Here is a 55,891-nt window from a genome sequence, read left to right as displayed (position 1 = left end):
CCCCCGAGCAGGCGAACGCCACCCGGGACGAATACCTCAAGCTGCTGCGGCTGCTCTCCGCCGCCGGCCTCACCCCCGCCGCCGAGGTGAGCGTGAAGCTCTCCGCGCTCGGCCAGATGTTCGACGAGCAGCTCGCCTACGACAACGCCCGGGCGATCTGCGCGGCGGCCGACGCCGCCGGCACCACGGTCACCCTGGACATGGAGGACCACACCACCACCGACTCGACCCTGGAGGTCCTGGCCAAGCTGCGCAAGGACTACCCGTCGACCGGTGCGGTGCTCCAGGCGTACCTGCGGCGGACCGAGTCGGACTGCCGCGAGCTGTCCGGCGCGGGGTCGCGGGTGCGGCTCTGCAAGGGTGCGTACAAGGAGCCGGAGTCGGTGGCGTACCAGTCGGCCCGCGAGGTGGACAAGTCGTACGTCCGCTGCCTGAACGTGCTGATGTCCGGTGAGGGATACCCGATGCTGGCCACCCACGACCCGCGCCTGATCGCCATCGGCGAGGACCGGGCCCGCTGGTTCGACCGCGGCCCGGACCGCTTCGAGTTCCAGATGCTGTACGGCATCCGCCCGGAGGAGCAGGCCCGCCTGGCCGGCGAGGGCTACACCGTCCGCACCTACCTGCCGTACGGCGAGGACTGGTACGGCTACCTGATGCGCCGCCTCGCGGAGCGCCCGGCCAACCTGATGTTCTTCGGCCGGGCCCTGATCTCCAAGAAGTGACTCACCCGTTCGACCAGGCCCGGGTGCTCAGCACCAGGCGGTAGCCGTCCGGGTCGGCGAACGTCACCCCCCAGCGGTCCCAGTACGGGCCGGCGGAGACCCGCGTCCCGCCGGCCCGTTCCAGTCGGTCGGCCAGCTCGTCGTCGACGGGTCCGGCCAGGTAGAGGACGAACAGGTCCTCGGCGGTCGGGCTCGGCTCGACGGCGAACTGGTCGCCGCCGACCAGTTCCAGGTGCCAGACCGCGTCCGGCCAGCCCACCATCACCAGGTCGTGCTCGCCCGGCCCGCCGGCAGCGCCCCGGTGGAGCACGCGCAGACCCAGGCCCTCCACCCAGAAGCGTTCGGCCGCGGCCAGGTCGCGGCTGGGGCGGGCGATGCGGACGTGCGGGCTTCCCGAGGTCGTCATGCCTCCGATCATGAAACCTCCAGCGCGGTTCAGGTCAAGATCGTCGGTTCCGGGGAAACCCGGTCGGGGACTCCGCTTGACGACTAAAGCTAACGGTATTAGCTTTACGGCTATGACGATTAGCCAGGTGGTGCGGGACGGCGGAACCATCACGTACGAGGTGCACGGAGAGGGGCCGCTGGTCGTCCTCTCACACGGCATGGGGGAGAACCGGCGGTCCTTCCGCCACCTGATTCCCCTCCTGGTCCGGGCCGGCTACCGGGTGGCCTCGGTCGACGTCCGCGGCCACGGCGACTCCAGCCCGCACTGGCCGACGTACGCCCCGGCCGAGGTCGGCGCCGACCTGCTCGCCGTGGTCCGGGCCCTCGGCGGCGGCCCGGCCACCCTGGTCGGCAGCTCGTCCAGCGGGTCCGCCGTGGTCTTCGCCGCCGCCGACGCGCCCGACCTGGTCAACGGCATCGTGCAGCTCAGCCCGTTCGTCGCCGAGCCGAAGCCCAACCCGTTCATGCGGGTCGCCCAGGCGGCGGTGCTGCGCAGCCCCCGGCTCTTCGGCATGTTCCACAACACGCTCTTCCCCGCCGCGCGGCCGGCCGACGACGCCGCGTACCGCAGGGAGATGGTCGCCGGGCTGCGCGGCCGGATGGACGCCGTGCGCGGGGTGATCTTGCCGGTCGCGCCGCACTGGACCGCCCGGGCCGCCGAGGTGCGGCAGCCGGTCCTGGTCCTGATGGGTACCAAGGACCCGGACTTCAAGGACCCGGGTGCCGAGGCCCGGGCCGCCCGGCGGCTCTTCGCCACCGCCGAGGCGCGCATGATCGACGACTCCGGGCACTACCCGCACGCCGACCAGCCCGAGGCAACCGCCGCCCAGCTCGTCGAGTTCCTGGCGGTGACCACCCGTGCCTAGGGTCGGCCTCACCCCGCAGACCGTCGTCCGGGCGGCCGCCCGGCTCGCCGACGAGGTCGGCTACGACCGGCTCACCCTGGCCGCGCTCGCCAACCGGCTCGGCGTCGCGCTGCCCAGCCTCTACAAGCACGTCAAGGGCGCCGACGCGCTGAACCAGAAGCTGGGCGCGCTCGCCACCGCCGAGCTGGCCGACGGGATGATCGCCGCCGCGGCGGGGCGGGCGGGCGTGGACGCGCTGCGCGGGGTCGCCACCGCCTGGCGGGACTACGCCCACCGGCACCCCGGCCGCTACCCGGCGGCCCAGCAGGTGCCCGACGCCGCCGACCCCGACCACGTCGCGGCCGGCCGGCGCGCCCTCGACGCGATCTACGCCATCCTCCGCGGCTACGGCCTGACCGGCGACGACGGCGTCGACGCCGCCCGGATCTTCCGCAGCGCGGTGCACGGCTTCGTCACCCTGGAGGCGGCGGGCGGATTCGGCCTGCCCCGCGGCGTCGACCGCTCCTTCGACCAACTGGTGGTCGTGTTGGACACCGCGTTCCGGGACTGGAGGTCCTGATGAAGGTCGTGCTGCTGGCGATCCTCTTCCTGCTGGAGGTGGCGATGCTCGTCGCCGCCGCGTGGTGGGGCTTCACCCTCGACGCCGGATGGTCCGTCCGCCTCCTCGCCGGGCTCGGCGCGCCACTGCTGATCGCGGTCGTCTGGGGCACCTTCTGCTCGCCGAAGGCCACCGTGTCGCTGCCCGCGCCCGCCAAGATCACCATCCAGGCCGCCTGCTTCGTCACCGGCGGTGTGCTGCTCGCGCTGGCCGGCCGCCCGGTGCCGGCGGTCCTGCTGGTCGCGCTCTGGGCGGCGGACAAGACGCTGCTTCGCCTGGCCGGCGACCCGGCCTGACCCCGGAATTAGCGGCCTCCTCGCGGCGGGAGACCGTTCCTTCCGGCAGCCGGGCAGATCTTGGCCGCCGACTGCCGGCTCCCGGCGGATCCACCGGCGCCATGGGTGACTCGGATACGACATCAGCTCCACAGGCGACCAGCACCATCACCGGCGGCGCGTGGCTCTGGCCGGATCGCCCGATCGGTCGTACCCTTCGCCGGTGACCGACGGCGACCAGCAGCCCGGTGAGGCAGCCGCGGACCGCGAGCCGGCCGTGGACGGTGAGCCGACCGTGGTCGACGGGCCGGCGATCGGCCGGGCGCAGGTCGGCAGGCAGGAGCAGGAAGCGGGCCACGGGCAGATCGCGGAGCGCGAGCAGCCCCAGCCGGCACCGCCGCCGGCACGCCGGCGGCGGTGGTCGCTCTGGGCGGCGATCGCGGTGGTGGTCATGGTGCTGACCTGCGCGCTGCCCTCGGTGCTGCTGGTCGGGCTGGTCGGCGACGCGGCCGGCCGGCCGGCCACCGGCGACGACGCGGCCACCGCCGCCGCCCGTCGCCTCGGCGTGCGGATGACCGGCCAGCTCGACCGTCAGGCCGCCGCGTTGCTCGGCGGTGACCGCGACGGCTTCCTCGCCATCGCCGAGCCGGGGGCCCGCGCCGACCTCACCCGCCGGTACGCCGCGCTGCGGGCGCTCCGGGTGACCGTGTGGCGGCCGGCGGCGGACGGCGTGCCCCGCGCGGTCGCCGGCCGGCCGGGGGAGTGGCAGCTCGCGGTCAAGGTCGGGTACTGCTTCGTCGTCCCGGCCTGCACGCCCGCCTCCGCGGTGATCGGCACCCGGTGGCGGGACGCCGGGGAGCAGCCCCGGCTGCTCGCGGTCGAGGAGTCGGGTTCCGCCCCGGCCGGCGCCCGGCCCTGGGAGGTCAGCGACCTGGCGGTGGCGTTCGGGAAGCGGACGGTCGTCGCCACCACGCCCGCGCTGCGGGCCAAGCTGCCCGGCCTGCTCGCCCAGGCCGAGGCGGCGGCGAAGGTCGCCGACCTGTACGTGGTGGGCGCACCCCCCGACCGTTACCTGGTCTTCTACGCCGGTCGTGGCGAGTGGCGGCGCTGGTACGGCGGCGGCCGCCCCCGGTGGACGGCGGGCTACGCGGTCGGCGTCGGCGGCGGCCACCACGACGTGGTGCTCAACGCGGAGATCCTGTCGCCCACCGGGGTCGACGACCTGCTCCGGCACGAGCTGACCCACGCCGCCTCGCTGCCCGACCGGGGCTACTCGGGCAGGGCCACCTGGTGGCTGGTGGAGGGGCTGGCCGAGTACGCCGGCGCGGACGGCCAGCCGGTGGGCCGCTACGACGGACTGCCCGAGGTGCGGAAACTCGTGCGGGGTGGCTGGAACGGCCGGCTGGACGGGCTGGCCCCGGCCGACGACGCGGCCGACGACCGGGTCGGCGGCAGCTACGGGGTCGGCTACCTGGCCGTCCGGCACCTCGTCGACCGGTACGGGGAGCAGCGGGTGCTGGACTTCTTCCGCGCGGTGGTCCACGACGGGCGGTCCGTCGAGGAGGCGTCCGACCAGGTCTTCGGCGAGCAGTGGTCCACCCTGCACGACGACTGCGTCGGGTACGTCCGGGCCGTCGCCGGCTGAGCGGCGGCTGGCAGGTCGACGATCGTCGACGGGTCGTAGCATGGGCCGGGTGGCCCGCACCCACTCGCCGCGGCCCCCGATCGCCACGCGGCCCCGCCTGCTCACCGCCCTCCTCGCCGTCGTCGCCCTGACCGGCACCACCGCCGCCTCGTGTGGCGACGAGAAGTCCCCCGTCGCGCTGGCCCAGGTCGGCCGGTCCGCCGTCACCGAGGTGATCGACGCCCCGGCCACGGTGACCGCCCGGGCCGCCGCGACCCTCACCGCGCCCGCCGACGGCACCCTCGCCAGCCTGCGCGTCCAGCCCGGACAGCGGGTGCGCCGCGGGCAGGTGCTCGCCGTCATCAGCTCACCGTCCGCCCAGGACCGGCTCCGGCAGGCCCGCGAGGCGCTGCACGCCGCGAAGCGGGCCGGCCGGGGCGTCGGCGTCGGGGATCTGGGCGGCAGCCGGCGCGGCACGGACAAGGCCGCCGCCGAGGCGTTCGACGCGGCCCGGGTCGCCGCCGCGAAGATCGGCGACCCGCAGCTGCGGTCCGCGCTGCTGCTCCAGGTGGATTCCGCGCAACGGCAGTACGAGTCGGCCGCCCGCGCCGCCGACCGGGCGGTCAGCGCCGTGCGGCGCGGCGTGGCCGGGCTGAACTCCGCGGTCGGCGCGCTGTCCAGCGCCCAGCGGCTCCAGACCCAGCAGGCGTACGACCTGGCGAAGGCGACGGTCGACGCGCTCACCCTGCGCGCGCCGGTCGACGGGGTGGTGCAGCCCGGCGGCACCCGGTCCGCGGGCGGGTCGGCCGACCTGGCCGGGCTGCTCGGGGCGGGCGGCGCGACGGGGTTGGACCCGTCGGCGTTCGCGCCCGCCCAGGGCGGCCCGCCGCCCGGTGTGGACGACGCCGTGCCGGCGGGTGGGCGGGTCACCGCCGGGACCCCGGTGCTCACCGTGGTCGACACCGGCGCGCTGGGCCTGCTCGCCGAGGTCGACGAGACGGACGTGCTCCTGGTCCGGGCCGGTGTGGCCGCCTCCGTCGAGCTGGACGCGGTCGCCGGCGCGACGTACGACGCGCGGGTCCGCTCGGTCGACGTGCTGCCCAGCACCTCCGCCCGGGGCGGGGTCACCTACCGGGTGCGGCTGGCCCTGGGCGCCGGTCGCCTCGGTGAGGGGGAGGCCGCCCCCGCGCCCCGCCCCGGCATGAACGCCGTGGTCCACCTCCGGGTACGGGAGGCGGCCGACGCCGTCGCCGTACCCGCCTCGGCGGTCTTCTCCGCCGACGGGCGGGACGCGGTCTGGGTGCTGCGGGACGGCAGGGCGGACCAGGTGCCGGTCACCGTGGGCGTGCAGGGGCAGGACCTGGTGCAGATCGTCAGCGGTGTGCAGGCCGGTGACCAGGTGGTGGTCCGGGGCGCGGACCAGGTCCGCGACGGCCAGGAACTTCGGTGAGCGCGAGCAGCGAGCCGGTTGCGCGAGCCTCGGGGACCGGCTCGGTGACGCCGCCGGAGGTGCCGGCGATCGAGGCGGTCGACGTGTCCCGGACGTACGAGCTGGACGGGGTCTCGGTGCCGGCGCTGCGCGGGGTGTCGCTGACCATCGCGCCCGGCGACTACGTCGCGGTGATCGGGCCGTCCGGCTCCGGCAAGTCCACCCTGATGCACCTGCTCGGCGGGCTGGACCGGCCCACCGGCGGTCGGCTGGTGATCGGCGGGCGGGACGTGGCGACGCTCTCCGCCCCGGAGCTGGCGACGCTGCGCAACGAGACCATCGGCTTCGTCTTCCAGGCGTTCCACCTGCTGCCGCGGACGTCCGCTGTGGACAACGTGGCGCTGCCGCTGGTGTACCGGGGAATCGGCGCGCGGCAGCGGCGGGAGCGGGCGGCGGCGATGCTCGGCCGGGTGGGGTTGTCGCACCGGCTGCACCACCGGCCCAACCAGCTCTCCGGCGGCGAGCAGCAGCGGGTGGCGATCGCCCGGGCGCTGGTCACCGAGCCGGCGGTGCTGCTCGCCGACGAGCCGACCGGCAACCTGGACACCGCGACCGGCGAGGCGGTGCTGGAGCTGCTGGAACGGTTGAACGCCGAGTCCGGGGTGGCCCTGGTGATGGTCACCCACGACCAGGATGTGGCCGCCCGGGCCCGCCGGCGGGTCGCCGTGCGGGACGGCGTGATCCGCTCCGACACGGTCACCGCGGGCGCTGACCGCCTCCATGATCGACCGCTGTCCCACCGCGAGAGCCGACCTGAGACACTGGACCCCGCTCCCAGCGCGGAGCCCCGGTCCGCGTCCGGAAGCGGCCCGGGGCACCCGTCCGGTGGCTCCGGTGGCGCCACCGGAGCCACCGGACGCCTTCCGCGCCACGAGGATCGCAGCGGGGGCGCGTCGTGAGGGTGGCCGAGGCGTGGCGGGTGGCGCTGGACGCGCTGCGGGCCAACCGGATGCGCAGTGCGCTGACCATGCTCGGTGTGATCATCGGGGTGGCCTCCGTGGTGCTGCTGGTGGCGATCGGCACCGGCACCAAGCAGAAGGTCGAACAGCAGGTCGAAGGGCTCGGCTCGAACCTGCTCCTGGTGGTGCCGGGCAAGATCGACGTGGGCACCGCCCCGGTGGTCTCGCCGCTGACCCTGAAGGACGTCGACGCGGTCTCCCGGGTGGTCGGCGACCCGGGCCGGGTGGCCGTCACCATCGCCTCCGGGGCCACCGCGCGGGCCGGCAACCGGTCGGACTTCACCACCGTCCAGGGGGTGCTGGAGACCACCCCGACGGTCTTCACCCGGTCGCTGGCCCGGGGCCGCTACCTCACCGGGGCCGACGTGGACACCAGCCGGCGGGTCGCGGTGCTCGGCGCGTCCGTCGCCACCGCCCTCTTCCCCGACCGGGACCCGCTCGGCCAGCAGGTCGCGCTGGCCGGCGTGCGGTTCCGGGTGATCGGCGTCTTCGCGCCGCTCGGGCAGAGCCTCGGCGTGGACCGGGACGACGAGGTGCACGTGCCGGTGACCGCGGCGCAGCGGCTCTGGGGCACCCAGCGGGTCGACGGCATCGCGGTCAAGGCGCCGGACCGGGAGCGGATCGGCGAGCTGGGCGACCGGATCGTCGCCGAGCTGTCCCGCCGCCACCCGGACACCGAGTTCAGCGCGGTCACCCAGCAGCAGATCCTCGGCGTGCTCGGCGACATCCTCGGCGTGCTGACCGGCGTGCTGGCGGCCATCGCCGGCATCTCGCTGCTCGTCGGCGGCGTCGGCGTCTCGAACATCATGCTGGTCTCGGTCCGCGAGCGGACCCGGGAGATCGGCCTGCGCAAGGCGGTGGGCGCCCGACCCCGGGACATCGGGGTGCAGTTCCTGCTGGAGGCGGTGCTGCTCACCGCCATCGGCGGGCTGATCGGGATGGCCCTCGGCGTGGGCACCGCGCTGCTGGTCGACGCGGTCTCGCCGATCCCGGCCGCGATCACCTGGTGGTCGCTGGCGCTCGCCTTCGGGGTCTCCGCCGCGGTCGGCATCGTCTTCGGGGTGGTCCCGGCCCAGCGGGCCGGCCGCCTCGACCCGGTGGTCGCGCTGCGCGCCGAGTGACCGCCGACGGTGCGCGGTCCCGGCAACGGGACGAGGCGCGCACCGGGGAGGAAAACGCCAGGTCAACAGCGGGGAAACGCCGTCCCTCCATGATCAGTTGCAGGAAGGGATCGCGCCGGTCACAGCCGTCCCGCTACCGTACTGGTAACACGCGCGTTGCCCGTCCTGGCGGGAGCTCCCGTCCGGTGGCACGCGCCGGGCACGGGAATGGGTCGGTGAGCCATGGCCGGGTCACAGTCCGACGGTCGACTGTCGGATGTCAGGTTCCTGACCGTCGCCGAGGTGGCGACGGTCATGCGGGTCTCCAAGATGACGGTCTACCGTCTCGTGCACAGCGGTGAGCTGACCGCGGTACGGGTGGGCCGGTCGTTCCGGGTGCCCGAGCACGCCGTCCACGAGTATCTCCGGGGCGCGTTTCAGGAAACCGCCTGACGCACCGCCGAGTGCGACGTAACGGGCATTGACGGGGGCGCGTTGGTCCTGCTGAGGCACTCCGGCTACCCTGGACCCCGACCGTGACCGCACCCTGGTGCGCCCTGCCCATCACGCTGGTCCGGTCCGTTGTCCGCAAGCGGTCACCGACGCCACCCGTGGTGGTGTCTCCCGGTCCGCCCCGCACGTTGCATCGAAAGGCTGTCGTATGGGCTCGGTGGTCAAGAAGCGCCGCAAGCGCATGGCTAAGAAGAAGCACCGCAAGCTGCTGCGCAAGACCCGCGTCCAGCGTCGCCGTCTCGGCAAGTGACCGGGGCCGGGCCTCGGCCCGGCATCCGGCACCACTTGCCAACTGTCGACTCTCGGAGGCTCAGGTGATCAGGCCGCGGACGTCCCGGCTCGATCCCGCCTGCCAACCAAGGCGCACGACATGACCCCCGGTGGCACCCCAGGTGCTCCGGGGGTCGTCGTCGTCACCGGGGTCGGCCGCTACCTCGGCGCCCACGTCGCCGCCCGGCTCGCCGCCGACCCCCGGATCGAACGGGTCATCGGCGTCGACCCGGCCAGCCCCGGCCCCGAGTTCACCGACCTGCTCGACCGGGTCGAACGCATCCGCCTCGACCTGGACTCCCTCGGCGGCCTCCTCGCCGACCTCGAGGTCGACGCCGTCGTCCACCTGGCGCTGGTCAGCGCCCTCGACCCGCAGCACGGCGGCCGGGCGGCGATGAAGGAACAGAACGTCATCGGCACCATGCAGCTGCTCGCCGCCTGCCAGCGGGCTCCCCGGCTGCGCAAGCTCGTGGTCCGCTCGTCGACCGCCGCGTACGGCGCGTCGTTCCGCGACCCGGCGGTCTTCACCGAGGAGACCGAGCCGCGCGAGGTGCCGCGCGGCGGTTTCGGCCGCGACATCCTCGACATCGAGGGGTACGTCCGCGGGTTCCGCCGCCGCCGTCCCGACGTCACGGCCACCGTGCTCCGCTTCGCGCCGTTCATCGGCTCCACCGCGGACACCACGCTGACCCGCTACTTCTCCCAGCCGGTGGTGCCCACCGTCTTCGGCCGCGACCCGCGGCTGCAGTTCGTCCACTTCGACGACGCGCTCGAGGTGCTGCACCGGTCGATCGTCGAGGAGCACCCGGGGACGTACAACGTCGCCGGCCCGGGCGTGCTCTCCCTCACCCAGGCGATCCGCCGGGCCGGCCGGGTGGCCATGCCGGTGCTGGAGCCCGGTCTCTCCGGCGCGGCGGCGATCGCCCGCAACCTCGGTTTCGGCCGCTACGGTTTGGACCAGGTCGACCTCTTCGTGCACGGTCGGGTGGTGGACACGACCAGGCTCGAGCGGGAGTACGGCTTCACGCCGCGCTCGACCGCCGCCGCGTTCGACGACTTCATCCGCGCCCACCACGGTGGCGCGGTGGTGAGCCGGGATCAGCTCGCCGCCGCCGAGCAGCTGGTGCTGGAGGGCATCCGGCAGGTCCGCTCGGCCGTGCGGGAGCGGCCGTGAGCGGCCGGGACGAGCGGAGCGACGGCCGGTACGACGTACCGCTGACGGTGGCCGGGCCGGGCGCGGAGCCGGCGCGACGCAACGGACACCACCGGGCGACGGCGGCCGCCGCCGACCCGGCGGCGCACGACGAGCCCGACACCGCTGCGACGGACGAGCCGGACACGGCGGCGACGGACGAGCCCTCCGCGGTGACGGATGAGCCGTCCGTCATGGCGGACCGGCGATCCGGCGGCCCGGAGTCGACAGCGGTCGAGGAGCCGGCGACGGTCGAGGAGCCGGTCGAGGCGACGTCGGACGACGAAGGGGCGGTGGCAACGGCCCGGCCGGCGGTGCCGGACCGGCGGGACCACTGGGACCGCCGGGTCGCGGGCGGGCTGGCCTTCCTGCGGCGGCGGCTCTCCGGCGACTACGAGGTCGACGAGTTCGGCTTCGACCCGGACCTCACCGACGCCGTGTTCCACCCGCTGGTCCGGCTGCTCTACCGGGACTGGTTCCGCACCGAGGTCGGCGGCCTGGCGAACGTGCCGGCCGACGGGCCCGCCCTGGTGGTCGGCAACCACTCCGGCACGGTGGCGCTGGACGCGCTGATCCTCTCCGCCGCCCTGCACGACCAGCACCCGGCGCGCCGCTACCTGCGGCTGCTCGGCGCCGACCTGGTCTTCCGGATGCCGGTGGTCTCCGAGATCGCGCGCAAGACCGGCGGCACGGTCGCCTGCAACCCGGACGCCGAGCGGCTGCTCGGCAACGGCGAGCTGGTCGGCGTCTTCCCAGAGGGCTTCAAGGGCGTCGGCAAGCTCTACTCCGACCGCTACAAGCTGCAGCGCTTCGGCCGGGGCGGGTTCGTCTCGGCGGCGCTGCGCACCGGCACGCCGATCGTGCCGGTGGCCATCGTCGGCGGCGAGGAGATCTACCCGATGCTCGCCGACATCAAGCCCCTGGCCCGGCTGCTCAAACTGCCCTACTTCCCGGTGACGCCGACGTTCCCGTGGCTCGGGCCGCTGGGCATGGTGCCGCTGCCGAGCAAGTGGCTGATCGAGTTCTGCCCGCCGATCCCCACCGCGCACCTGAGCGACTCGGCCGACGACCCGCTGGTCGTCTTCAACCTGGCCGACCAGGTCCGGGAGACCATCCAGCAGACCCTGCACCGGCTCCTCGAACGACGCCCCGACCCGTTCGGTCCCTAGGGGACGGCGCCGTCAGGGGGTCCGGCGGCGGCGGTGCAGCGCGAGGCCGGCGGAGACCGCCCCGGCGACCAGCCCGGCGGCGGCGGTGGACGGTACGGCGATCTTGACCGCGCGCCGGCCGGTGCGGAAATCCCGGACGTCCCAGCCCCGCTCGCGGGCCTGCCGGAGCAGGGCGGCGTCCGGGTTGATCGCCACCGGGTGCCCCACTGTGGAGAGCATCGGCAGATCGTTGGCGGAGTCGCTGTACGCAGCGCAGCGGGTCAGGTCCAGCCCCTCGACCGCGGCGAGCTGGGTCACCGCCTCGGCCTTGGCCGGCCCGTGCATCAGGTCGCCGACCAGCCGCCCGGTGTACGCCGCGTCGACCACCTCGGCCACCGTTCCGATCGCGCCGGTCAGGCCGAGCCGGGCGGCGATCACCCGACCGATCTCCACCGGGGCGGCGCTGACCAGCCAGACCCGCTGGCCGCTGTCCAGGTGGCGTTGGGCCAGCTTGCGGGTGCCCGCCCAGATCCGCGGGGCCATCAGCTCGTCGAAGATCTCCTCGGCGAGTCGCTCGACGTCGTCCACCCGCCAACCGTGGATGAAGGCGAGCGCCGCCTCCTTGGCCTGCGACATGTCGCCGGCGTGCTCGGTGGCGAGCAGCCGGAACTTCGCCTGCTGCCAGGCGAACCGGGCCAGGTCACCGGTGGTGAAGTACTTGCGGGCGGCCAGCCCGCGGGCGAACCAGTAGATCGATGCGCCCTGCATCATCGTGTTGTCGACGTCGAAGAAGGCCGCCGCGGTGGGGTCGGGCGTGGGGGTGACCGGCGGCGCCTGCTCGGTCTCCGACCAACCGGCGGTGTGGCCGTGGACGTCGGTGCTGACCGTGACCTTCCGGGTGCGGGCCACGCGACCTCCCTCCGCTCGACGACCGCGACACGTGTTCCACGGCGAGAGTAACCGGACATCACCCGCGACCGGTCGTACGTGGGGGAAGTGTGGCGTGGACGGCTGTCGCGCCGGCCGGGTCAGCGCTCGCCGGGGCAGTCGGTCGGGGCGGGGCCCAGCGCATCGCTGGCGGCGGGCGTCGGCAGCCCGCACGCGATCGCCGCGCGGAGCTCATCGGAGCGCTTGCGTACGGCGTCGAGCAGGGCGAGCGAGCGCCGGGTGCGGTCCCGTTCGACGTGGTCGGACCGGTCGAGCAGCCCGCTGACCGCGCGCCGCTGGCCGGTGACGAAGACATTGACCGCGTCCAGGCCGGCCGCGTCGGAGCGCTGCGCGGCAACGGTGGTGAGCAGCCGGACGCCCTGGCGGGTGTCGGCGTCCATGTCGTCGAGGACGGCGCTGAACCCGAGCCGGTCGCCGCGTACCGTGGCGGCCTCGTCGAGCCGGGTCCGGGCGAAGTCGAGGAAGAGCTGACCCCGGCTGTTGTCCGAGCTGGCCAGGGCGAGCTGGGCGCGCTCGGTCGAGCGCTTCATGCCGTAGAGCGCGTCGCCGGGCAGCGCGTTCTCGCTGGCCGCGGAGATGCCGGAGAGGGCGACGGCCCCCGCGGCGATGCCGACCAGGATCGCGCCCCGGGCGCGGGCCCGCCGGGCGGTGACCGCCGGAAGGAGCGAGCCCCTGGTCCCGGTGCCCGCCGTCGCGGTCTCGGTCTTCGCCGCCGCCGGGGCGCCGATGCCCTCCCGCTCGGCGGTGGCCACCAGCATCGCCCGGAGCCCGGTGCGGAACTCCGCGTCGACCTCGACGTCCGGTCGGTCGGCGGTGAGCCGCCGGCTGACCGAGACGAGCGCGGCGAGTTCGTCGTCGACCCGGGAGCGCACGTGGTGACGTCGGCCGCCGTTGGCCTCGTCGAGGAGCTGTGCGAAGCGCTCGGCGCGCCGACGGGAGAAGAGGTCACTGTCCACCGCAGGCACCTCCTCTCGCTGGTCACGGCCGGTCCGGCCGTATTCGTCACCAGCGACCGGTGGCAGCGTGACGCCGACGGCCGACCCGTTCGGTCGACCGTGCCCGCCGGACCGGGTGGCCCGGGGACGCCGGGACAACCACTGGTCGCACCCGGAGAAACGGTTCGCGGCGGGTGGCGGTTACGGGGCCGGCGGAGGCGAAATCACGAAGAGTGATCGTCGTCACGGATCGGGGAGGCGCCGCGCGCCCGCCCACGAAACGGGGGCGGGCCGGCGCGAACGACGTCTCTCAGGGCTGGAAACCGTCGGGCAGCAGCCGGGCCAGGGCCCGCACCGCCCGGTACTGCAGCGCCTTGATCGCGCCCTCGTTCTTGCCCATCGCGCGGGCGGTCTCGGCCACCGAGAAGCCCTGGAGGAAACGGAGCACGATGCACTCCTGCTGCTCCGGGTTGAGCTGCTTGACCGCGGTGAGCAGGGCGACGTTGGTGATGTGCTCGACGACCGCGGCCTCCGGGCTGCCCTCCGGCCCGCGGTCCTCCCGGTCGGCGTCGAGCACGTCGCCGGTGGTGACCTCGAGGCGGTAGCGGCCGGACTTGAAGTGGTCGGCGACCAGGTTGCGGGCGATGGTGACCAGCCAGGCGCCGAGATCCCGGCCCTGCCAGGTGAAGCTGCCGATCCGCTTGAGCGCCCGGAGGAAGGTGTCCGAGGTGAGGTCCTCGGCCAGCTGCCGGTTGCCGACCCGGAAGTAGACGAACCGGAAGACGGTGTCGACGTACCGGTCGTAGATCAGGCCGAACGCCTCGGCCTCGCCGGCCTGGGCGCGCTCGACCAGGGTCCAGACCTCGGTGGCCGGGTCCGACGGGTCGGGGCGGCTCGGGAAGCCGGTGCCGGTGGCCGGCGCGGCGGGCACCGCGGGCAGCACGGCCGTGTCGGCGGCCGGCACCGCCGGCAGGATCGCCGTCTCACTGGTCGACGGGTCGGCGGCCGGCGGCGTCTCCGCGGCCCGGCGGCCCTGTGCCGGCATGGTCGGGCGGGACGGCGCGCCGACCCGGCTCGCGTTGCCACCCGGCAGCGCCGGGCGGGGCGGTGCCTCGTTGTGGTGCGGGCGGTTGCGCACCCGGCGGGCGCCGTCGCCGCGGACGGCGAGGCCCCATGAGCCCTCCGCCGCGCCGCGCGGCGTCTGATCCAGCCGCTCGTTGACCGGCGTCTTCGGTGTCGGACCGGTCAGACCGGCCGGCCGCTCCGCATAACCGAAGGTGGTCACCGGGCCTCCCCGATCCAGGCGGGGCACGGCCGCACCGGCCGTCGCGGCGTCGCGGCGGGACCGGGTACGCCCCGGTCGGGCAGGGCCGTTCCGGGACGTGCCGACGGGCGGCAGATCCCCTTGAGGTGCTGGTCCAATGCGCTCACAGGCATGGGGGCCTCCTCGGGCTGAGGGGTGTCGACTCACGGCAAATGGGGTGAGCCGACCCGAGTGATGATAGGGCCAACGTCACCCGCGCGTGGCAAGTCCGTTACACAGGGCGGAAGTATTTCCCTCCCTGTCGCACGAATGGCGGACCGGTTGTCCGTCGTGTGCGGTTGACTTTGCTGGCGGAAGCTGGTCCGGAGTGGAAAGTCCTGGTCGGAGTGGTTTGATCCCCCACTTCGGCGTGTCGCGGCGCCGCTGTCGGGCCGGTGCCGGACGTACGGGCGCGCGGGCATGGTCGGCCGGCCGCCGCTGTGCGAGACTCAGCCACCGTGCAGGACGCAGCCGACAGCTCCGCGCCGAACCTCGCCGACCGGCTCCGCCGGGCGGCGCTCGCCCACGCGGGCCGCCCCGCCGTGCACTGGCGGGACCACACCCTCACCTGGTCCGAACTGGACGCCGCGGTGACCGCCACGGCCCGGGCGCTCGCCGCCTCGGTGCCGGCCGGCCCGCCCGGCGACCGGCACCCGCCCCGGGTGGCCGTGTCGTTCGGCAACACCCCGGACTTCGTGGTCAGCTACCTGGCGGTGCTGAGGGCCGGGCTGGTCGCGGTGCCGGTCAACCCCGGCCTCACCGCCCGGGAGCTGCGGCACGTGCTCACCGACTCCGGCGCCGCCGTGCTGATCTGCGCCGCGGAGGTCCGCGACCGGGTCGCCGGCCTCGCCGCCGAGCTGCCCGCGCTGACCGCCGTGCACACCGCCCCGCCGGTGACCGACGGTGACGCCCGGGAGGCGTTCCCCGCCCGGGGCGGCGAGGAGCTGGCGGTGCTGCTCTACACCTCGGGCACCGAGGGCCGGCCCAAGGGCGCGATGCTGTCGCACCGGGCGCTGGCCGCCAACCACGAGCAGGTCGGGCGGATCAGCCCGCCGGTGGTCGGGCCCGACGACACCGTGCTGCTCGCGTTGCCGCTCTTCCACGCGTACGGGTTGAATTCGGGGCTGGGGGCGGTCGTCCACCACGGCGCGACCGGGGTGCTCGTCGACGACCCCGGCCCGGCCGCGACGCTCGCCGAGCTGGCCCGGCACCGGGTCAGCGTGCTGGTCGGCGTACCGTCGATGTTCCTGGCCTGGGCCGAAGCGGAGCGTGACGCGGTGGTCGAGGCGATGGCGGCGGTCCGGGTGGCGGTCTGCGGCGCGGCGCCGCTGCCGCCGGCGACCGCGGCGCGGTTCGCCGAGGTCGCCGGTCGCCCGCTGCACGTCGGGTACGGCCTGACCGAGACCGCCCCGGTGCTCACCTCCACCCTGGCCGGCGGGGAGCCGAAGCCCGGCTCGGTCGGCCGTCCGCTGCCCGGCGTCGAGGTGCGCCTGGTCGGGCCCGACGGGGTCGACCTGTGGCGGGACGGCGTCGCCGCCCCGGAGGACGAACCGGACGAGCCGGACCTCTCCGACGACGGGCCGGGCACCGACCCGGGCGAGGTCGTGGTCCGGGGCGCGAACCTCTTCGGCGGGTACTGGCCGGACGGCCGGGGCGGCCCGGACGGCGACGGCTGGTGGGCCACCGGCGACGTCGCGTACGCCGACGAGGACGGCGACCTCTTCCTGGTCGACCGGCTCGGCGAGCTGATCCTGGTGAACGGCTTCAACGTCTACCCGCACGAGGTGGAGCTGGTGCTGGACGGGCATCCCCAGGTGGCCGAGTCGGCGGTCCTGGGGGTGCCGCACCCGCGGACCGGGGAGACTGTCCGGGCGTACGTGGTGCGGGCTCCCGGCTCCGCGGTGACGGAGGCGGACCTGCTCGCCCACTGCGCCGGTAACCTGGCCCGCTTCAAGTGCCCGACCGCCGTCGAGTTCGTCGACACGCTGCCGTACTCGGTGATCGGCAAGGTACGCAAGAACCAGCTCCGCCCGTCGGCGCCCCCGGTGCCGTCCCCGACGCCGCCGACCGAGATCCGCACGGAGGTACCCGATGTCCAGTGACGCCCGGCTCACCCTGATCACCCGGCCCGACTGCCACCTCTGCGAGGACGCGAAGGCGGCGCTCGACCGGGTGGTGGCGGTCACCGGCGACCGCTGGATCGAGAAGGACGTGACCGGCGACGTGGAGCTGGAACGCGAGTACGGCGACCGGCTGCCGGTCGTGCTGCTCGACGGCAAGGAGCACGGCTACTGGCGGGTCGAGGAGGAGCGGCTGCTGCGGGACCTGACCACCCCGCAGCTCTGATCCTGTCGGCGGGCTCGATTATGGTGCTGCGATGACCCCTGCGCGGCACCACCTGGTGTGGGACTGGAACGGCACCCTCCTCGACGACCTCGACCTGGTGGTCCGGGCCACGAACGTCGCCTTCGCCAGCGCGGGCGGGCCGGCGGTCACCGCCGACGAGCACCGGGTGCGGTTCCGTCGGCCGGTCGCCGACTACTACGCCGAGATGCTGGGCCGGGCGATGGACGACGAGGCGTACGGCCGGCTCGACCGGATCTTCCACGACGCGTACCGGGCGGGGCTGACCAGCTGCGCGCTGGCCGCCGACGCGACCGCCGCGATCGCGGCCTGGCCGGGCAGCCAGTCGCTGCTCTCCATGTGGTTCCACGACGAGCTGGTGCCGACCGTGCACACCTACGGCCTGGCCCCGCACTTCGCCCGGGTGGACGGACTGCGGTCGGCGGTCGGCGGCGGCTCCAAGGCGGAGTGGCTGGAGAAGCACCTGGCGGAGCTGGGCCTGGCCGGCGGTGAGGTCGCGCTGATCGGCGACTCGCTCGACGACGCCGACGCCGCGATCTCCGTCGGCGCCCGCTGCGTCCTCTACACCGGCGGCATCTCCGACCCCGCCCGCCTCCGCGCCTCCGGCCACCCCACCGCCGACACCCTCACGGAGGCCGTGACCCTCGCCCGCGCCCTCCCCTGACCCACCCCGGTCCTCGTCGATGAGTGGGGTCAGGCGCGGAGGTGGGTGAGGACGGCCAGGACCCGGCGGTGGTGGTGGGTGGCGTCCGGGGGGAGGTTGAGCTTGGTGAAGATGTTGCGGACGTGCTTCTCGACCGCGCCGTCGCTGACCACCAGGGCGCGGGCGATCGCGGTGTTGGAGCGGCCCTCGGCCATCAGCGCCAGCACCTCGCGTTCGCGCGGGGTCAGCTCCCGCAGCGGGTCGTCGCGGCGGCGCCGGACCAGCAGCTGGCCGACCACCTCCGGGTCGAGCACCGTGCCACCGGCGGCCACCCGGGCCAGGGCGTCCAGGAACTCGTCGATCGCGGCCACCCGGTCCTTGAGCAGGTAGCCGATCCCGCCGCCGCCGGCCCCGCCGGTGGTCGCCAGCAGGTCGTCGGCGTACGACACCTCGACGTACTGGGAGAGCACCAGCACCGGCGTACGCGGCACCAGCCGGCGCGCCTCCACCGCCGCCCGCAGCCCCTCGTCGGTGTGCGAGGGCGGCATCCGGACGTCCACCACCGAGACGTCCGGCCGGTGCGTCACCACCGCCTCGACCAGCGCGTCGCCGTCACCGACGGCGGCCACCACCTCGTGTCCCGACTCGGTCAGCAGCCGGACCAGCCCCTCCCGGAGCAGTACGGCGTCGTCCGCGATCACCACCCGCATGGTTCCGGTGTCTACCACGCCGCGGCGACCGGGATGCCGGCGCGGCTCCCGGCCGGGTCGGCGGGGTCGGCCGGTTCACCGGGGCAGCTCGGCCCGGACGTCGGTCGGCCCGCCGGCCGGGCTGACCACGTCGAGCGTGCCGCCGCTGGCCCGGACCCGGTCGGCGATGCCGACCAGCCCGTGCCCCTTGGCCAGGTGGGCGCCGCCCACCCCGTCGTCCCGTACGGCGATCTCCAGCCGGCCCACCCGGCGGACGACCTCGACCTGGCACGAGGTGGCCTGGCTGTGCTTGGCGACGTTGGTCAGCGCCTCCGCCACCACGAAGTACGCGGTGTTCTCCACCGCCGGGTCGAGCCGCCCGGTGGGCGTGCCCAGCTCGGGGTCGATCACCAGCTCGACCGGGACCAGGGCGCGGGCGGCGAGGGCGGCCAGGGCGCTGGGCAGGCCGCGGTCCACCAGGATCGGCGGCGCGATGCCCCGGGACAGCGCGCGCAGCTCGCCGAGGGTCTCCCGGGTCTGGGTGACCGCCTCGTCCAGGGTCCGGCGGGCCGCCTCCGGGTCCGCGGCGAGCTGCTGCCGGGCCCGGCTCAGGTCCATGGCGAGCCGGACCAGGCGCTGCTGCGGGCCGTCGTGGATGTCGCGTTCCAGCCGGCGCAGGGCGGACGCCTCGGCCGAGGCGGCGGCCCGCTTCTGCTCCTCCAGCGTGGTGATTCGGTTGCGCATCTCGGCCACCCCGGTGAGCAGGGAGCGGGCGAGGCCGGCCTGGAGCAGGGCGCAGGCCCGGGCCAGCAGCGGCAGGGTGAAGAGGCAGAACACGCCGAGCGCGGTGTTCAGGGCGATCCGCGCGCCGGCCCCGTCGCCCATCCCGAGGAGCTGGCTGAGGTCCTGGTCGTCAGGGCCGCGCGGGATGGCCCAGTCGTACCCGCCGTAGAGCGTGCCGGCGACGGCGACCGCCCACCAGACGAGCAGCAGCACGACGGTCGGCAGCGCCACCAGCAGCTTGAGCAGGCCGTGCGCCAGGTCGAGCCAGGACTGCGCGTCGCGCATCGGGACGAAGACCCGCCGCCAGAGTTTCGCGCCCGGCTCGGGGACCAGGTACTCGGGGCGCACCCGGGGTTGGCGCAGCACGGCGGGCAGCCGCAGCCGCTCGATGTCGGCCAGGCCGCGGGCGACATAGAGGGTGCCGGCGAGGACCGGCAGGCCGACGGTGGTCACCAGCAGGCCGGCGCTGAGTGAGATCCCCGCCACCACGATCACGAAGCCGGCGAGGGCCAGGGGGAGGCCGAGCAGCACGTAGCCGGAGTCGCGCAGGAGCTGACGGGGGACGCTGCGGGCGGGTGCCGGGGCCGGCGTGGTGGCCAGGGGAATGGCGGTCATGCCAAGAGGCTAGGGGCGGTGGGCCGGCCGGACCCATCCCGTGCGCCGGCCTCTTCGGGGTGGGGTTCTCCCTACCGGGACCGGGTCGGCCGGGCCGGCGGCGGGGTGACACTCGACCCAGATCCACGGTGACACAGCGCGACCGAGCGCGTGCGATTGGTCAGAGAAGTCGGGATTGCGCAATAATCGTCGAGCGGCGCCGATGGAGCGCGTCAGATCGATCTTGTGGAATGGAGGGGCAGGTGGAGGCGCGTCGCGGGCCAGCAAGATCGCGATTTGTGCACGTCTTCACAAGCGCCTACTCTGTAGTTCCGACGCGCCCTGCTAGCACAGCCGGCAACATCGGTCGCCAGCGGGAGTCCCGAAACGACCGGCCGCCGACGCTGGTCGAGGATCGCACCGCACGGAGTCTCATGAGTCAGCACCGTCACCCTGGCGCGCCCGGCCGCGCCGGTGCCGTCCCGGCGCTCCCGGACCTGCCCGAGGCGACCGTCGCGCGGCTTCCGGAGTACCTCCGCGCGCTGCACAACCTCGCCGACGCCGGCCACGAGACGGTCTCCAGCGAGGGCCTGGCGAACGCCGCCGGGGTCAACTCGGCGAAGCTCCGCAAGGACCTCTCCCACCTCGGCTCGTACGGGACCCGGGGCGTCGGCTACGACGTGAGCCTGCTGATCGAGCAGATCGAGTCCGTGCTCGGGCTCACCCAGTGCCGCTCGGTCGCCCTGGTCGGCGTGGGTAATCTCGGTCACGCCCTGGCCGGGTACGACGGCTTCGCCAGCCGCGGCTTCCAGATCGCCGCGCTCTTCGACGCGGACCCGTCCCGGGTCGGCGAGCAGATAAACGGGCTGGTCGTCCGGCATGTCGACGAGCTGGCCCGGGTCGCCGTCGAGGAGTCGATCTCGATCGGCGTGATCGCCACCCCGGCGCCGGCCGCCCAGGCCGTCGCCGACCAGCTCGTCGCCGTCGGCGTGACGAGCATCCTCAACTTCGCGCCGTGCGTACTCTCGGTTCCGGAGGGGGTCGACGTGCGCAAGGTCGACCTCGCGATCGAGCTGCAGATCCTGTCCTTCCACGAGCACCGCAAGGCGTCGCTGACCGCGCTCCCCGCCGGGTCCGCCCTCACCGCCCTGCCCGGCGGGCTCGCGGCCACCGACACCCAGGAGGCGATCGGCACGTGAAACTGCTCGTCGTCGGCGCGTCCTACCGCACCGCTCCGGTCGCCACGCTGGAGCAGCTGACGGTCGCCCCCGCCGATCTCACCCGCACCCTGGACCGCCTGGTCGCCCAGCCGTACGTCGCCGAGGCCGTGCTCGTCTCCACCTGCAACCGGGTGGAGGTCTACGCGGCCGTCTCCGGCTTCCACGGCGGGCTCGGCGACATCTGCGCCGTCCTGGCCGAGCAGGCCGGCGCCCCGCCGGCGGCGCTCGCCAACCACCTCTACGTGCACTACGACGCCGCGGCCGTCGACCACGTCTTCCGGGTCGCCGCCGGGCTGGACTCGATGGTGGTCGGCGAGGCGCAGATCCTCGGCCAGCTCCGGGACGCGTACCACTGGGCCAGCGGCGCCGACTCCGCCGGCCGGCTGCTGCACGAGCTGATGCAGCAGGCGCTGCGGGTGGGCAAGCGCGCGCACGCCGAGACCAACATCGACCGGGCCGGTCAGAGCGTGGTCACCGCCGCCCTGGACCTGGCCGCCGGCCTCCTCGACGGCGACCTCACCGGCCGGCCCGCGATGGTGGTCGGGGCCGGCGCGATGGGCTCGCTGGGCGTGGCGACGCTCTCCCGGCTGGGCGCCGGGCCGCTCACCGTGACCAACCGCGGCGCCGACCGGGCCGTCCGGCTGGCCGAGTCGTACGGCGCCAGCGCCGTGCCGATGGCCGAGCTGGTCGACGCGCTCTGCACAGTGGACATCGTGGTGGCCGCCACCGCGGCCACCGAACCGGTTCTCACCCGCGACGTGGTGACCCGGGCGCTGGCCCGCCGGGACGCCGACCGGGGCCCACTGGTCCTGCTCGACCTGGCCGTGCCGCGCGACGTCGCGGAGGGCGTCGCGGAGCTGGCCGGCGTCGAGGTGATCGACATCGACCGGATGGCGGCGATCCTCGCCGACGGGCCGGCCGCCGCCGACGCCGCCGAGGTGACCCGGATCGTCACCGGCGAGGTCGAGGCGTTCCTGTCCTGGCTGCGCGGCGCCGACGTGGCGCCCACGGTGGCCGCGCTGCGCGGCCGCGCCGACGACGTGGTCACCGCCGAGCTGCGCCGGCTCGTCCAGCGTCGCCCCGACTTCACCGACGATCAGCGCGCCGAGGTGGCCCGGACGGTGCACCGGGTGGTGCAGCGGCTGCTGCACCAGCCCACCGTGCGGGTCCGCCAGCTCGCCGCCGAGCCGGGCGGCGACCAGTACGCGGCCCTGCTGCGCGAGCTGTTCGACCTGGAGGTGCCGCAGACCTCCCCGGTCGACACCGTCCCCGACGTGGTCGAGACCGACGCGGTCGGACGGCCGTCGTTCGAGGTCGCGGACGTGCCGGTGACCGAACCCGACGTCTCCACCGGAGGTGCGCGATGACCGCCCCCTTGCGCCTCGGCACCCGGGGCAGCGCCCTGGCGATGGCCCAGTCCGGCCAGATCGCCGAGGCCCTCACCGCGGCGACCGGCCGCGAGGTCGAGCTGGTCGAAGTGGTGACCGCCGGCGACCGCTCCTCGGCCCCGGTGCACCGGCTCGGCGTCGGCGTCTTCGTCTCCGCCCTGCGGGACGCGCTGACCGCCCGCACCATCGACTTCGCCGTCCACTCCTACAAGGATCTGCCGACGGTGGCGGCCCCCGGGCTGCACATCGCGGCGGTGCCGCCCCGGCAGGACCCGCGCGACGCGCTGGTCGCCAAGGGCGGCCGGACGCTCGCCGAGCTGCCGCCCGGCGCGCTGGTCGGCACCGGCGCGCTGCGCCGCATCGCCCAGCTGCACGCGCTCGGCATGCAGCTGGAGGTCACCCCGATCCGGGGCAACGTCGACACCCGCCTCGGTCGGGTGCTCGGCCCGGACGCCGACCTCGACGCGGTGGTCCTGGCCCGGGCCGGGCTGGCCCGGCTCGGCCGGACCGACGTGATCACCGAGACGCTCGACCCGATGCTGATGCTGCCCGCGCCCGCCCAGGGCGCGCTGGCCGTGGAGTGCCGGATCGACGACCCCGACCTGGTCGAGCTGCTCGCGGTGCTCGACCACGCACCGTCCCGCGCCGCGGTCACCGCGGAGCGGGCACTGCTGGCCACCCTGGAGGCCGGGTGCACCGCACCCGTCGCCGCCTACGGCGAACTCGCCGAGGGTGACGCCGGTGAGGAGATCTACCTGCGCGGGGCGGTGATCAGCCCGGACGGTACCCGTGACCTCCGGCTGTCCCGCACCGGAACGCCCGCCGACGCGGCGGAGATCGGCAAGGCACTCGCCGCCGAACTCCTCGAACTCGGCGCCGACTCGATCCTCGGCCAAGAAGGACACGCCGGCCCGGGGACCCAGCAATTTGGGAGCACAGAATGACCCGCACCCGTAAGCCCGTAGGCCGCATCGCGTTCGTCGGGGCCGGCCCCGGCGACCCGGGCCTGCTGACCCGCCGGGCGCACGACGCCCTGGTCGACGCCGACCAGGTGGTGTACGACCGGGGAGTCCCCGAGTCGCTGCTCGACGCCGTCCGCGCCCAGGCCAAGTCCGACGCCCAGTTCAGCCCCGCCGAGGGCGTACCGGGGGACGTGGCGAAGGTGCTGATCTCCGCGGCCCGCTCCGGGCAGAACGCGGTGCACCTGGTCGCCGGGGACCCGTTCGGCCACGACTCGGTGGTCAAGGAGGTGCAGGCGGTCGCCCGTACCGCCGCGCACTTCGAGGTGGTCCCGGGCGTCGGCCAGGCCGAGGGCGTGGCCACCTACGCCGGGGTGCCGCTGCCGGGGGTGCGGACCGCCGCCGACGTCGAGGACGTCACCACGCTGGACTTCGACGCGCTGGCCGCCGCCGTCGGCCGGGGCTCGCTAGCCCTGGCCGTGGACGCGGGTGACCTGGCCGCGATCCGGGACGGCCTGCTGGCCGCCGGCGTGGACGGCACGACCGGCGTCGGGGTGACCGGCGACGGCACCGGCGAGACGCAGTACACCACCACGTCGACCGTGGACTCCTTCGTCGCGGCGGCGCTCGGCTTCACCGGCCGGGTGGTGCTCACCATCGGCGAGGGTGTCGGCCAGCGGGACAAGCTGAGCTGGTGGGAGAACCGCCCGCTGTACGGCTGGAAGGTGCTCGTCCCCCGGACCAAGGAGCAGGCCGGCGCGATGAGCGCCCGGCTGCGCGCGTACGGGGCCATCCCGTGCGAGGTGCCGACCATCGCGGTCGAGCCGCCGCGTACCCCGGCTCAGATGGAGCGAGCGGTCAAGGGCCTGGTCGACGGCCGGTACGCCTGGGTGATCTTCACCTCGGTCAACGCGGTCCGCGCGGTCTGGGAGAAGTTCGCCGAGCACGGCCTGGACGCCCGCCACTTCGGCGGCGTCAAGATCGCCTGCATCGGCGAGGCGACCGCCGACGCGGTCCGCGCGTTCGGCATCCAGCCGGAGCTGGTCCCGTCGGGGGAGCAGTCCTCCGAGGGGCTGCTGGCCGAGTTCTCGCCGCACGACGAGATCCTCGACCCGGTGGGCCGGGTGCTGCTGCCGCGCGCCGACATCGCCACCGAGACCCTCGCCGCCGGGCTCACCGAGCGCGGCTGGGAGGTCGACGACGTGACCGCGTACCGGACGGTCCGGGCGGCCCCGCCGCCCGCCGAGATCCGCGACGCGATCAAGTCGGGCGGGTTCGACGCGGTGCTCTTCACCTCGTCCTCCACGGTCCGGAACCTGGTCGGTATCGCCGGGAAGCCGCACGCGCGTACCGTTGTTGCCGTCATCGGGCCCAAGACGGCGGAGACCGCGACGGAGTTCGGCCTGCGGGTCGACGTCCAGCCTCAGCACGCCTCGGTGCCCGACCTGGTGGAGGCGCTCGCCGCCTACGCCGTCGAGCTGCGCGAGAAGCTCGCCGCCATGCCGGCGAAGCAGCGCCGCGGCTCGAAGGTGCAGGGGCCGACCGCCCTGAGGTTCCGCTGATCGCTAGGGAGGCTTTCCATGCCGTACCCCGAGATCCGGCCCCGCCGGCTGCGCCGTAACGCGGCGGTGCGGCGGCTGGTCTCCGAGACCCGCGTCGACCCGGCCGAGCTGGTCGTGCCGATGTTCGTCAAGGAGGGGCTGGCCGAGCCGCGGCAGATCGCGTCGCTCCCAGGGGTGCTCCAGCACTCCCGGGACTCGCTGCGCAAGGCCGCCGTCGAGGCGGTCCAGGCCGGGATCGGCGGGATCATGCTCTTCGGGGTGCCGGCCGAGCGGGACGCCACCGGCTCCGGCGGCATCGACCCGAACGGCATCCTGAACGTCGCGATCCGGGACGTGGTAGCCGAGGTCGGCGACGCCACGGTCGTGATGAGCGACCTCTGCCTGGACGAGTTCACCTCGCACGGGCACTGCGGACTGCTCACCCCGGACGGCGGCGTGGACAACGACGCCACCCTGCGGGCGTACGCCGAGATGGCGGTGGCCCAGGCCGACGCGGGCGTCCACATGGTCGGGCCGTCCGGGATGATGGACGGCCAGGTCGGCGTGGTCCGCCGGGCCCTGGACGCCGCCGGTCACCAGGACGTCGCGGTGCTGGCGTACGCCGTGAAGTACGCCTCCGCCTTCTACGGCCCGTTCCGCGACGCGGTGGAGTCGGCCCTGGAGGGCGACCGGCGCACCTACCAGCAGGACCCGGCGAACCTGCGCGAGTCGCTGCGCGAGGTGGAGCTGGACGTCGCCGAGGGCGCCGACATGGTGATGGTCAAGCCGGCGCTGCCCTACCTCGACGTGGTCGCGGCGGTCCGGGCCGCGGTCGACGTTCCGGTCGCCGCCTACCAGGTCTCCGGCGAGTACGCGATGGTCGAGGCGGCCGCCGCGAACGGCTGGATCGACCGGGAGCGGGTGATGCTGGAGACGCTCACCTCGATCCGCCGGGCCGGCGCGCAGATCATCCTCACCTACTGGGCGGTCGAGGCCGCCCAGCTGCTCCGCCAGCGCTACTGAACGGTGACGGTCACCACCTTCAGCACTTCCTCCACGGAGTAGACCCGACGGGCCCCGGCGGGCAGTTCGGCCCAGGCCACCCGGAGCGACGTGTCGTCGGCCCAGGCGAGCCCCTGGATGCCGCCGGGCACGGGAATCCGGCGGGGAGTGCCGATCGCCTGGTCGACGCGGAGCTTGCCGGTGCCGGTTTCGTAGACGGCCACCCGTTGCTGTCCGCCGTGGTCGGGGAGGAAGTACGGGACGGCGACCAACCAGCCGTCCGGGGAGAGCCGAAGCCCGTTCATGCAGATCCCGTCGGCCGTCAACCGCGCGATCCGCTTTCCGTCGGCGAGCCGGCGGACGTCCGTGCGGCAGGGCGAGTCGGTGCGCTGCTCGGCCAACCGATCGGAACCGACCGAGGTCTGGCTGGCCGCCATCAGGTCGACGCCCGCGGTCGATGACCGGAGCAGGGTCCGCTCCCGGCCGGTGGTGAGCTCGTGCGCGACGATCCCCTCGTCCCGGGCCAGGTAGGCGTACCGCTGGTCGGCGCCGAGCAGCTCGACGCTCCGACCCTTGATCCGTACCTCCCGGCTGATCTCCACGGCGTCGTCCGGACCGAGCACCACCAGCTTGATCGACAGGCCCTCGACGTTCGGGCCGTCGGTACGCCGTACCCCGGGCATCAGGTCGGTGTACAGGAGCCCGACCAGCCGCCCGTCCGGCAGCGCCGTGCCGAGGCCGAAGTCCTTCGGCGTCCGGTGCCGCCGCACCGACCCGTCCGGTAGCACCTCGCCCCCGCCGCGCAGGCCGACCTCCGGCCCCCTGCCGCGGTCGAGCCGCCAGGTGTTCGGATCCACCGAGATCATCAGCCGCTGGGCCGGCTCGGCGGGCCGGGTGGTGGGTGGGGGAGAGGCCGGTACGGGGTTGGCCGGTGCCGGCGTGGTCGTCACCGGCCGTGCCGGCCGGCTTCCGGTCAGCAGCGGGACCGCACCGCCGGTGAGCGCGACCAGCACGACCAGGCAGCCTGCGGTCGCCGCGGCCCGACGCCGTCGCCGGGCACGGGCCCGCCGGCGTACGTTCGCGAGATCGCCCACGTGCGGCGGGGTCGCCAGCGCGGCGCGACGCACCAGGTCGGCCAGATCCTCGGGTATGACGTTCACGGTCACTCCTTCTCGGCCAGCGCGACCCGCAGCTCCGCCAGACCACGGGAGAGGCGGCTGCGTACCGTGCCCTCGGTCAGGTTGAGCACCGCGGCGGTCTCGGCGGTGGAGAGGTCCAGCAGGACCCTGCAGACGATCACCGTGCGCTGGCCGGTGGGCAGTCGGTCCAGGGCCGACCGGGCGGCGAGGCCGGCCGGGTCGGGGGCCGCCACCGCCGCCGGTGCCTGCCAGTCGTCGGCCGGTGGCCGTTCCCGCCGTACCTTTCGCCACCACGAGGTGGCCCAGTTCAGCCCGACGCGGAACACCCAGCCCGCCGGGTTGTCGAGCCTGCGGACCCGGTCCCAGCGCGCGTACGCGCGGGCCATCGCCTCGTCGGCGGCCTCCCGTGCCACGGCCGGGTTTCCGACGGCCAGCGCGAGCGCCCGGTGGATCCGGTCCACGTGTTCCCGGTAGAACTGCTCGAACGGCAGGTCCCGATGGGCTCCGGGCGGCGCCGGGCGGTCGGGCGAGAGCGCTTCGGGTGCACGGGCCGGCGCTGCCGGGTGGTTTCCCATGCCAGGTACACGCGCGGCCCCGGGCGGCTGTTCCATCCGATCACCCCGTTTCTCACACCCGGACGACCGGCGGCCCTCACCGCGGTCCGCGGCCTGCGCCCTGGCCGGCGGCCCTCGCCCTGGCCGGCGGCCCTCGTTCTGGCCGGCGGTTCGCCCGGCGGCCATGTTGGTTCTCGCCCTTTGCTCTGCTGCAGCCCACGCAACACTTGAGCGCTCCCAGTGTTGCGGTCGCCGCAGCAGAGCAAAGGGGCCGAGACGGAACCTGGTGGTGGCGGGTCGACACGCGGGCGGGGGTCGCAACGCTCTGTCCACAGCGTTGTCCACAGGGGTTGCCGGTGGTGTGCTCCGGTCGGCAGGGTTCGGGCATGGCTTCCGCGCTCGATCCACCGCCGACCGGCCCGACGATCGGTCGCGTCCCGATCGCCGGGCTGGTCCGGCAGGCCCGCCGGGTCGCCGGGCTCGGCCAGCGGCAGATGGCCCGCTTCGCGAAGGTGGCGCCGTCGACCGTGGGCAGGGTCGAGGCCGGCGGGATGACGCCCAGTCTCCAGGTGCTCGAACGGCTGCTGGGGGCGGCGGGCCTCTACCTCGTCGTGGTCGACCAGGAGGGTCGGGTGATCCAGCCGATGGAGGACTGGGACGACACCCGCGACGGCGCCGGACGCCGGTACCCGTCCCACCTGAAGCTGATCCTCGACCCCGAGCCCGGCGAGTGGTGGGCGGACATCTACGGCCTGGCCCGGCCGCCCGAGACATTCCACCGCTGTCCCATCGACCGGGAGGCGCGCCGCCGGCGCAGCCAGTGGGAGGTGCGGGTGGCGAAGTACCGCGGCGTGCCGCCCCCGGAGGATCCGCGGCGGTGGACGTACTGAAACGGCCCGTCGTCCAGCCGGTGAGCTGGACGACGGGCCGCCTCGGGGTGGAACGGTCAGTCGTCGTTGGCGATGGTGCCGACGGCGACCGGGTCGGCGAGCCGGAGGCCCGGCACGCCTGCCACGATGAGCTTCAGCTGCTCGTCCGCCTCGACCTTCCGGTCACCTCGGACGGTCACCGGGAAGGCGATCGACGTCTGCCCGGCCGCCAGGGTGCGGCAGCCGACGTACGGGTCGTAGTCCGAGCCGGCCTGGGCGGTGGTGCCGTACGTGGTGGCGCAGATCAGCGCCGGCTCGGAGAGCGGCCGGGACACCGTCACCGTGAACGTCAGGGCGGTGTCGCCCTTGTCGCCCTCGGCCACCGCCGCGTCCGCCACGGTCAGCGACGCGCGGGAGCGGAACCGGGCCACCTGCGGGTCGTGGTCGCTGGCGCCCCGGTCGCCGAGGCCCTCGGTGTCGGTCGGGTAGTCGGCGTTGATGTGCGCCGAGCGGATCTGCACCAGGTCGCCGTGGAGCTTGTCGTTGACGAAGAGGTTGTCCAGCGTCTGCGCCTGCCCGCTGAAGGTGTACGAGTACGCCGCGGCAGGCACGTCCGCGACCAGGTCGTCCCAGAGGTTGTGCATGCCGGCCTGGTACAGCGGGCCGAGCTGGTCCGACGGGGTCGGGTTCGCCCCGGTGGCGATCGGGTCGTCCGGGCGCGGGAAGACGTTCAGGTCACCGCCGTAGACGACCCGGGCGTCCGGGTCGCCGGCCTCGATGGCCTTCATCAGCGCGGCGCCGTACGCGGCCTGCTCCCGCCGCTGCCCGACCCGGCTGTCCGGGCCGGACGAGAAGTGGTTGCTCAGCGCCCAGAGCGTGTAGTGCTCGGTCGAGCCGGGCGCCGCCGCCACGGTGAACTTCCCGAGCTGCGGGGCGCGGGTGTAGACGTTCACGCCGTCCACCCCGGTGGAGCGGTCGACGTCGGCCGGCAGCACCGCGTTGAGCGCCTTCGGGTTCTGCACGTCGGTGTTGGCCGGCAGCCCCGCCGAGCGGTAGTCCACCGTCGGTGCGGTGCCCAGCAGCGGGTCGGTGGCGGTCGCCTCGGCCAGCGTCAGCCGGTCGGTGCGGTAGAGGAACGCCGAGGTGATGCCCCGGGCGTCCGCGCCGGTCCGGTCGTACGCCGCGGCGTAGGCGGGACCGCCGTTGGCCGCGATGGCGAGCGCCAGCTCCTGAATCGTGTCCGGCGCGCCGTCGGCGTCGTTCGTGGTCCCGCAGACCAGCTTGCCGTCGGCGACCGAGCAGATGTCCTGGTCCTCGGCCTCCTGGACCAGCACCAGGTCGGGGCTGTGCAGGGCGTTGACGATCTGCCGCGCCTCGACGCCCAGCCGCTCGGTGTACGCGGCCTCGCTGGCCGGCACGTAGTCGAAGGGCGGGGTGACCCCGGTGCAGCCCGTGTTGCCGGTGAAGTCGCAGCCGTCGAACGGGTCGTCCCGGTAGTCGTACAGGTTCTCCAGGTTGTAGGTGGCGACCGCGACCTCGGTGTTCCGGTTCGCCGGCTGCGGCGGGTTGTTCGCCGCCGGGTCGGCGCCACCGGTGAGGGTCAGCTGCTCGGGCTGGACGCTGTACTTGCTGAACGCGTACGAGATGGCGCCGTAGGCGTCCTCGGTCAGCGTGTCAAAGGTGCGGGCCTCCGGCAGCAGCGCGGCGGAGTCACCGGCGGTGGCCTTCACCCCGCCCGCGCCCAGCAGGACGCGCTGGTTGTTGCCGTTGTCGAAGAGCTGGCCGGGGATGTCGTCCAGCGGGTGCGCGTCCCGGAACACCCGGCGGGCGTACGGGTCGGTCCGCTTCATGATCGGGTCCTCGCGGTCCAGCACGTAGATCTCCGAGTCTGCGCTGGAGGCGAAGATGTGCCGCGGGGCGACGACCCCGCTGCCCGAGCGGACCCGCATCCGGGTGCCCTCGTGCCGCTCCCAGAACAGGTCGGCGGCCGCCGCGTCGGCCGGCGGCGTCGCGTCGTCGACCCGCACGGCCGTGTCGACGTCCAGGCCGGAGTCCAGCTTGCGCACCAGCGAGGCGCTGGAGAGCTGGGTCTGGTTGAAGAACTCGGAGACCCGGCCCCGCAGCACCACCTCGTCGCCGACGGTCGGCGCGTAGCCGCCGATCAGCGTGGTGAACGAGCCGGTGAAGACGAAGATGCCGTCCGAGCTGAGCGGGTCGCCGTCCTCGGTGCCCGTGCGGCTCTGCAGGTAGAAGCCGTTCTGGTCGGCCCCGGCGGAGGTGCGGGTGAGCGACTTCTGGGTGATCACGCCGCGCACGTCGTACAGGGTGGAGCTGGTGCCGTTGCCGCTGGCCGGGGCGAGCGGCGACCGGTCGGTGGCGCCGTTCTCGGCGTCGCCGGTGCGGCCCTGCACCTCGCCCACCGACAGCACGGTGGTGGCCTGCACGGTGAGCGTGCAGGTGGCGGTCGTGCCGTCGGCGTCGGTCGAGGTCACGGTGACCGTGTACGAGCCGGCCGGCAGGCCGGTGGCGGTGACCGTGGCGGTGGCGGTGCCGCCGACCCCGGCGGCCGGGGTGAGGGCGGTACGGCTGATCGAGCCGCTCGTCGGGCTCGGGCTGACCGCGGTGACGGCCAGGTCGGTGACCGTGTCGTCGGCGTCGGTGGCGGTCACCTCGCGGGTGGCGGTGGCGCCGGCCTCGAGGGTCAGCGTGCCGCCGCAGGTCAGCTTGGCCGGCTGGTCGACCGGGCCGCCGCCGCTGTCGACGGAGTGGCTGCCGAGGCCGTCGAAGGTGTCGGTCGCGAAGCCGGCCCACTGGGCGGCCGGGTCGATGGCGTCCGACGGGTCGGTGTCCCCGGCGGTCACCGCCGGGAGCCGGCGCAGGGTGTTGTCGGCGGTGCTGGTGAGCCCGGTGCCCCACTCGGTGCCCGGGTCGACGCCGACCTGGCCGATCGAGTCGACCACCGCGCCGCCCTTGCGCAGCACGATCGCGTCGTCGCCGTTGAACAGCGACCCACCGTACGTCTGGTCGGCCTGGGCGAGGATCGCCGGCGCGGCCGAGGAGGCGGCGAAGACGTACGCGTCACCGGCGGCCACCGTGCCGTTCAGGGCGACGTTCGTCGAGGTGGTGGCCCCGTTGAAGTAGAGCTGGAGCTGATAGCCGGCGGCGGTCAGGTCGACCGGGGCGCCGGTGCCGTTGTAGAGCTCGATCGCCTTGTTGTTGGACGAGCCCTCGACGTACTCGGCGATGAACAGGTCGGTGGGCGCGGCGCTGGCCGCGGGGGGTGCGACGCCGATGGCCGTGACGGAGACGGCGGCGGTGGTCGCGAGCGCGGCTAAGGTGCGGCGCGGGCGCATGAGGCCTCCACGATGGGTGGACGGGAACTAACGCACGTTAAGGGGCGTTCCTGTCCCCCGTCCATCCCCCGGTGGGCCGTTTGGTGAATATCCGTCAGTGGTGGGCGTCGAGGCGATGCACCAGCTCGGCGACGTCCACACCGTACTCGCACCAGTCCCGGTCGGGCCGGTAGCCCAACTCGGCGTTCACCTTCAGCATCGCCTCGTTGGCCTGGGCGTTCCAGGTCTGCACCTCGGCCAGCTCCGGCTCGGCCGAGCGCAGCTCCAGCAGCATCCGCGCCTTGATCGCCCGGTCGATGCCGTAGCCCCGGTGGTCCTGCACCACGATCGTGTCGTACTGGTCGGCGCGGGTGGGGTGCTGGGCCGGCACCACCACCTCGGTCAGCCCGGCCACCTCCCCGCTCTGCTCGTGGATGGCCAGCACGATGTACGGCTTCATGCCGCGCCGGTGCAGCGTGTCGAGACTGTCCCGGAGCCGCTCCGGGTCGTACGAGCTGGGACGCAGCTCGCCGTCGTCGACGTCGCGCACCTCCGCTTTGGCCCGCGCGTACGCCTCGATCACGTTGTCCGGCGGGCCTCCCGGGCAGAACTCCAGGTGGTAGCCGGCCCCGACGCCGGTGGCCATCTCCGCCAGCGCCGGCCAGTCCACCGCGCCCAGGTCGAGCACGCTGCGGGTCTCCACGTACTCCCGGGTGAAGCCGAGCGACTCGTAGAAGGCCACCGCCGGGGTGTCCCCGACGACCTCGACGCCGATCGAGTGGAAGCCCTCGTCCCGGATCCGGCGGGCGGCGAGCTTGACCAGGGTGCGGCCCAGCCCGGTGCGCCGGACCGACGGGTGCACCAGCACCTCCAGCACCCCGATCCCGCCGAGGAGCAGCACCTGGACCTGGCCGAGGATCCGCCCCGGGGTGCCGTCGGCGGCCGGCTCGGCCTGGGCGACCCAGGAGATCCGCCGTTCACCGGGCATCACCTCGGAGAGGTATTCCCGCAGGGAACTCTCCCGCCAGGGCGGATCCTGCGGGAGGTCGGCCGTGAGGACCGCGTTCAGCGTGTCCAGCAGCGACGCGATCTCAGCGGACGACGCGGTCCTGGGGTCCCACTCGCGCACCATCACCCGTCTAGCTTGCCGTCAACGGCTGCCGGGGGGAAGTGTCCAGTTCTCCAATGTACGCGGACGATCACTTCACGTACGACTGAGCCGTCCGTACTCGTTCGCCCGATCGAAGACATCCTGGGCGTATCGCCGGACATCGTTGTAGGAGAGGATGGCACCCCACCAGTCACCCGCAATGGTCATGTTCCGGCCGCCCTTGCAGAGGTAGTTGCCGGCGGCGAGGGCGGCGTCGTCGATGTCGTGCGGGTCCCGGCGGCCGTCGTTGTCCGCGTCCGCGCCGATCTCCTGCCAGGTGGTGGGGATGAACTGCATCGGGCCGAGCGCCCGGTCGTAGACGGTGTCGTGGTCGAGCTGGCCCTTGTCGGTGTCGAGGATCCGGGACCGGCCGCCCTGCCCGTCCAGCGGGTCGCCGATGATCTCCGGCTCGGCCCTTCCGGTCGACTTGAGGGTGGCGCGGTTGGCCGACCCGTGCGCGGACTCGACGTACCCGATCGCGGCGAGGGTGGTCCAGCTGAGCTGGCAGCTGCGGTGCGTCTCGGCCAGCACCAGCTCGGCGTAGCCGTACGCCTGCATCGCCACGGCCGGGATCTCGGTCCGGGCGCTCATCTGCTGCGCCCAGGCGGCCAGCGCGTCCGCCGGCCGGCCGGTCGGCGCCGGACCGACGACCGGCCCGGTGGGCCCCCCGCCGGGCAGCGGCGTGCCGGTCGGCGAGGGCGTGCCGGGCAGTCCGGTCGCGCCGGGCAGACCCGGGGGTACGGCGGTGCCGGTCGCCCCGGGCAGCGCACCCCCCTCGGGTACGCCGGTGACGGAGACGCTCGCGGTGGCGTCCACGGCCACCGGGCGGGAGGGCCGGACCGCCTGCGGCACCAGCAGCGCGCCCGCCGCCGCGGTGGCGCCCACCAGGGCGAGCAGGAACACGCCGGGCAGGGTGGCCCGCCCGCTCGGACGGCGGGACCAGGCCCGGGTGGCCCGGGCCGCGCCGACGGCGAGCCGTCGGGGCGGCGCAACCCGCACCGCCTGCGCGAACGGCACCCGTCGACGCCGCCCGGTCGTCCCGTCGTCCGGCGCCTGCCCGTCGGCCGCGGCGACCTTCCCGGCCTCCGGTTCGTCGGTCTCCGACTTGGCGGTCTCCGGGTCGGCGGCGGCCTTCGCCGGTTCGGGGCCGGCGTCGGCGGCGGTCTCCTTGCCGGGCTCGCCCGGCGGCCTCGGCGCGGCGGCAGCCGGCCCGGCCTCGGCGGCGACGGGCGTCGGCTCGGCGGGCGTCGGCCCGGCGTCGACGGGTTCGGGCGGGGTGATGACCTCGCCCTCGGTGGGCTTCGGCGTGGCGGCGACGGGCTCGGGCTTCGGGCCGGCAGGGGCCGGCTTCGCGGACCTCAGCCAGGAGCGTCGGGGGCGGGGGACCGGTGTGGACTCGGGGGCGTGCCCGGGGTCGTCGGGCGGTGCGGCCGGTCGCAGGGGCCGAGCCGTCGATCTGTCCTCGCCGTCCACCACCCGTCGAGTATCACCCATGTCCGCCCGGGCGTCAGGCCCGGTCGTACCCTGGTGGCATGCCCCGGTACGAGTTCCGCTGCCGCGCCTGCGGTGACACCTTCGAGGTCAACCGGCCGATGGCCGAGGCCGGCCAGCCCGCGTCCTGCCCGCAGGGGCACCCCGAGACGGTGCGGCTCCTGTCCACTGTCGCGGTCACCGGTCGGGGTGGCGCCAGCCCGGTCGGTGGGGCGTCCGTCCCGTCCGGCGGTGGCTGCTGCGGCGGTGGCTGCGGCTGCTGACGTCGGACCGGGCCGCAGCCCGGCGGCCGACCCGGTACCTTGCCGGTGACGAGATCCGGTGGCACCTTGGGTCGGAATGCGCCCAACCGTTCTCACGATGCGTGACGGCGTGACCATAGGGCAGCATGAAGCCGACGTCAGGGGCGGAGGTTCCACGCATGTCGCCACGGATCCACCTCCCGAGCGGATGGGTGACCTTCGTGTTCACCGACATCGAGGGCTCGACCCGACTGGCCCAGCTGCTCGGTCCGGGCTACCGCCCGGTGCTGCGGGAACACCGCCGGCTGCTGCGCCACACGCTGGCCGGCACCGACGGGGCGGAGCTGCTGACCGAGGGTGACTCGTTCTTCCTCGCCTTCGCGGACGCGGCCGCCGCGCTCACCGCCTGCCTCACCGCCCAGCGGGCGTTGGCCAGCCACGACTGGCCCACGCCGGAGGCCGCGCCCCGGGTCCGGATGGGCCTGCACACGGGCTACGCCGAGCCCCGGGACGGTGAGTACGCCAGCCCCGAGGTGCACCGGGCCGCCCGGGTGGCCGGCGCCGCGCACGGCGGGCAGGTGCTCTGCTCGGCGGCGACCGCCCGGCGCGCCGACCCGCTGCCGGCCGGGGCATCCCTGCTGGACCTCGGGCTGCACCGGCTGCGCGGCTTCGACGACCGGGAGCGGCTGTTCCAGCTGGTCGCGCCGGGGCTGGAGCGGCGGTTCCCGCGACCGCGCACCGCCGACGCGGTGGCGCACAACCTGCCGACCCAGATCACCTCGTTCGTCGGCCGGGAGCTGGAACGGGCCGAGCTGAGCGGGCTGGTCGAGACGTACCGGCTGGTGACCGTGCTCGGCGCGGGCGGCGCCGGCAAGACGCGGCTGGCGGTGGAGCTCGCCTCCCGGGTCGTGGAGTCCTATCCGGACGGTGTCTGGTTCGTCGACGTCGCCGCGGTGACCGACCCGGGACTGGTCGCGTTCGAGATCGCCGCCGTGCTCGGGCTCCGCCCGGAGCCGGGCCGTCCGATGGTGGACACCCTGGTCGAGTACGCGGCGGCCCGCCGGATGCTGGTCGTGCTGGACACCTGTGACGCCCAGCCGGCGGCCTCGGCCGAGGTGATCTCCCGGCTGCTGGCCGGCGGGCGGGGCGTCCGGGTGCTCGCCACCAGCCGGGAGTCGTTCGGCCTGCCCGGTGAGGTGGTGTGGCGGATCCCGCCGCTCTCGGTGGACCCGCTGCCGGACGGCGCGGAGAGCGACGCGGTGGCGCTGCTGCTGGACCGGACGGCGGCGGCCCGGGGCGGCCGGCCGCCGGACGCGGCCGAGCAGGCCGACCTGCGCCGGGTGGTGCGGCGGCTGGACGGGCTGCCGCTCGCCATCGAGCTGGCCGCCGCGCGGCTGCGGGTGCTCTCGATCGGTCAGCTCGCGGAACGCCTCGACGACATGCTGGGCACCCTGGACGCCGGCCGGGAGGAGCCCGAGCCGCCCCCGGCCGAGGCGGGCTGGTCCGGCAACCAGCAGGACACCGTGGACCTGGTGGCCGCCGCGGCCGGGGTCAGCCCGCCCACCCCGGCGACCCGGGCGGTGCAGCGGTCGGCCAGCGAGCGGCACCTGACCATGCAGGCCACCGTCACCTGGTCGTACCGGACGCTCGGTGTGCGGTCGGCCCGGCTGCTGCGCTGGCTGGCGGTCTTCGCCGGCCCGGTGGACCTGCCGACCGTCCAGTGGCTGCTCGACGACGACCCGCTCGACCCGCTCTCCGTGCTGGTGGACAAGTCGATGGTGCTGGCCGAGCCGCACGCCTCCGGCAGCACCTACCGGATGCTCGACCCGATCCGGGCGTATGCGGCGCGGCGGCTGGTCGAGGCGGGTGAGGAGCAGACTGCCCGGGACCGGCACGTCGCCTGGTCGCGGCACGCGTTGCAGCGGGCGCATCTCGGGCCGGACGGCCGGCCGGTCACCCTCTCCCTCTACGCGCTGGACCCGCTCGCCGGGGAGCTGCGGGCCGCGCTGCGCTGGTGCGCCACCGGTGGCAGCGCCCGTTCGGGGTTGTGGCTGGCCGGCGGGCTGGACCAGTGGTGGCGGGAGCGGGGGCTGGCCCGGGAGGGGCGGCTCTGGCTGTTCCGGCTCTACGGCCGGATCGCCGAGACCGGCGAGGTAATCCCGGAGGCGGAGCTGGCGTCGGCGTACCACATGCACTCGCTGCACGCCGGCGCGGACGGTGAGTTCGCCGAGGAGCTGCGTTACTCGCAGCGGGCGGAGGGCGCCGCCCGCCAGGCGGGCGACCTGGGCCTGCTCGCCCGGGTCCTCGCCGGCCGGGCCGCGCCGCTGGTCGACATGGGACAGTTCGCGGAGGCCGAGCGGGTCTGCCGCGAGGTGATCGAGTGGGCGCACGAGCAGGACGTGGTCTCCGACGCGCTGCTCGCCATCTACAACCTCGCCGAGCTGCTCTGGCGGCGCGGCGCGCTGGAGGAGGCGGCCGAGCTGCTCGGCGCGGCCCGCCCGGTGGAGGCGGCCCGCCCGGCCGAGCGGGGCCGCCGCTCGGTGGACATGCTGCTCGGCATGGTGGCGCTGGCCCGGGGGGACCTGGTCGCGGCGCACGAACACCTGCTGGTGGCGCTCCGCTCCCGGATGAGCCACGGCTACCTCGGTCGGGCCTGCGACACGGTGAACGCGATCGCGGTGCGCTGCGCGCTGGGCGATGACCCGGTGACCGCGGCCCGGCTCTTCGGGGCGGCGCAGGCCACCCGGGCGAACCTGCGGGCCACCCCGGGCATCTACGGCCCGTACTGGCTGGACCGGCAGGCGCAGCTGCGCCGGGTGCTCGGCGACGGGGCCTTCGACGCCGCGTACGGCGAGGGCGGCGAGCTGGCCCTGGAGGAGGCGGCAGCGCTGGCGCTCGGCGTGGAGCACCCCGACCTGGGGGCGGACTCGCTCCGGTTCGGCACGACCGACGCCCCGGCTCCCCGCCGGCCCGACCAGGCCCCCGATCCCCACCCCGCCTGACCGACCCCTCCCGGGCCTCCCGCCCGACCGGCCGCGTGATCAAGAGGTTTGCGTCCAGGACCGCCTGGATTCCGACGCAAACCTCTTGATCAACGCGAGTCGTCGGGGTCAGGAGCGGGCGGCGGCGCGGCGTTCGGCGTCGGCCTTCATCCGGGCGGCGCGGTCGATGTCGGACTGCTGGACGGCGGCGACGGAGCCGAAGACGCTGACCGCCTCGTAGTAGGTCCAGGCCAGGCTGTAGCAGGCCGGCCGGACGACGATGTTGTACGTGGCGCAGACCCGCTTCAGGTCGGCGTAGAAGGCGCTGTCCAGGCGGGACTTGTTGGCGGAGAACTGGCCCATCGCCTTGTAGTTGCGGTAACCGAAGTCGTGCCGGTAGCAGGAGAGGCTGAAGTTGAAGCCGAGCGGGTTGTCCGGGCTGGAGGAGCAGTAGTCGGTCGACCAGTCGAAGGCGTACTCCGACCAGGCGGCCTTGTTCAGTCGGCCGGCGTTCCAGGCGTTGTAGCTGGTGGCGCTGGTCTGGGTCCAACTGGAGAGCACCGAGAGCTTCTGCGCGGTGCTCACCGCGGCGGACGCGGGGGAGGCCACGCCCAGCGCGGTGAGCAGCGCGAACGTGCCGGAGATGAGAACGGTGGCGAGGCGTCTGGACACGGTTACCTCCGCGGGGTGTGCGGTACGGCGGTTACCGGCGGGTCACCGGATGTCGATCAGTTTCGATCAATCGAGGAACATCGAGCGATGGTCGGCGCGAAATGTTGGTGACATGCGTCGAAACAGACCAATGCCGTGTCCCCCTCCATCCCGGGTGGACGGTGCTCGACGGTGCGGCTCCGCGAGCCGGTCACGGGGTGAACGGCGGGACGCCCGGGGCTCGTCGCGAGCCCCGGGCGTCCCGGTCCGACGGCGGCCGGCCGGCCGCCGCGGGTCGTCAGCGCACGAAGCGCGGCGGGCTGGCCGGGCCCTCGTTCCAGACCCGGTCCAGCGCGGTCACGTAGTACGTGTAGTGCCGGCCGGCCTCGGCGGTGGTGTCCACCCAGGACTGCACGTCGCCCGCGTCGCCCCGCACGGTGGCGACCAGGTGCGACGCGTCGGCGAAGTCGCAGCGGTCGGCGATGCCGGTCCCGTCGAAGCGGTAGACCGCGTACGAGGTGGCGGTGCCGAACGGGCCCTCGCCGTCCGCCGGCTGTCGCCAGTCCAGCCGGACTCCGTCGGCCTGCCGCTCGGCGCCGGTCACCACCGGGGCGAGCAGCGGCTGCGACGGCAGCTGCGACATGGCCGGCACCAGCGCCGGGCGGGAGTAGTGCTCGGCGGCGTAGATGTCGGTCGCCCCGAGGCGGTTCGCCCTCACCTGCACCGCGGAGAAGTGCACGTTGCCGAGCACCTCCGGGTACGACCGGTTGAGCGTCAGGTGGTTCGACAGCTCCCGCGGGTTCTGCCAGTACGGCCCGTACGCCGGGTCACCGCTCTTGTAGTCGGCCTGGCCGATGTAGAGCTGCACCCGGGTGCCGCGCACGGTCTCCGCCCACCACGGCACCAGCCGGGCGTAGTCGGCAGCCGGGTACTGGCCGATGTACCAGTAGAGCTGCGGCACCACGTAGTCGATCCACTCCTGCTTGACCCACTTGCGGGTGTCGGCGGAGATGATGTCGTACGACTGCGAGCCGGTGGTGTCCGAGCCGGCCGGGTCGGCCGACTTGTTGCGCCAGATGCCGAACGGGCTGACGCCGAACTTCACCCACGGCTTGGCCGCCTTGATCCGGCCGCCCATCTCCTGGATGAGCAGGTTGATGTTGTCCCGCCGCCAGTCGGCCTTGTCGGTGAAGCCCCGGTTGTAGGCCGCGAAGGTGGCGTCGTCCGGCACCTGGTACGTGCCGCTCGGGTACGGGTAGAAGTAGTCGTCGAAGTGCACGCCGTCGATGTCGTACCGGCTGACCGCGTCCATCATCGCGGTTTGGACGAACTCGCGGACCTCGGGGATGCCGGGGTTGTAGTAGAGCCGGCTGCCGGCGACCCCGGCCGGCGGGTAGGCGAAGACCCAGTCCGGGTGCTGCCGGGCCGGGTGGTTCGGGGCGAGCTTCGCGAGGTCCGCGCCGGCCCCGCCGGGGGCGGGCATGGAGACGCGGTACGGGTTGAACCAGGCGTGGAACTCCAGGTTCCGCTTGTGCGACTCGGCCACCAGGAAGGCCAGCGGGTCCCAGCCCGGGTCCTGGCCGCGCACCCCGGTCAGGAACTCCGACCACGGCTCGTGGGGCGAGGGCCAGAACGCGTCGGCGGTCGGGCGGACCTGGACCACGACGGCGTTGTGGTGCAGCTGCTGGGCCAGGTCGAGCCAGCCCAGGTACTCCGCCCGCTGGGCGGCGATCCGGTCCGGCGCGGTCTGCGACGCCTTGGTGGGCCAGTCGATGTTCACCACGGACGAGATCCACATCGCGCGGAACTGGCGCTTCGGGGTGGCCGGGTCGGTGGCGCAGGTGGTGGAGGTGGGGGCGGTGGCCGTGTCGCTCTCCGCCGCGCTCGCGGGGGTGCCGGCGACGAGCGCGCCGAGCAGCGCCACGGCCAGCCCGGCGGCTCCGAGCCGAGTTGCCTTCATGTGGTGCGATCCCTTCGTTGGGCTCCCGGGCAGGTGTCGGTCGGCGACGGACGCCGGGCACATCCGGCAAGATTCGCCGCAGAACATATGTCGCTGGTAGGAAACTTTCACTATTCCCCGAGCGGCGCAAGACCCCGGGCCGGATCGATGTCCCGGGTCCGACCGAACGTCCGAGGTGACCCACCGCACACGGCGGTTCGTGACCTTCCCGACACGTCCGGTGAGGCGTCAGCCGGTGGGCAGCTGGGTAGCTTGGCCGGTCACCGGCCGCCACCGTGGTGGTCGCACGGTGGGGAGGGGTGATCAGCCGTGTCCGTGCTGCGGACCAAACCGATCAAGGACGTGATGGCCCAGGCGGACGCCGACGGCTCCGACGGGAAGCTCGGGCTGCGCCGCCGGCTCGGCGCCGTCGACCTGATGGGCTTCGGCATCGGCATCGTGATCGGCACCGGCATCTTCACGCTGACCGGCATCGAGGCGAAGAACCACGCCGGGCCCGGCGTGGTGGTGTCGTTCGCCGTCGCGGGCGTGGTCGCGCTGCTCGCCGCGCTCTGCTACGCCGAGCTGGCGTCGAGCGTGCCGACCGCCGGCAGCGCCTACACCTACGCGTACGCGACGATGGGCGAGATCGTCGCCTGGATCATCGGCTGGGACCTGCTGCTGGAGTTCGCGCTCGGCTCGGCGGTGGTGGCCAGAGGCTGGTCCGGCTACCTCGCCGAGCTGTTCGACCTGCCCAGCGCCTGGTTCGCCGAGGAGGGCAGCGTCGTCAACCTCGGGGCCATCGCCATCGTGCTGATCCTCGGCGTGGTCGGCATCGTCGGCATCCGCGAGTCCGCCCGGGTGACCAACCTGCTGGTGCTGGTCAAGGTCGCCATCTGCGTCTTCATCGTGGTCGCCGGGCTCTTCTTCGTGAAGGCGGCCAACCTCAGCCCGTTCATCCCCGCCACCGAGCCCGCCGGCAGCGGCGAGGACGGCATCCGGCAACCGGTCACCCAGGCCCTCTTCGGGCTGGAACCGTCGGTCTTCGGCTTCGCCGGGGTGCTCACCGCCGCCGCCGTGGTCTTCTTCGCGTACACCGGGTTCGAGGCGGTGGCGAACCTCGGCGAGGAGACGAAGAAGCCGCGCCGCGACCTGCCGCTGGGCCTGCTCGGCACGCTGCTGATCTCCACCGTGCTGTACATCGGCGTCTCGCTGGTCCTGGTCGGCATGGTCCGCTACACCGAGATCGACGAGGGCGCCCCGATCGCGTCCGCCTTCGAGGCGGTCGGCGCCGGCTGGGCGGCCATCCTGGTCTCCATCGCCGCCATCGCCGGACTGACCAGCGTGATCCTGGTCGACCTGGTGGCCATGGGCCGGATCGGCTTCGCCATCGCCCGGGACGGGCTGATCCCGCCCTCGATCGCCAAGGTGCATCCGCGCTGGGGCACCCCGTACCGGATCTCGGCGATCATGACCCTCGGCGTGGCGCTGCTCGCCGGCTTCCTGCCGCTCTCCGCCCTCGCCGACCTGGTCAGCATCGGCGCGCTCTGCGCGTTCGTGCTGGTCTCCGTCGCCGTGCCGATCCTGCGCCGCAGGCGACCTGACCTGGACCGGCCGTTCAAGGTGCCGTTCTCCCCGGTGTTGCCGATCGTCTCGGCGCTGGCCTGCCTCTACCTGATGCTCAACCTGTCGGTGGAGACCTGGATCCGGTTCCTGGCCTGGATGCTGCTCGGCGGCCTCATCTACTTCGGCTACGGGTACCGGCGCAACCGACTGGCCCGCCGCGAGACCGCCCAGTCTCCTCCCGAGCCGGCGCCGGCCGGGCGCTGATCAACCCCACGTACGCGACATCGCGGTGTCCGAGCCGGGTGGATACCGCGATGTCGCGTATCTGGACAGGTCAGGGCCGAGGCTGGGGAGTGCCCGTCGGGCCCTGGACGACCGGCTTGCCGTTCGGCCACGTCAGCTCGTCCAGCCAGACCTGACGGCCGGGGTCGGTGCTGCCCTCCTGGCCGGGCGGCCAGGCGTGGTAGAGCAGCCAGGTGCGGCCGTCCTGCTCCACCATCGAGGCGTGGCCCGGGCCGGAGGCGGCCTGGTTGGCCTTCAGGATCGGGTTCTCCGAGGCCTTCACGCAGGGGCCGGTCGGGCTCTCGCAGACGGCGTAGCCCTCGGCGTAGTCGGCGCGGTCGTAGGCGTTGGCGGCGAAGAAGAGGTACAGCTTCCCGTCGTGCCGGTGGAAGAAGGGTCCCTCGATCAGGGTGCCCTCCCACGGCTCGGTCTGCCTGAGCAGCTTCGTCGGCCCACCGACCAGGCGCAGCCCGTCCGAGCTCAGGCGCTGCGACCAGAGCCAGGTGTCCACCCCGATCGCGTTGCCGTCGTTCTTCCAGAGCAGCCAGAGGCTGCCGTCGGCATCCCGGAACGGGCTGGCGTCGATCGACCCGCCCAGCTCCGCCTGACAGACCAGTGCGGCGGTCGAGTCGTCCCGGTACGGCCCGAGCGGCCGGTCCGCGACCGCCCGGCCGACGCACTGCCGGCCCGAGGACCGGTCGGCGACGGTGTAGTAGAGCAGGAACCGGTCGGGGGCGAACTGGATCGCCTCGGGCGCCCACGTCCTCCCGGCGTCGGCCCAGCCCGGCAGTTCCGGCAGGGCGTCCCCGGCGTCGCTCCACTCCACCAGGTCGGGGGAGGTGAGCGCCGGGACGTTCCGGCCGCCGCTGTTGGTGTGGAACAGGTACCAGGTATCGGCCACCCGGATCGCCTGCGGATCGGGGGCGTCGGTCCGGACGACCGGGTTGGTGAACATGCGCGTCTGGTCTCCCGTACCCGAAGGGGTTGTCGTGCTGCCGCAACCGGCGACGAGCAGCGCGGCGACCAGTGCCGCCGCGCCGCGCCGCCGGGTCCTGCCGGAGATCATCCCTTCAGGCCGCTGCGCGACACGCCCTGGATGACGTGGCGCTGCGCCAGCACGAAGAGGATCAGCACCGGCACGCTGGCCAGCATCGCGCCGGCCATGATCACCGGATAGTCGGTCACGTAGGCGCCCTGGAGCAGGCCCAGGCCCGCCGGCAGGGTGAGCCGCTCCGGGCTGAACAGCACGTACACCGGCCAGAGGAAGTCGTTCCAGTTGCTCAGGAACGACAGCACCGCCAGGGTGGCCAGCGCCGGCTTCGACAGCGGCAGCAGCACCCGGGTGAAGACCTGCCAGTGGTTCGCGCCGTCCAGCACCGCGGCCTCCTCCAGCTCCCGGGGGATGGAGAGGAAGAACTGCCGCAGGAAGAACACCCCGAACGCGCTCGCCGCCCCCGGCACCACCACCACGGTCAGCGTGTCGATCCAGCCCAGCCGCTCGGCGATCACGAAGTTCGGGATGATCAGCGAGGTGGGCGGCAGGAACAGCGTGCCCACGATCAGCGCGAAGCTCAGCCGCCGGCCGTGGAACCGCAGCCGGGCCAGGGCGTACGCGGCCATCGACGCGGTGGCCAGCACCAGCAGCGTGTGCAGGGTGGCCGCCAGCATGCTGTTGACGAACCAGCGCAGCACCGGGTTCGCCGTGTTGTTGATGATCGCGTCGTAGCCGTACGTGGAGAACGGGTCCGGCAGCCAGCTCGGTGGGTCCTGCTGCGCGTCGGCGTACGTCTTCAGCGAGGTGAGCAGCATCCACACCACCGGGGTCACGAAGACCGCGGTGATCAGCAGCAGCACGGCGTAGCGCACGCCGCGACGCAGACTCGTCATCGTCGCCCCCTCAGTCTTCCCGGTACCGGAACAGCCGGAAGTTGACGATGCTGACCACCGCCAGCATCAGCGCGAAGAGCACGCTCATCGCGGCCGCCCGGCCCGCGTCGTAGTCGCGCAGCCCCTCGTCGACGATCCGCCAGACCACCGTCCGGGTCTGCTCGCCCGGTGCGCCCTGGGTGATCAGGAACGACTGCCCGAAGACGTTCGCCGAGGCGAGGATGGTGGTGGTCAGCACGAAGAGCAGCACCGGGCGCAGGCCGGGGAGCGTGACGTACCGGAACCGGTCCCAGCCGTTCGCGCCGTCGACCCGGGCCGCCTCGTACAGCTCGGCCGGGATGTCCTGGAGGCCGGCCAGGTAGATCACCGCGTTGAAGCCGCAGGTCCACCAGACGGTCACCCCGACCAGCGACACCCAGGCCCACGGCACGTCGGTCACCCACGGGGTGTCCGAGGGCAGGCCGACCGCTCCGAGCAGCCGGTTGACCAGGCCCAGGTTCGCGTCGAGCAGGAAGCGCCAGAGCAGGCCGATCACCGCGACGCCCAGGACGTACGGGGCGAAGAACGCCGCCCGGAAGAACGTCCGTCCGGGGAAGGACCGGTTCAGCAGCAGCGCCAACCCCAGCGGTACGACCACCAGCAGCGGCACCGACAGGAGGGTGAAGATCGCGGTGGCCCGCACGCTGGACCACCAGTCACCGTAGATCGCCGAGTCGCTGGAGAAGAGGTCCTGGTAGTTGTCCAGCCCGATGAACGGCCGGTTCGGCAGCTGGAGGTCCCACTGGTGGAGGCTGATCCAGACTCCGAAGAGGATCGGCGCCAGCCCGAAGGCTCCGAACAGGACCAGGTACGGCGCGAGGAAGAGGTACGGGGTGGCCCGGTGCCCCCGCTGGGTGACACCCCGACGGCGGAACCGCCCCGCCGGGGGCGGCGCGTCACCGCGCGCCGCCCCGACCTCGATCACGTCCGCCACGGCGGATCAGTTCCCGTACTTCTTGCGGTTGTCCTCGAGCTGCTTGTTGGCCTTCGCCACGCCGTCGTCCAGCGCCTGCTTCGGCGACTTCTTGCCCAACGCCGCCTCGTTGAAGGAGTTGTAGAAGGTGGTCATCACCTCGCCGAGGCCGGGAGCGGCCGGCGGGAAGGCCGCGTACTCCAGCTCGGGGGCGAGCGCGTTGACCTCGGTCAGGGCCTTGAAGTCGGCGCTCTCCCGGACCGCCTTGCGGGCCGGCACCTGACCGCCCTTGGCCCAGTCCAGCGAGTGCTGGCTGAGCCAGTTGATGAAGACCTTCGCCCCGGAGACCTTGTTGTTGTCGCCGCCGCGCTGCTTGACGATGGTGAAGTTGTGCGAGTTGGCCCAGGCGGCCTGCTGGCTGCCGATCTGCGGCAGCGGCGCGACGCCCCACTGCACGGCGGGGCTCTTCTTCAGGTCGTTGATCTGCCAGATGCCGTTCCAGTTGAACGCGTTCTTGCCACTCTTGAGCGCCAGGTAGTCGGCGTCCTGGCCGACGTTGGCCGGGGAGTACCCCTGCTTGATCATGTCGACCAGCCAGGTGCACGCCTCGACCGCCGGGTCGGAGTTGAAGGTCGCCTTCGCGACCTCGCCGTCGAAGAGCGTGCCGCCCCACTGGTGCAGCAGCGAGTAGAAGGTCATCCCGCCGGTGAACTGGAACGGGCTCACCCAGAAGCCCTGCACGCCGGACTTCTTCAGCTCGGCCAGCGCGGCGGTGTACTCGTCCTTCGTCGCCGGCGGCTTGTTCGGGTCGAGGCCGGCCTTCTCCATGACCGCCTTGTTGTAGTACAGGCCGAGCGGGTGCATGTCCAGCGGGATGCCGTACCGCTTGTCGTGGTAGAGCCCGCCCTTCCAGACGGTCGGGGCGAAGTCGCCCTCGCTCAGCTCCAACGTCTTCGCCACGTCGTCCAGCTCCATGATCACGCCACGGGCGGCGAAGGTGGCGAGCTGGTCCATGTGCATGACCGCGATGTCGGGACCGTTGCCGCTGGAGACCGCCCCGGGAAGCTTGCTGTAGTAGTCCTGCCACTCGTAGGTGACCACGCCCACGGCGATGTTCTGGTGCTCGCTGTTGAACTGCTCGACCAGCTTCTTGAAGATGTCGCCGTCGCCGCCGGTGAAGCCGTTCCACAGCTTCAGGTCGACCTTCGGGCCGGTGTAGTCCTTGCCGCCGTTACCGGCGGCGGTGGAACTGCCGGTGCTGCTGCCACCGCCGCAGCCGGCCAGGGTCAGCGTGGCCGCGGCGCCGAGCCCGACGCCGAGGCCGAGCAGGCGGCGCCGGCTCATCTCGTTCTGGATCATGCGGTTCTCCTTGGGGACGGATGAAGTATTGCCGGGTCAGGGCTGAGGGGTGAAGCGCAGCAGGTTCCAGGAGCGGGCGGGCAGCGGCACGGTGCACCGGCCGCCGTCGGAGGTGGGGGTGGTGAGCTCCTGTGGCGTCACCCGCTGGGGCTCGGCCTCGGTGTTCGTGGCCGCCGGCGCGGACCCGGCGGCGATGGTGAGGTGCTGTTCGGGGCGCAGGCCGGGCAGGCCGCGCAGGTCGAGGTCGAGCGGGAGGTCCGTGTCGCCCCGGTTGACCGCGAAGACGGCCAGCGTGCCGGTCTCCTCGTCGTGCACCGCGACGGTGTCCAGCACCGGCACGTCGCCGTACTTCTTCGTCTCGTAACGGGGGGAGACCGGCTCGGTACGCAGCACGGTGCCCCGCGCGTACCGGGCGGTGAGGGCGAAGGGGTGGAAGATGCTCTGCCGCCAGGCCGGTCCGCCGGTTCGGGTGCGGATCGGGGCGATCACGTTGGCGAGCTGTGCCTGGCAGGCGACGCCGACCCGGTCGGCGTGCCGGAGCAGGGTGATCAGCAGGTCGCCGACCACCACCGCGTCGACCGCGCTGAAGTCGTCCTCGATCAGGGCGGGCGCCTCCACCCAGCCGCGCCGGTCCAGGTCCGCCTTGAGGCGGGACTCGTACCAGACGTTCCACTCGTCGAAGGAGATCTTCAGCTTGCGCTTGTGCCGGTGCCTGGCCGCCACGTGGTCGGCGGTGGCGACGACGTCGGTGATGAAGTTGTCCATGTCGATGGCGGAGGCCAGGATGCTGGCCCGGTCGCCGTCGGACGGGTCGTAGTAGGTGTGCGCGGAGATGTAGTCGACGTGCTCGTAGGTGTGCTCCAGGACGGTGGCCTCCCACGCGGCGAAGGTGGGCATCCGCCGGTTGGAGCTGCCGCAGGCGATCAGGCTGATCGACGGGTCGATCATCTTCATCGCCCGGGCGGTCTCGGCGGCGAGCCGGCCGTACTCGTCGGCGGTCTTGTGGCCGACCTGCCACGGGCCGTCCAGCTCGTTGCCGAGGCACCAGAGCCGCACCCCGTACGGCTCCTCGGCGCCGTGCTTGCGGCGCAGGTCCGACAGCTGGGTGCCACCCGGGTGGTTGGCGTACTCCAGCAGGTCGCAGGCCTCCTGCACGCCCCGGGTGCCGAGGTTCACCGCCATCATCGGCTCGACACCGGCCTCGGCCGCCCAGGTCATGAACTCGTCGAGCCCGAACGCGTTGGTCTCGATCGTCTTCCAGGCCAGGTCGAGCCGGCGCGGCCGGTCGCCGACCGGACCGATGCCGTCCTCCCAGCGGTAGCCGGAGACGAAGTTGCCGCCGGGGTAGCGGACCACCGAGACGCCCAGCTCGCGGGTCAGGTCGAGCACGTCCCGGCGGAGCCCGCGGGCGTCGGCGGTGGGGTGCCCCGGCTCGTAGATCCCGCCGTAGACGCAGCGCCCCATGTGCTCGACGAAGGAACCGAAGAGGCGGCGGTCGGCCGGTCCGATCGCGAACGCCGGGTCGATCGTCAGCTGTGCGCTGTGCAAGGGGTGCCGCCTTTCCTCGGTGCCGTTCCGGGGTGACCGCGGTCACTCCGTACCACAGCTTTCTACAACGTTGTAAGCAACGTTGTAAAGAGGCCGGTACGCGGTACAGTGCCCGCAGTACCGACACCGGGAGGGTTGGCCGTGCGACACAGGCTCAAGGACGTCGCCGAGCGGGCCGGCGTGTCGGTTAAGACCGTCTCCAACGTGGTCAACGGCTACCTGCACGTCCGGCCGGACACCCGGGCCCGGGTGGAGGAGGCGATCGCCGAGCTGAACTACCGGCCCAACCTCTCCGCCCGCAACCTGCGCAAGGGGCGGACCGGGGTGATCGCCCTGGCCGTCCCGGAGCTGGACATCCCGTACTTCGCCGAGCTGGCCCGGCACGTCGTCACGGCCGCCGCCGCGCACGGCTGGACAGTGCTGATCGACCAGACCGGCGGCGGTCCGGAGCAGGAACGCAAGGTCGCCAGCGGGATCGGCGACCACATGATCGACGGCCTGATCTTCAGCCCGTTGGCGCTCACCGCCGACGACCTCACCGGCCTCGACGGCATGCCGATGGTGCTGCTCGGCGAGCGGGTCGACCACGGCCCGGCCGACCACGTCGTGGTCGACAACGTGGCCGCCGCCCGGGAGATCACCGCCCACCTGATCGGGCTCGGCCGCCGCCGGATCGCCGCCATCGGCTCGCAGCGCACCCCGGAGGGCGCCAGCGCCCGGCTCCGCCTGGCCGGCTACACCGCCGCCCTGGAAGAGGCCGGCATCGGGTACGACGAGAAGCTGGTGGCGCCCGCGCCGGCCTGGCACCGCGCGGACGGCGCCGCCGCCGTCCGCGACCTGCTCTCCTCCGGCGTACGCCCCGACGCCGTCTTCTGTTTCAACGACACCCTCGCCCTCGGCGCCCTGCGCGCCCTGCACGAGGCGGGGCTGCGGGTGCCCGAGGACGTCGCGGTGGCCGGCTTCGACGACATCGAGGACGGCCGGTTCTCCATCCCCACCCTCACCACCGTCGCCCCCGACAAGGAGCGCATCGCGCGGCTCGCGGTGGAGTTGCTGGCCGGCCGCCTCGACGGCGACCGGGAGGCTCCACCCCGCGAACTCACCGCCCCCCACCGCCTGGCCACCCGCGAGAGCACCACCGGCCGCCCCTGACCACCCCGTCCGCCCGCGCCCGGCGCAACTTGCCGGACCGCGGGTGGGGCGCGCGGGGCGGGCCGGTCAGTCGAAGAAGCGGGCCAGGTGGGTCTGGGCGGGCGCCGGGTCGTCCGGGCCCAGCGGGGTGAGGTCGGCGAAGATCGACGCGCCGTCGCAGCCGCAGTGCAGCGGGTACCAGCGCGGGGTGCCCGGCGGGCGCTGACCGCAGATGCCCTTGAACGTCTGCACGTCCAGCAGCCGGACGTGGGTCGGGTCGGCGACCGCGTTCACGTGCCGCCACCAGGGGCTCATCACGTGCAGCACGCCACCCGGCCGGAGCGCCCGGTGACACTCGTCCAGCAGCGGCAGGAAGTCGATCAGGTGCTCCAGGATGTGCACCGCGAAGAAGACGTCCACCGAGTCGTCGGCCAGTGGCAGCGAGCCGGAGAGGTCGGCCACCGCGTCCACCCCGGGCGCGGGATAGATGTCCAATCCCAGGTTGCCGGACCACTGCTTGGTCGCCCCGCAGCCCAGGTCCACCACCACCGGGGCGCGGCCGCCGATGCTCACCTTGCACCAGACGCCCAGCACGCCGGCGAGCCGGCCGACCAGGTCACGGACCAGCCGCAGCTCGGCCGGGTCGGCGACCTCGCCGGTGAGGTGCGCGACGCCCCGGTCGAAGCGCACCTCCACCGCCAGCGCGCGCAGCCGGTCGTCGTGCCGGGCCAGATCCGCCCACGCCTCGGCGAGGAATCCGTCGACCGCCCGCAGCCGCCCGGCCGAGGGTGCGGACTGGGCCATCGCGACCATGAGCCACCTCCGGGCCGCCCGTTACCCGCATCCCCGCCCGGTATGCCTGGATCATGGAGATCCGTCCCGGCCGCCCGCCCGCGCGCGCCCCCTCGGCCCGCCCGGGTGGCCCCGGCGAGCGTGGTCCGGCCGGGCCGGGCGGCGGCGGCAGGTCAGCCAGAGATCGTCCGCCGGGCGGCCCGACCCGTGCCCCGCATCCGCTGGCGGGGCTGCGGGGCGGCCGTCCGGGGCCGCTTGAGGTGGTACCGGTGCAGCTCGGTGTGGCCGGGCAGCGACGGGTCCTCGCTCATCGCGACCAGCTCCCAGCCCTGGTCACCGGCCCGGTTCAGGTGGGCCAGCGCGGTGTCGCCGTACGGGGTGACGTCGACCATCGAGCCGTCCGGGCCGTACCAGATGAAGACGACCTCCCACCCGATGTCGGTGGTGGCCGCCTGGCGGCGGCGGACCAGCAGCGCGTACTCCCACTTGAGCATGGGCTCATTGTCACCCCGCGCGCGCCAGCCGGCACGGATCAATCCTCGGCGATCCGTCCGGCGTCCACCCGCAGCCGCCGGTTGACGCTCACCGCATCCAGCATCCGCCGGTCGTGGGTGACCAGCAGCAGGGTGCCCGGGTAGCTCGCCAGCGCCGACTCCAGCTGCTCGATCGCCGGCAGGTCCAGGTGGTTGGTCGGCTCGTCCAGCACCAGCAGGTTGACCCCGCGCCCCTGGAGCAGGGCCAGCGCCGCCCGGGTCCGCTCGCCCGGCGAGAGGGTCGCCGCCGGCCGCAGCACGTGCGCCGCGCGCAGGCCGAACTTGGCCAGCAGCGTCCGCACGTCCGCCGGCGTCAGCTCGGGTACGGCGGCGCCGAAGGCGTCCAGCAGGGGCTGGTCGCCCAGGAAGAGCCCACGGGCCTGGTCGACCTCGCCGACCACCACCCCGGGACCGAGCGCGGCGTGCCCCTCGTCCAGCGGCAGCCGGCCCAGCAGCGCCGCGAGCAGAGTGCTCTTGCCGGAGCCGTTCGCCCCGGTGATCGCCACCCGGTCCGCCCAGTCGATCTGGAGGTCCACCGGGCCGAGGGTGAAGCCGCCCCGGCGTACCACGGCTCCGCGCAGCGCGGCCACGACGGCGCCGGCGCGGGGCGCGGCGGCGATCTCCATCCGCAGCTCCCACTCCTTGCGCGGCTCCTCGACCGCATCCAGGCGCTCGATCAGCCGCTCGGTCTGCTTGGCCTTCGCCGCCTGCTTCTCGGTCGCCTCCGCGCGGAACTTGCGGCCGATCTTGTCGTTGTCGGTGGCCTTGCGGCGGGCGTTCTTCACGCCCTTCTCCATCCAGGCCCGCTGGGTGCGGGCCCGGGCCTCCAGCCCGGCCCGGGTGTCGGCGTACTCCTCGTAGTCGGCGCGGGCGTGCCGGCGGGCCACCTCCCGCTCCTCCAGGTACGCCGCGTAGCCGCCGCCGTAGTGCCGGACCTGCTGCTGGGCGAGGTCCAGCTCCAGCACCCGGGTCACCGTCCGGGTCAGGAACTCGCGGTCGTGGCTGACCAGCACGGTGCCGGCGCGCAGCCCGGTGACGAACCGCTCCAACCGGTCCAGCCCGGCCAGATCGAGGTCGTTGGTGGGCTCGTCGAGCAGGAAGATGTCGTACCGGCTGAGCAGCAGGGAGGCCAGCCCGGCCCGGGCCGCCTGACCGCCGGAGAGACCGGTCATCGGGTGGTCCAGGTCCACGGTCAGCCCCAGCTCCGCGGCGACCTGCTCCGCGCGCTCCTCCAGGTCCGCGCCGCCCAGGCCGAGCCAGCGCTCCAGCGCCTCCGCGTACGCGTCGTCGGCGCCGTCCGCGCCTGCGGTGAGCGCCTCGGTGGCGGTGTCGAGCGCGACCTGCGCCGCGGTGACCCCGGTACGCCGGGCCAGGAAGTCGCGGACCGTCTCGCCCGGCCGGCGGTCCGGCTCCTGCGGCAGGTAGCCGACGGTGGCGCTGGGCGGGTTCAGCGAGACGCTGCCCAGCTCGACCGGCTGGAGCCCGGCGAGGGTACGCAGCAGCGTCGACTTGCCCGCCCCGTTCACCCCCACCAGCCCGACGACGTCCCCGGGGGCGACCACCAGTTCCAGGTCGGAGAAGAGCAGCCGGTCACCGTGCCCGGCGGCGAGGTCCTTGACGATCAACGTGGCGCTCATGAGGAGACCGAGCCTACCGGCGGGGCGGGCGGCGGCCGATCCGATGACCGCCGCTCCGCCCGTAACAGACCTGAGGGAGACTCACGGCGTGGTGACCACTCTCGCGATCGACTGCGGCGGCGGCGGGATCAAGGCATCGGTGCTGGACGCCGCCGGGACGATGCGCGCCCGGCCGCTGCGGGTGCCCACGCCGTACCCGCTGCCGCCGGCGCTGTTCGTCAAGACGCTGCTGGACCTGGGCGCCCGGCTGCCGGCGGCGGACCGGCTGACGGTCGGCCTGCCCGGGATGATCCGGCACGGCGTGGTCGTGGCGACCCCGCACTACGTGACCCGGTCCGGACCGCGCAGCAAGGTCGACCCGGACCTGGTCGCCGAGTGGTCCGGGTACGACGCCCGCAGCGGGCTCGCCGAGGCGTTCGGGATCCCGGCGCTGGTGCTCAACGACGCCGAGGTGCACGGCGCGGGCGTGGTGGCCGGGACCGGCTGCGAGCTGGTGCTGACCCTCGGCACCGGGCTGGGCAGCGCGCTCTTCGACGGCGGGGTGCTCGCCCCGCACCTGGAGCTGTCGCACGCCCCGGTGCGCTGGGGCACCACCTACGACACGTACGTGGGGGAGCCGGAGCGGCGCCGGCTCGGCGACGCGTTCTGGTCCCGGCGGATCCGGCAGGTGGTCGACGGGTTGCGCCCGGTGTTCCGCTGGGACCGGCTCTACCTGGGCGGGGGGAACTCCCGGCTGATCCGCCCGGAGCAACTGGCCCGGATGGGGGACGATGTCGTGGTCGTCCCGAACACGGCCGGAATCGTCGGCGGTGTCCGGGCCTGGGAGCTGGTGGGTGACCGGCTGGACCCGACCCTCTGACGCAACTTCCACCACAGGAACACTCGCGGTACGGCCGGTGTTGTGCCAGCGTCGGAACAAGGGCGGCGCGACACGAGGAGGTGGGTCGAATGGATCTTCTGGCGGACTACCGGCGGGCGACCATGTTCTTCGAAACGGGTGACCCGGCCGGGGCGGCCCGGCTGCTCGAGCCGATCGTCGAGGCGGAGCCCGGCAACTCTTCGGTGCGGCAGCTGCTGGCCCGGGCGTACTTCCAGTCGGCCCAGCTCAACCGGGCCGAGGAGCATTTGCGCGAGCTGGTCGACCGGGACCCGAGCGACCACTACGCGCACCACGTGCTGGGCCGGACGCTGGAGCGGATGAACCGGTACGCCGACGCGCTGCGGCACCTGCGCATCGCGGCGGCCATGTACTCGACCAACACCGACTACACGACCGCGCTGCGCCGGGTGGAGAGCCGGGTCGGCGGTCGCTGACGGCGCACGCGTACGGACGGGGCAGCCCTGGTGGCTGCCCTGTTGCGTATCCGGCGCGCCTACGATTGCGGAGTGAAGCTCAAGCTCGATCTCCACGACATCTTCAACAAGGGCCAGGACATCGACCGCGCGCTGCGCGGGATCATGGACGAGGCGGTGGCGAAGAGGGCCACCCTCGTGGAGATCATCCCCGGCAAGGGCTCCGGCCAGCTCAAGAAGCGGGTGCTGCGCTTCCTGGACCAGAAGGACGTCAAGCAGCTCTACCACCGGGTGGAGAAGGACTCCAAGAACTTCGGCCGCCTCTTCGTCCACTTCCGCTGGAAGTAAGAGCCCCGGCTTCCCGACCTCCCGCGCTACCCCCGACATGGCTCCTGACCTGCCGAAACGGCTTCCGTCGGTTTCCGGCATCTTCCGCCGTTACTCGTGCTCGGTTGTGCCGGATCTGTGCCCGGCCCTGAACCCATGGATTGCACGCGGGGCGGTTGCTGAGCGCCTGGTGCGCAGGTCACGATGGCGAGCCAGCCGCTCTGTGCCCCAAAGGGTTGGGTCCGTTGCTGGACTTCACCGCTGTACGGCGACCAGGTCGATGCGCGGTTCGCCTTGGCGGCGTCTGCGACATTGATGGCATGGACAACCGTTTCCGCAAGCTGCCGCCGCGGATCGAACCTCGGTACGAGACACACGACGTCTCCGACCCGCCGCCGTTGCCCGACGTGCCCCAGACGATCGGGTTGACGCCGGCCGGCCAGGTCGCGGATTTGGAGCGGTTGGCCATTGCCATCGCCCGCCAGCCCGGCCGGACCGGGCCGGCACCCCTCGTCCGCGACCCGGCGCAGCACGGACGGCGTCGCTGGGTGTTGGTCGCCCTCTTCGGCGCCCTTGCACTGGGGATGGTCGCCGTCGCGGTGATGAACCAGACCGGCTGATCGTTTCCGGCTCGCTGCCTCACCCGATGTGCCCCACACTGCCAGGAGCAGGCAAAGGGCTGTCAGCCTCGTCCGGCGCTGCTCAACAGTTCCGCCGACGTACGGGGTGGTCCAGCCGGGTGCACCGCCTTGGCTACTCGCGTGGCTACTCAGAGCGTCGGCCCCCGCTGGGCCCCGACCCCCGTCGGGGGGAGACTGATCGGCCGAATCGATGAGTGCTGGCGAGCGCTGTCCAGTCTGATCCCTTGCCTGGATTGCACCGCCCAGCGTGATCGGCGTCGATCGGATGGTGCACCGCTTGCTGACTCTCTGCTGACTCCAGAGATCCCCACAGGCGGTCATCGGTGCCGCAACCGCCGCTTCTAGAGGTCCTCCCAGTCGTGGGGCTCCTGGTAGACGTGGTAACCGCGGAAGTACCAATCGGCTAACTCCCACAGCCGTTCGAGACACGCCGAGTAGTAGTGCTCCGGCTCAGGGCGCGGAAAGCTTGGGTGCGCTGTGTCATGGCGCACCGACGCAGCGCAGTAGAAGTACCCCTCGGCCAGCCAACGCTCCAGGTGGTCCTGGTCCTTGCTGTCGCGGCACACCGCACGCATCGCCTGCTCAAGACGAGTGAACGCGATCCGGTCCCACACCCGATCGATGCGCAGCCGGAACAGGAAGGAGCCAGGCTCGCTCCCGAACTCCTGCCAAAGCACGTCCCGCGCGTCCACATCAGGAGGATGCCAGCAAGTACCGACAGGCTCTCCCCCAACCCGACGTGCCTACCTACTGTCGACCATCCCCCGGTCTCCCGGCCCGACGGTCATACGTTGAAGCAGAACTTGGATGGGGCCTCCCGTGACCTGGGCCGGCCTGCTCGGCATGCTGGTCCCGCCCCGTCTTGGGCTCACGTCATTGGCTGCTGGTTGCGGACGTTTCACACTGTCTTGTGCCCCGTGTGTGCCCCAGGCCCGAGGAGTGGTACTTCCTCCAACGGCGGAAACCTGCCCCGGCCATGCCCCCGCCTACCGCGCCCAGTATCGCCTCGTTGAAGGGCCCTGGCTGCTCGACGTATCCCAACGTCCGGCCCCTGCCGTCATCACGCCCGCAGCCACCAAGGCGACGCAGAGAAGGAGTCGGGCACGCATCCCATCAGAAGAGCAGGCCATCCCAACCCTCGCTTGCAAGCTGCCGCCGACAGGCCACTCCGATATCCCCGATCCGGCCGAACGCGCAGCACTCAACGCCGACCTGTTCACCACCGGCACCGAGACCGGTTTCTGGGACAGGAGGCCCGCCGCACGTCGTCCTGAGCGGCCGTTCGCGGGGTCAGCGAGCGAACTCGGCGGGCGGCGGGCTGCTCACGGCGCACCCCGCTTCATCGCCTCGGCCAGGAAGGCGGCCGCGACCGGAATCAGGAGCCCGCCGAAGATGCAGAAGCCGGCCCGCAGCCCGGTCTTCCCCTGCAGCCCGATCACGATGAGAGCGATGGCCAGCACGGCGGCGACCACACTTAACACGATGAGCGCCCGGACGTTGTTCATCGGTCCGTCCCAACCGGGACACCCGGTGCAAGCCGGGCTGCGTAGTCGCGACTCACGGTGCGATGGTACGCAGACAGCCGAGCACGGCTGCCCCGCACCCTGGCCCGACGACATCGGCGAGTGGGCGTCACCGGCGCCCGCGAGCCCGGAGAGTCTCGACTTCACCCGGAACTTGAAGGCGAGGTGCTGTTCAGGGCGTTGGAGGGGTTCTAAGTTCGCCCTGAAGCAACTTCAGTTCGCCTGAACTTCAGCGGGGCGCATAACGCGGGGTTTGGCCTGCTGGCGGGTCAGAGAGACGACACCAGCGACCTACGCATTACGAGTCGGTCCCGCAGCGCTGGTCCAGCGTTCGGTCCTCGTGCTCTACATGGTGTCCCAGTCCGTGATCGTCCGCCCATGCCCGCGGGCTTGGCTGCTCGCTTGGCTGCTCGTCCGGGCTTGCTGCCTCACGCGTCGCGTTCGAGGGCGCTGGCTAACGTGACCGGCAGTCCCACGCTTTCGAGGTCTGCGCTCGC

Annotated in this window: 52 protein-coding genes (1 of these 52 cut by a window edge); 29 read left to right on the top strand and 23 right to left on the bottom strand. The window is 73.5% G+C overall.

The genetic code is table 11. The features are described from left to right. On the top strand, nt 1-725 hold the 3' portion of the coding sequence (locus ACTWO6_RS30335; protein ID WP_446217096.1) for a proline dehydrogenase family protein. The gene continues 196 nt to the left of window position 1, outside the view; only the last 725 of its 921 coding nucleotides appear in the window; its start codon lies beyond the left edge, outside the window; its stop codon occupies nt 723-725. Between the two features lies 1 nt (nt 726). Here ACTWO6_RS30335 and ACTWO6_RS30330 read toward each other — a convergent pair whose 3' ends face one another. Beyond that, on the bottom strand, nt 727-1,131 hold the full coding sequence (locus ACTWO6_RS30330) for a VOC family protein (RefSeq protein WP_446217095.1): 405 nt from the start codon (nt 1,129-1,131) through the stop codon (nt 727-729). Nucleotides 1,132-1,243: 112 nt separating this feature from the next. Here ACTWO6_RS30330 and ACTWO6_RS30325 point away from each other — a divergent pair, with 112 nt between their 5' ends. The 11 genes from ACTWO6_RS30325 to ACTWO6_RS30275 all read left to right on the top strand — a co-directional run bounded on the left by ACTWO6_RS30325 (nt 1,244) and on the right by ACTWO6_RS30275 (nt 11,227). Further along, a complete protein-coding gene (locus ACTWO6_RS30325; RefSeq protein WP_446217094.1) occupies nt 1,244-2,038 on the top strand; it encodes an alpha/beta fold hydrolase in 795 nt (264 codons plus the stop codon). Continuing rightward, nucleotides 2,031-2,597 carry a TetR/AcrR family transcriptional regulator gene (locus ACTWO6_RS30320; protein WP_446217093.1) on the top strand — a complete coding sequence of 189 codons (567 nt, stop codon included), beginning with the start codon at nt 2,031-2,033 and terminating at the stop codon, nt 2,595-2,597. Before ACTWO6_RS30325 ends, ACTWO6_RS30320 begins: the two co-directional genes overlap by 8 nt. Next, complete coding sequence (locus tag ACTWO6_RS30315; protein WP_446217092.1) at nt 2,597-2,932, top strand: YrdB family protein; 336 nt, start codon at nt 2,597-2,599, stop codon at nt 2,930-2,932. The genes ACTWO6_RS30320 and ACTWO6_RS30315 overlap by 1 nt, the downstream gene beginning before the upstream one ends. 202 nt (nt 2,933-3,134) lie before the next feature. Further along, on the top strand, nt 3,135-4,556 hold the full coding sequence (locus ACTWO6_RS30310; protein ID WP_446217091.1) for a hypothetical protein: 1,422 nt from the start codon (nt 3,135-3,137) through the stop codon (nt 4,554-4,556). A gap of 40 nt (nt 4,557-4,596) precedes the next feature. Beyond that, nucleotides 4,597-5,985: an efflux RND transporter periplasmic adaptor subunit gene (locus tag ACTWO6_RS30305; protein WP_446217090.1), complete on the top strand. Its 1,389-nt coding sequence runs from the start codon at nt 4,597-4,599 to the stop codon at nt 5,983-5,985. A gap of 59 nt (nt 5,986-6,044) precedes the next feature. Beyond that, the gene (locus ACTWO6_RS30300) at nt 6,045-6,923 is read left to right on the top strand and encodes an ABC transporter ATP-binding protein (RefSeq protein ID WP_446220823.1); all 879 of its coding nucleotides are present in this window, start codon (nt 6,045-6,047) and stop codon (nt 6,921-6,923) included. Beyond that, on the top strand, nt 6,920-8,104 hold the full coding sequence (locus ACTWO6_RS30295) for an ABC transporter permease (protein WP_446217089.1): 1,185 nt from the start codon (nt 6,920-6,922) through the stop codon (nt 8,102-8,104). Before ACTWO6_RS30300 ends, ACTWO6_RS30295 begins: the two co-directional genes overlap by 4 nt. A gap of 222 nt (nt 8,105-8,326) precedes the next feature. Next, nucleotides 8,327-8,536: a helix-turn-helix domain-containing protein gene (locus ACTWO6_RS30290; RefSeq protein WP_089005106.1), complete on the top strand. Its 210-nt coding sequence runs from the start codon at nt 8,327-8,329 to the stop codon at nt 8,534-8,536. A gap of 208 nt (nt 8,537-8,744) precedes the next feature. Next, nucleotides 8,745-8,846: a 30S ribosomal protein bS22 gene (locus tag ACTWO6_RS30285; RefSeq protein ID WP_007465623.1), complete on the top strand. Its 102-nt coding sequence runs from the start codon at nt 8,745-8,747 to the stop codon at nt 8,844-8,846. A gap of 120 nt (nt 8,847-8,966) precedes the next feature. After that, nucleotides 8,967-10,040: an NAD-dependent epimerase/dehydratase family protein gene (locus ACTWO6_RS30280; protein ID WP_446217088.1), complete on the top strand. Its 1,074-nt coding sequence runs from the start codon at nt 8,967-8,969 to the stop codon at nt 10,038-10,040. Between the two features lie 212 nt (nt 10,041-10,252). Beyond that, nucleotides 10,253-11,227 carry a lysophospholipid acyltransferase family protein gene (locus tag ACTWO6_RS30275; RefSeq protein ID WP_446220822.1) on the top strand — a complete coding sequence of 325 codons (975 nt, stop codon included), beginning with the start codon at nt 10,253-10,255 and terminating at the stop codon, nt 11,225-11,227. Between the two features lie 12 nt (nt 11,228-11,239). Here ACTWO6_RS30275 and ACTWO6_RS30270 read toward each other — a convergent pair whose 3' ends face one another. The 3 genes from ACTWO6_RS30270 to ACTWO6_RS30260 form a co-directional block, all read right to left on the bottom strand. Then, nucleotides 11,240-12,115 carry an HAD family hydrolase gene (locus ACTWO6_RS30270; protein ID WP_446217087.1) on the bottom strand — a complete coding sequence of 292 codons (876 nt, stop codon included), beginning with the start codon at nt 12,113-12,115 and terminating at the stop codon, nt 11,240-11,242. 119 nt (nt 12,116-12,234) lie between these two features. Next, nucleotides 12,235-13,110, bottom strand: coding sequence for a DUF5667 domain-containing protein (locus ACTWO6_RS30265; protein ID WP_446217086.1), 876 nt, complete (start codon nt 13,108-13,110; stop codon nt 12,235-12,237). Between the two features lie 289 nt (nt 13,111-13,399). After that, nucleotides 13,400-14,374: an ECF subfamily RNA polymerase sigma factor, BldN family gene (locus ACTWO6_RS30260; protein ID WP_446217085.1), complete on the bottom strand. Its 975-nt coding sequence runs from the start codon at nt 14,372-14,374 to the stop codon at nt 13,400-13,402. Between the two features lie 476 nt (nt 14,375-14,850). Here ACTWO6_RS30260 and ACTWO6_RS30255 point away from each other — a divergent pair, with 476 nt between their 5' ends. The 3 genes from ACTWO6_RS30255 to ACTWO6_RS30245 are packed head-to-tail and all read left to right on the top strand — an operon-like array spanning nt 14,851 to nt 17,420. Then, complete coding sequence (locus ACTWO6_RS30255; protein WP_446217084.1) at nt 14,851-16,494, top strand: AMP-binding protein; 1,644 nt, start codon at nt 14,851-14,853, stop codon at nt 16,492-16,494. Then, nucleotides 16,484-16,738: a glutaredoxin family protein gene (locus tag ACTWO6_RS30250; RefSeq protein ID WP_446217083.1), complete on the top strand. Its 255-nt coding sequence runs from the start codon at nt 16,484-16,486 to the stop codon at nt 16,736-16,738. Before ACTWO6_RS30255 ends, ACTWO6_RS30250 begins: the two co-directional genes overlap by 11 nt. Nucleotides 16,739-16,769: 31 nt before the next feature. Then, nucleotides 16,770-17,420, top strand: a complete 651-nt coding sequence (locus ACTWO6_RS30245; protein WP_446217082.1) for an HAD family hydrolase — start codon at nt 16,770-16,772, stop codon at nt 17,418-17,420. 29 nt (nt 17,421-17,449) lie between these two features. Here ACTWO6_RS30245 and ACTWO6_RS30240 read toward each other — a convergent pair whose 3' ends face one another. Beyond that, entirely contained in the window at nt 17,450-18,109 is a 660-nt protein-coding gene (locus ACTWO6_RS30240; protein ID WP_446217081.1) for a LuxR C-terminal-related transcriptional regulator, read from the bottom strand. Nucleotides 18,110-18,184: 75 nt separating this feature from the next. Beyond that, nucleotides 18,185-19,486 (bottom strand): sensor histidine kinase, encoded by a 1,302-nt coding sequence (locus ACTWO6_RS30235; RefSeq protein ID WP_446217080.1) that lies wholly within the window; start codon nt 19,484-19,486, stop codon nt 18,185-18,187. A 413-nt stretch (nt 19,487-19,899) separates the two neighbouring features. On the opposite strand from ACTWO6_RS30235, the gene ACTWO6_RS30230 reads away from it, so the two are divergent. From ACTWO6_RS30230 to hemB, 5 genes are read left to right on the top strand one after another with little or no spacing between them, the layout of a single operon-like run. After that, nucleotides 19,900-20,664, top strand: coding sequence for a redox-sensing transcriptional repressor Rex (locus ACTWO6_RS30230; RefSeq protein ID WP_446217079.1), 765 nt, complete (start codon nt 19,900-19,902; stop codon nt 20,662-20,664). Beyond that, on the top strand, nt 20,661-22,052 hold the full coding sequence (locus tag ACTWO6_RS30225; protein ID WP_446217078.1) for a glutamyl-tRNA reductase: 1,392 nt from the start codon (nt 20,661-20,663) through the stop codon (nt 22,050-22,052). Before ACTWO6_RS30230 ends, ACTWO6_RS30225 begins: the two co-directional genes overlap by 4 nt. After that, entirely contained in the window at nt 22,049-23,017 is a 969-nt protein-coding gene (gene hemC / locus ACTWO6_RS30220) for a hydroxymethylbilane synthase (RefSeq protein ID WP_446217077.1), read from the top strand. Before ACTWO6_RS30225 ends, hemC begins: the two co-directional genes overlap by 4 nt. Further along, entirely contained in the window at nt 23,014-24,594 is a 1,581-nt protein-coding gene (locus ACTWO6_RS30215) for a uroporphyrinogen-III synthase (protein ID WP_130329145.1), read from the top strand. The genes hemC and ACTWO6_RS30215 overlap by 4 nt, the downstream gene beginning before the upstream one ends. Nucleotides 24,595-24,612: 18 nt before the next feature. Then, nucleotides 24,613-25,596, top strand: coding sequence for a porphobilinogen synthase (gene hemB / locus ACTWO6_RS30210; RefSeq protein ID WP_446217076.1), 984 nt, complete (start codon nt 24,613-24,615; stop codon nt 25,594-25,596). Here hemB and ACTWO6_RS30205 read toward each other — a convergent pair. Next, nucleotides 25,590-26,735, bottom strand: a complete 1,146-nt coding sequence (locus ACTWO6_RS30205) for a hypothetical protein (protein WP_446217075.1) — start codon at nt 26,733-26,735, stop codon at nt 25,590-25,592. The two genes, hemB and ACTWO6_RS30205, sit on opposite strands and share 7 nt — an antisense overlap. A gap of 2 nt (nt 26,736-26,737) precedes the next feature. Continuing rightward, on the bottom strand, nt 26,738-27,175 hold the full coding sequence (locus ACTWO6_RS30200; protein WP_446217074.1) for an RNA polymerase sigma factor: 438 nt from the start codon (nt 27,173-27,175) through the stop codon (nt 26,738-26,740). Between the two features lie 479 nt (nt 27,176-27,654). Between ACTWO6_RS30200 and ACTWO6_RS30195 the strand changes: the two genes are divergently transcribed. Then, a complete protein-coding gene (locus ACTWO6_RS30195; RefSeq protein WP_446217073.1) occupies nt 27,655-28,158 on the top strand; it encodes a helix-turn-helix domain-containing protein in 504 nt (167 codons plus the stop codon). A gap of 56 nt (nt 28,159-28,214) precedes the next feature. Here ACTWO6_RS30195 and ACTWO6_RS30190 read toward each other — a convergent pair whose 3' ends face one another. From ACTWO6_RS30190 to ACTWO6_RS30180, 3 genes are all read right to left on the bottom strand, one after another. Further along, the gene (locus tag ACTWO6_RS30190; RefSeq protein WP_446217072.1) at nt 28,215-31,490 is read right to left on the bottom strand and encodes a lamin tail domain-containing protein; all 3,276 of its coding nucleotides are present in this window, start codon (nt 31,488-31,490) and stop codon (nt 28,215-28,217) included. Between the two features lie 94 nt (nt 31,491-31,584). Next, complete coding sequence (locus ACTWO6_RS30185) at nt 31,585-32,601, bottom strand: GNAT family N-acetyltransferase (protein WP_446220821.1); 1,017 nt, start codon at nt 32,599-32,601, stop codon at nt 31,585-31,587. 72 nt (nt 32,602-32,673) lie between these two features. Continuing rightward, the gene (locus tag ACTWO6_RS30180; protein WP_446217071.1) at nt 32,674-34,095 is read right to left on the bottom strand and encodes a lytic murein transglycosylase; all 1,422 of its coding nucleotides are present in this window, start codon (nt 34,093-34,095) and stop codon (nt 32,674-32,676) included. Between the two features lie 56 nt (nt 34,096-34,151). On the opposite strand from ACTWO6_RS30180, the gene ACTWO6_RS30175 reads away from it, so the two are divergent. Together ACTWO6_RS30175 and ACTWO6_RS30170 are read left to right on the top strand one after the other, a co-directional pair. Beyond that, on the top strand, nt 34,152-34,373 hold the full coding sequence (locus ACTWO6_RS30175) for an FmdB family zinc ribbon protein (RefSeq protein WP_446217070.1): 222 nt from the start codon (nt 34,152-34,154) through the stop codon (nt 34,371-34,373). A gap of 158 nt (nt 34,374-34,531) precedes the next feature. Continuing rightward, a complete protein-coding gene (locus tag ACTWO6_RS30170; RefSeq protein ID WP_446217069.1) occupies nt 34,532-37,354 on the top strand; it encodes an ATP-binding protein in 2,823 nt (940 codons plus the stop codon). A 108-nt stretch (nt 37,355-37,462) separates the two neighbouring features. Here ACTWO6_RS30170 and ACTWO6_RS30165 read toward each other — a convergent pair whose 3' ends face one another. Both ACTWO6_RS30165 and ACTWO6_RS30160 read right to left on the bottom strand, forming a co-directional pair. Continuing rightward, nucleotides 37,463-38,005, bottom strand: coding sequence for a phospholipase (locus ACTWO6_RS30165; RefSeq protein WP_446217068.1), 543 nt, complete (start codon nt 38,003-38,005; stop codon nt 37,463-37,465). Between the two features lie 277 nt (nt 38,006-38,282). Further along, nucleotides 38,283-39,944 (bottom strand): glycoside hydrolase family 10 protein, encoded by a 1,662-nt coding sequence (locus ACTWO6_RS30160; RefSeq protein ID WP_446217067.1) that lies wholly within the window; start codon nt 39,942-39,944, stop codon nt 38,283-38,285. Between the two features lie 309 nt (nt 39,945-40,253). Between ACTWO6_RS30160 and ACTWO6_RS30155 the strand changes: the two genes are divergently transcribed. Further along, complete coding sequence (locus tag ACTWO6_RS30155) at nt 40,254-41,753, top strand: amino acid permease (RefSeq protein ID WP_446217066.1); 1,500 nt, start codon at nt 40,254-40,256, stop codon at nt 41,751-41,753. A gap of 70 nt (nt 41,754-41,823) precedes the next feature. Here ACTWO6_RS30155 and ACTWO6_RS30150 read toward each other — a convergent pair whose 3' ends face one another. From ACTWO6_RS30150 to arfA, 5 genes are read right to left on the bottom strand one after another with little or no spacing between them, the layout of a single operon-like run. Next, nucleotides 41,824-42,837 carry a glycoside hydrolase family 43 protein gene (locus tag ACTWO6_RS30150; RefSeq protein ID WP_446217064.1) on the bottom strand — a complete coding sequence of 338 codons (1,014 nt, stop codon included), beginning with the start codon at nt 42,835-42,837 and terminating at the stop codon, nt 41,824-41,826. Beyond that, nucleotides 42,834-43,658, bottom strand: a complete 825-nt coding sequence (locus ACTWO6_RS30145; protein ID WP_446217063.1) for a carbohydrate ABC transporter permease — start codon at nt 43,656-43,658, stop codon at nt 42,834-42,836. Before ACTWO6_RS30145 ends, ACTWO6_RS30150 begins: the two co-directional genes overlap by 4 nt. A 10-nt stretch (nt 43,659-43,668) precedes the next feature. Next, nucleotides 43,669-44,631 carry a carbohydrate ABC transporter permease gene (locus tag ACTWO6_RS30140; protein WP_446217062.1) on the bottom strand — a complete coding sequence of 321 codons (963 nt, stop codon included), beginning with the start codon at nt 44,629-44,631 and terminating at the stop codon, nt 43,669-43,671. A 6-nt stretch (nt 44,632-44,637) separates the two neighbouring features. Then, nucleotides 44,638-45,969 (bottom strand): ABC transporter substrate-binding protein, encoded by a 1,332-nt coding sequence (locus tag ACTWO6_RS30135; protein WP_446217061.1) that lies wholly within the window; start codon nt 45,967-45,969, stop codon nt 44,638-44,640. Between the two features lie 36 nt (nt 45,970-46,005). Next, nucleotides 46,006-47,517: an arabinosylfuranosidase ArfA gene (gene arfA / locus ACTWO6_RS30130; protein ID WP_446217060.1), complete on the bottom strand. Its 1,512-nt coding sequence runs from the start codon at nt 47,515-47,517 to the stop codon at nt 46,006-46,008. Between the two features lie 141 nt (nt 47,518-47,658). Between arfA and ACTWO6_RS30125 the strand changes: the two genes are divergently transcribed. Continuing rightward, the gene (locus ACTWO6_RS30125) at nt 47,659-48,669 is read left to right on the top strand and encodes a LacI family DNA-binding transcriptional regulator (RefSeq protein WP_446217059.1); all 1,011 of its coding nucleotides are present in this window, start codon (nt 47,659-47,661) and stop codon (nt 48,667-48,669) included. Nucleotides 48,670-48,735: 66 nt separating this feature from the next. Here ACTWO6_RS30125 and ACTWO6_RS30120 read toward each other — a convergent pair whose 3' ends face one another. The 3 genes from ACTWO6_RS30120 to ACTWO6_RS30110 all read right to left on the bottom strand — a co-directional run bounded on the left by ACTWO6_RS30120 (nt 48,736) and on the right by ACTWO6_RS30110 (nt 51,610). After that, on the bottom strand, nt 48,736-49,461 hold the full coding sequence (locus tag ACTWO6_RS30120) for a methyltransferase domain-containing protein (protein ID WP_446217058.1): 726 nt from the start codon (nt 49,459-49,461) through the stop codon (nt 48,736-48,738). Between the two features lie 152 nt (nt 49,462-49,613). After that, nucleotides 49,614-49,934: a hypothetical protein gene (locus ACTWO6_RS30115; protein ID WP_446217057.1), complete on the bottom strand. Its 321-nt coding sequence runs from the start codon at nt 49,932-49,934 to the stop codon at nt 49,614-49,616. 38 nt (nt 49,935-49,972) lie between these two features. Then, nucleotides 49,973-51,610 (bottom strand): ABC-F family ATP-binding cassette domain-containing protein, encoded by a 1,638-nt coding sequence (locus tag ACTWO6_RS30110; protein ID WP_446217056.1) that lies wholly within the window; start codon nt 51,608-51,610, stop codon nt 49,973-49,975. 88 nt (nt 51,611-51,698) lie between these two features. Between ACTWO6_RS30110 and ACTWO6_RS30105 the strand changes: the two genes are divergently transcribed. The 4 genes from ACTWO6_RS30105 (at nt 51,699) to ACTWO6_RS30090 (ending at nt 53,850) form a co-directional block, all read left to right on the top strand. Continuing rightward, complete coding sequence (locus tag ACTWO6_RS30105) at nt 51,699-52,469, top strand: ROK family protein (RefSeq protein ID WP_446217055.1); 771 nt, start codon at nt 51,699-51,701, stop codon at nt 52,467-52,469. An 89-nt stretch (nt 52,470-52,558) separates the two neighbouring features. After that, entirely contained in the window at nt 52,559-52,924 is a 366-nt protein-coding gene (locus tag ACTWO6_RS30100) for a tetratricopeptide repeat protein (protein WP_446217054.1), read from the top strand. 72 nt (nt 52,925-52,996) lie between these two features. Then, nucleotides 52,997-53,251: a Smr/MutS family protein gene (locus ACTWO6_RS30095; protein WP_446217053.1), complete on the top strand. Its 255-nt coding sequence runs from the start codon at nt 52,997-52,999 to the stop codon at nt 53,249-53,251. A 224-nt stretch (nt 53,252-53,475) separates the two neighbouring features. Then, nucleotides 53,476-53,850, top strand: coding sequence for a hypothetical protein (locus tag ACTWO6_RS30090; protein WP_446217052.1), 375 nt, complete (start codon nt 53,476-53,478; stop codon nt 53,848-53,850). Nucleotides 53,851-54,212: 362 nt separating this feature from the next. Here the strand turns inward: ACTWO6_RS30090 and ACTWO6_RS30085 are convergent, their stop codons facing one another. Beyond that, nucleotides 54,213-54,563, bottom strand: coding sequence for a hypothetical protein (locus tag ACTWO6_RS30085; RefSeq protein ID WP_446217051.1), 351 nt, complete (start codon nt 54,561-54,563; stop codon nt 54,213-54,215). Between the two features lie 630 nt (nt 54,564-55,193). Next, nucleotides 55,194-55,376 (bottom strand): hypothetical protein, encoded by a 183-nt coding sequence (locus ACTWO6_RS30080; protein ID WP_446217050.1) that lies wholly within the window; start codon nt 55,374-55,376, stop codon nt 55,194-55,196. Between the last annotated feature and the right edge of the window lie 515 nt (nt 55,377-55,891).

This window comes from Micromonospora sp. IBHARD004 (genome assembly GCF_052814115.1).
This window is presented reverse-complemented; position numbering and strand designations above follow the sequence as displayed.

Coding starts and splice junctions, on each gene's coding strand:
- ACTWO6_RS30195 (WP_446217073.1), top strand. CDS start 27,655: ATGGCTTCCGCGCTCGATCCACCGCCGACCGGCCCGACGATCGGTCGC.
- ACTWO6_RS30175 (WP_446217070.1), top strand. CDS start 34,152: ATGCCCCGGTACGAGTTCCGCTGCCGCGCCTGCGGTGACACCTTCGAG.
- ACTWO6_RS30150 (WP_446217064.1), bottom strand. CDS start 42,837: ATGATCTCCGGCAGGACCCGGCGGCGCGGCGCGGCGGCACTGGTCGCC.
- ACTWO6_RS30305 (WP_446217090.1), top strand. CDS start 4,597: ATGGGCCGGGTGGCCCGCACCCACTCGCCGCGGCCCCCGATCGCCACG.
- ACTWO6_RS30190 (WP_446217072.1), bottom strand. CDS start 31,490: ATGCGCCCGCGCCGCACCTTAGCCGCGCTCGCGACCACCGCCGCCGTC.
- ACTWO6_RS30285 (WP_007465623.1), top strand. CDS start 8,745: ATGGGCTCGGTGGTCAAGAAGCGCCGCAAGCGCATGGCTAAGAAGAAG.
- ACTWO6_RS30160 (WP_446217067.1), bottom strand. CDS start 39,944: ATGAAGGCAACTCGGCTCGGAGCCGCCGGGCTGGCCGTGGCGCTGCTC.
- ACTWO6_RS30170 (WP_446217069.1), top strand. CDS start 34,532: ATGTCGCCACGGATCCACCTCCCGAGCGGATGGGTGACCTTCGTGTTC.
- ACTWO6_RS30215 (WP_130329145.1), top strand. CDS start 23,014: ATGACCCGCACCCGTAAGCCCGTAGGCCGCATCGCGTTCGTCGGGGCC.
- ACTWO6_RS30100 (WP_446217054.1), top strand. CDS start 52,559: ATGGATCTTCTGGCGGACTACCGGCGGGCGACCATGTTCTTCGAAACG.
- ACTWO6_RS30110 (WP_446217056.1), bottom strand. CDS start 51,610: ATGAGCGCCACGTTGATCGTCAAGGACCTCGCCGCCGGGCACGGTGAC.
- ACTWO6_RS30315 (WP_446217092.1), top strand. CDS start 2,597: ATGAAGGTCGTGCTGCTGGCGATCCTCTTCCTGCTGGAGGTGGCGATG.
- ACTWO6_RS30275 (WP_446220822.1), top strand. CDS start 10,253: ATGGCGGACCGGCGATCCGGCGGCCCGGAGTCGACAGCGGTCGAGGAG.
- ACTWO6_RS30135 (WP_446217061.1), bottom strand. CDS start 45,969: ATGATCCAGAACGAGATGAGCCGGCGCCGCCTGCTCGGCCTCGGCGTC.
- ACTWO6_RS30185 (WP_446220821.1), bottom strand. CDS start 32,601: ATGGTGCGCGAGTGGGACCCCAGGACCGCGTCGTCCGCTGAGATCGCG.
- ACTWO6_RS30080 (WP_446217050.1), bottom strand. CDS start 55,376: ATGAACAACGTCCGGGCGCTCATCGTGTTAAGTGTGGTCGCCGCCGTG.
- ACTWO6_RS30240 (WP_446217081.1), bottom strand. CDS start 18,109: ATGCGGGTGGTGATCGCGGACGACGCCGTACTGCTCCGGGAGGGGCTG.
- ACTWO6_RS30120 (WP_446217058.1), bottom strand. CDS start 49,461: ATGGTCGCGATGGCCCAGTCCGCACCCTCGGCCGGGCGGCTGCGGGCG.
- ACTWO6_RS30230 (WP_446217079.1), top strand. CDS start 19,900: ATGAGTCAGCACCGTCACCCTGGCGCGCCCGGCCGCGCCGGTGCCGTC.
- ACTWO6_RS30115 (WP_446217057.1), bottom strand. CDS start 49,934: ATGCTCAAGTGGGAGTACGCGCTGCTGGTCCGCCGCCGCCAGGCGGCC.
- ACTWO6_RS30280 (WP_446217088.1), top strand. CDS start 8,967: ATGACCCCCGGTGGCACCCCAGGTGCTCCGGGGGTCGTCGTCGTCACC.
- ACTWO6_RS30245 (WP_446217082.1), top strand. CDS start 16,770: ATGACCCCTGCGCGGCACCACCTGGTGTGGGACTGGAACGGCACCCTC.
- ACTWO6_RS30290 (WP_089005106.1), top strand. CDS start 8,327: ATGGCCGGGTCACAGTCCGACGGTCGACTGTCGGATGTCAGGTTCCTG.
- ACTWO6_RS30235 (WP_446217080.1), bottom strand. CDS start 19,486: ATGACCGCCATTCCCCTGGCCACCACGCCGGCCCCGGCACCCGCCCGC.
- hemC (WP_446217077.1), top strand. CDS start 22,049: ATGACCGCCCCCTTGCGCCTCGGCACCCGGGGCAGCGCCCTGGCGATG.
- ACTWO6_RS30330 (WP_446217095.1), bottom strand. CDS start 1,131: ATGACGACCTCGGGAAGCCCGCACGTCCGCATCGCCCGCCCCAGCCGC.
- ACTWO6_RS30145 (WP_446217063.1), bottom strand. CDS start 43,658: ATGACGAGTCTGCGTCGCGGCGTGCGCTACGCCGTGCTGCTGCTGATC.
- hemB (WP_446217076.1), top strand. CDS start 24,613: ATGCCGTACCCCGAGATCCGGCCCCGCCGGCTGCGCCGTAACGCGGCG.
- ACTWO6_RS30325 (WP_446217094.1), top strand. CDS start 1,244: ATGACGATTAGCCAGGTGGTGCGGGACGGCGGAACCATCACGTACGAG.
- ACTWO6_RS30250 (WP_446217083.1), top strand. CDS start 16,484: ATGTCCAGTGACGCCCGGCTCACCCTGATCACCCGGCCCGACTGCCAC.